This window comes from Stenotrophomonas tumulicola, assembly GCF_014117215.1.
Taxonomy (GTDB): Bacteria; Pseudomonadota; Gammaproteobacteria; order Xanthomonadales; family Xanthomonadaceae; genus Stenotrophomonas; species Stenotrophomonas tumulicola.
Genome location: NZ_JACGXS010000002.1, coordinates 1 through 57,671 on the forward strand (window position 1 = coordinate 1; position 57,671 = coordinate 57,671).

At 65.6% G+C, this 57,671-nt stretch carries 48 protein-coding genes; 28 read left to right on the forward strand and 20 right to left on the reverse strand.

Annotation, left to right across the window (positions count from 1 at the left end):
• From H4O11_RS19255 to H4O11_RS05665, 5 genes are all read right to left on the reverse strand, one after another.
• Window positions 1-228: hypothetical protein (locus H4O11_RS19255; protein ID WP_220466625.1), on the reverse strand; the 228-nt coding region annotated here is incomplete at its 3' end.
• 408 nt (window positions 229-636) lie between these two features.
• Window positions 637-2,817: a YccS family putative transporter gene (gene yccS / locus H4O11_RS05650; protein ID WP_182338434.1), complete on the reverse strand. Its 2,181-nt coding sequence runs from the start codon at window positions 2,815-2,817 to the stop codon at window positions 637-639.
• 158 nt (window positions 2,818-2,975) lie between these two features.
• Window positions 2,976-6,098 (reverse strand): efflux RND transporter permease subunit, encoded by a 3,123-nt coding sequence (locus H4O11_RS05655; RefSeq protein ID WP_182338435.1) that lies wholly within the window; start codon window positions 6,096-6,098, stop codon window positions 2,976-2,978.
• 34 nt (window positions 6,099-6,132) lie between these two features.
• Window positions 6,133-9,372, reverse strand: a complete 3,240-nt coding sequence (locus H4O11_RS05660; RefSeq protein ID WP_182338436.1) for an efflux RND transporter permease subunit — start codon at window positions 9,370-9,372, stop codon at window positions 6,133-6,135.
• Window positions 9,373-9,446: 74 nt separating this feature from the next.
• Entirely contained in the window at window positions 9,447-10,685 is a 1,239-nt protein-coding gene (locus H4O11_RS05665) for an efflux RND transporter periplasmic adaptor subunit (protein WP_182338437.1), read from the reverse strand.
• 186 nt (window positions 10,686-10,871) lie between these two features.
• Between H4O11_RS05665 and H4O11_RS05670 the strand changes: the two genes are divergently transcribed.
• From H4O11_RS05670 to H4O11_RS05725, 12 genes are all read left to right on the forward strand, one after another.
• Complete coding sequence (locus H4O11_RS05670) at window positions 10,872-12,197, forward strand: M20 family metallopeptidase (protein WP_182338438.1); 1,326 nt, start codon at window positions 10,872-10,874, stop codon at window positions 12,195-12,197.
• Between the two features lie 251 nt (window positions 12,198-12,448).
• Window positions 12,449-13,267, forward strand: a complete 819-nt coding sequence (gene queF / locus H4O11_RS05675; protein WP_182338439.1) for an NADPH-dependent 7-cyano-7-deazaguanine reductase QueF — start codon at window positions 12,449-12,451, stop codon at window positions 13,265-13,267.
• A gap of 91 nt (window positions 13,268-13,358) precedes the next feature.
• Complete coding sequence (locus tag H4O11_RS05680) at window positions 13,359-13,649, forward strand: LysM peptidoglycan-binding domain-containing protein (protein WP_182338440.1); 291 nt, start codon at window positions 13,359-13,361, stop codon at window positions 13,647-13,649.
• A 67-nt stretch (window positions 13,650-13,716) separates the two neighbouring features.
• Entirely contained in the window at window positions 13,717-14,214 is a 498-nt protein-coding gene (locus H4O11_RS05685) for a hypothetical protein (RefSeq protein ID WP_182338441.1), read from the forward strand.
• A gap of 357 nt (window positions 14,215-14,571) precedes the next feature.
• Window positions 14,572-16,803 carry an NADP-dependent isocitrate dehydrogenase gene (locus H4O11_RS05690; protein WP_182338442.1) on the forward strand — a complete coding sequence of 744 codons (2,232 nt, stop codon included), beginning with the start codon at window positions 14,572-14,574 and terminating at the stop codon, window positions 16,801-16,803.
• A 251-nt stretch (window positions 16,804-17,054) separates the two neighbouring features.
• A complete protein-coding gene (locus tag H4O11_RS05695) occupies window positions 17,055-18,005 on the forward strand; it encodes a hypothetical protein (RefSeq protein WP_182338443.1) in 951 nt (316 codons plus the stop codon).
• 2 nt (window positions 18,006-18,007) lie between these two features.
• Complete coding sequence (locus tag H4O11_RS05700) at window positions 18,008-18,556, forward strand: GTP-binding protein (RefSeq protein ID WP_182338444.1); 549 nt, start codon at window positions 18,008-18,010, stop codon at window positions 18,554-18,556.
• Window positions 18,549-18,962 carry a roadblock/LC7 domain-containing protein gene (locus H4O11_RS05705; RefSeq protein ID WP_182338445.1) on the forward strand — a complete coding sequence of 138 codons (414 nt, stop codon included), beginning with the start codon at window positions 18,549-18,551 and terminating at the stop codon, window positions 18,960-18,962. Before H4O11_RS05700 ends, H4O11_RS05705 begins: the two co-directional genes overlap by 8 nt.
• A gap of 52 nt (window positions 18,963-19,014) precedes the next feature.
• The gene (locus H4O11_RS05710; protein WP_182338446.1) at window positions 19,015-19,374 is read left to right on the forward strand and encodes a hypothetical protein; all 360 of its coding nucleotides are present in this window, start codon (window positions 19,015-19,017) and stop codon (window positions 19,372-19,374) included.
• 124 nt (window positions 19,375-19,498) lie between these two features.
• The gene (gene aceK / locus H4O11_RS05715; protein WP_182338447.1) at window positions 19,499-21,229 is read left to right on the forward strand and encodes a bifunctional isocitrate dehydrogenase kinase/phosphatase; all 1,731 of its coding nucleotides are present in this window, start codon (window positions 19,499-19,501) and stop codon (window positions 21,227-21,229) included.
• Window positions 21,230-21,415: 186 nt separating this feature from the next.
• A complete protein-coding gene (locus H4O11_RS05720; RefSeq protein ID WP_246333311.1) occupies window positions 21,416-22,180 on the forward strand; it encodes an energy transducer TonB in 765 nt (254 codons plus the stop codon).
• A gap of 40 nt (window positions 22,181-22,220) precedes the next feature.
• Window positions 22,221-23,111 (forward strand): protein tonB, encoded by an 891-nt coding sequence (locus H4O11_RS05725; RefSeq protein WP_246333313.1) that lies wholly within the window; start codon window positions 22,221-22,223, stop codon window positions 23,109-23,111.
• An 84-nt stretch (window positions 23,112-23,195) separates the two neighbouring features.
• Here the strand turns inward: H4O11_RS05725 and H4O11_RS05730 are convergent, their stop codons facing one another.
• The 5 genes from H4O11_RS05730 to trxA all read right to left on the reverse strand — a co-directional run bounded on the left by H4O11_RS05730 (window position 23,196) and on the right by trxA (window position 31,269).
• The gene (locus H4O11_RS05730) at window positions 23,196-24,209 is read right to left on the reverse strand and encodes a cupin-like domain-containing protein (RefSeq protein ID WP_182338448.1); all 1,014 of its coding nucleotides are present in this window, start codon (window positions 24,207-24,209) and stop codon (window positions 23,196-23,198) included.
• 20 nt (window positions 24,210-24,229) lie between these two features.
• Window positions 24,230-27,241, reverse strand: coding sequence for a TonB-dependent receptor (locus tag H4O11_RS05735; RefSeq protein ID WP_182338449.1), 3,012 nt, complete (start codon window positions 27,239-27,241; stop codon window positions 24,230-24,232).
• Window positions 27,242-27,605: 364 nt separating this feature from the next.
• Complete coding sequence (locus H4O11_RS05740) at window positions 27,606-28,619, reverse strand: LacI family DNA-binding transcriptional regulator (protein ID WP_182338450.1); 1,014 nt, start codon at window positions 28,617-28,619, stop codon at window positions 27,606-27,608.
• 299 nt (window positions 28,620-28,918) lie between these two features.
• On the reverse strand, window positions 28,919-30,715 hold the full coding sequence (gene rho / locus H4O11_RS05745) for a transcription termination factor Rho (protein ID WP_182338451.1): 1,797 nt from the start codon (window positions 30,713-30,715) through the stop codon (window positions 28,919-28,921).
• Between the two features lie 224 nt (window positions 30,716-30,939).
• On the reverse strand, window positions 30,940-31,269 hold the full coding sequence (gene trxA, locus H4O11_RS05750) for a thioredoxin (RefSeq protein ID WP_182338452.1): 330 nt from the start codon (window positions 31,267-31,269) through the stop codon (window positions 30,940-30,942).
• Between the two features lie 524 nt (window positions 31,270-31,793).
• On the opposite strand from trxA, the gene rhlB reads away from it, so the two are divergent.
• From rhlB to rpoH, 6 genes are all read left to right on the forward strand, one after another.
• Window positions 31,794-33,515 (forward strand): ATP-dependent RNA helicase RhlB, encoded by a 1,722-nt coding sequence (gene rhlB / locus H4O11_RS05755; protein WP_182338453.1) that lies wholly within the window; start codon window positions 31,794-31,796, stop codon window positions 33,513-33,515.
• Between the two features lie 311 nt (window positions 33,516-33,826).
• Window positions 33,827-34,513 carry a cell division ATP-binding protein FtsE gene (gene ftsE, locus H4O11_RS05760; protein ID WP_182338454.1) on the forward strand — a complete coding sequence of 229 codons (687 nt, stop codon included), beginning with the start codon at window positions 33,827-33,829 and terminating at the stop codon, window positions 34,511-34,513.
• The gene (gene ftsX, locus H4O11_RS05765) at window positions 34,510-35,490 is read left to right on the forward strand and encodes a permease-like cell division protein FtsX (RefSeq protein WP_182338455.1); all 981 of its coding nucleotides are present in this window, start codon (window positions 34,510-34,512) and stop codon (window positions 35,488-35,490) included. Before ftsE ends, ftsX begins: the two co-directional genes overlap by 4 nt.
• 6 nt (window positions 35,491-35,496) lie before the next feature.
• A complete protein-coding gene (locus H4O11_RS05770) occupies window positions 35,497-36,336 on the forward strand; it encodes a response regulator (RefSeq protein WP_182338456.1) in 840 nt (279 codons plus the stop codon).
• A complete protein-coding gene (gene ung / locus H4O11_RS05775; protein WP_182338457.1) occupies window positions 36,333-37,046 on the forward strand; it encodes a uracil-DNA glycosylase in 714 nt (237 codons plus the stop codon). Before H4O11_RS05770 ends, ung begins: the two co-directional genes overlap by 4 nt.
• Window positions 37,047-37,298: 252 nt before the next feature.
• Window positions 37,299-38,174 carry an RNA polymerase sigma factor RpoH gene (gene rpoH / locus H4O11_RS05780; RefSeq protein ID WP_182338458.1) on the forward strand — a complete coding sequence of 292 codons (876 nt, stop codon included), beginning with the start codon at window positions 37,299-37,301 and terminating at the stop codon, window positions 38,172-38,174.
• Between the two features lie 140 nt (window positions 38,175-38,314).
• Here the strand turns inward: rpoH and purD are convergent, their stop codons facing one another.
• From purD to prmA, 5 genes are all read right to left on the reverse strand, one after another.
• Window positions 38,315-39,598: a phosphoribosylamine--glycine ligase gene (gene purD / locus H4O11_RS05785; protein ID WP_182338459.1), complete on the reverse strand. Its 1,284-nt coding sequence runs from the start codon at window positions 39,596-39,598 to the stop codon at window positions 38,315-38,317.
• A 97-nt stretch (window positions 39,599-39,695) separates the two neighbouring features.
• Window positions 39,696-41,279: a bifunctional phosphoribosylaminoimidazolecarboxamide formyltransferase/IMP cyclohydrolase gene (purH, locus tag H4O11_RS05790; RefSeq protein ID WP_182338460.1), complete on the reverse strand. Its 1,584-nt coding sequence runs from the start codon at window positions 41,277-41,279 to the stop codon at window positions 39,696-39,698.
• A gap of 76 nt (window positions 41,280-41,355) precedes the next feature.
• Window positions 41,356-41,631, reverse strand: a complete 276-nt coding sequence (gene fis / locus H4O11_RS05795) for a DNA-binding transcriptional regulator Fis (protein ID WP_182338461.1) — start codon at window positions 41,629-41,631, stop codon at window positions 41,356-41,358.
• Between the two features lie 110 nt (window positions 41,632-41,741).
• Window positions 41,742-42,479, reverse strand: a complete 738-nt coding sequence (locus H4O11_RS05800; protein ID WP_182338462.1) for a DUF3426 domain-containing protein — start codon at window positions 42,477-42,479, stop codon at window positions 41,742-41,744.
• Window positions 42,480-42,509: 30 nt separating this feature from the next.
• Window positions 42,510-43,430: a 50S ribosomal protein L11 methyltransferase gene (gene prmA, locus H4O11_RS05805; protein ID WP_182338463.1), complete on the reverse strand. Its 921-nt coding sequence runs from the start codon at window positions 43,428-43,430 to the stop codon at window positions 42,510-42,512.
• A gap of 155 nt (window positions 43,431-43,585) precedes the next feature.
• Here prmA and H4O11_RS05810 point away from each other — a divergent pair, with 155 nt between their 5' ends.
• Together H4O11_RS05810 and H4O11_RS05815 are read left to right on the forward strand one after the other, a co-directional pair.
• A complete protein-coding gene (locus tag H4O11_RS05810; protein WP_182338464.1) occupies window positions 43,586-44,557 on the forward strand; it encodes a hypothetical protein in 972 nt (323 codons plus the stop codon).
• Window positions 44,554-44,928 (forward strand): hypothetical protein, encoded by a 375-nt coding sequence (locus H4O11_RS05815; RefSeq protein ID WP_182338465.1) that lies wholly within the window; start codon window positions 44,554-44,556, stop codon window positions 44,926-44,928. The genes H4O11_RS05810 and H4O11_RS05815 overlap by 4 nt, the downstream gene beginning before the upstream one ends.
• An 86-nt stretch (window positions 44,929-45,014) precedes the next feature.
• Here H4O11_RS05815 and accC read toward each other — a convergent pair whose 3' ends face one another.
• From accC to aroQ, 3 genes are all read right to left on the reverse strand, one after another.
• A complete protein-coding gene (gene accC, locus H4O11_RS05820; RefSeq protein ID WP_182338466.1) occupies window positions 45,015-46,382 on the reverse strand; it encodes an acetyl-CoA carboxylase biotin carboxylase subunit in 1,368 nt (455 codons plus the stop codon).
• Window positions 46,383-46,392: 10 nt separating this feature from the next.
• Window positions 46,393-46,875, reverse strand: a complete 483-nt coding sequence (accB, locus tag H4O11_RS05825) for an acetyl-CoA carboxylase biotin carboxyl carrier protein (protein ID WP_182338467.1) — start codon at window positions 46,873-46,875, stop codon at window positions 46,393-46,395.
• Between the two features lie 61 nt (window positions 46,876-46,936).
• Window positions 46,937-47,380 (reverse strand): type II 3-dehydroquinate dehydratase, encoded by a 444-nt coding sequence (aroQ, locus tag H4O11_RS05830; RefSeq protein ID WP_182338468.1) that lies wholly within the window; start codon window positions 47,378-47,380, stop codon window positions 46,937-46,939.
• 304 nt (window positions 47,381-47,684) lie between these two features.
• On the opposite strand from aroQ, the gene H4O11_RS05835 reads away from it, so the two are divergent.
• Entirely contained in the window at window positions 47,685-48,578 is an 894-nt protein-coding gene (locus tag H4O11_RS05835; protein ID WP_246333315.1) for a DUF2268 domain-containing putative Zn-dependent protease, read from the forward strand.
• Window positions 48,579-48,587: 9 nt separating this feature from the next.
• Here H4O11_RS05835 and H4O11_RS05840 read toward each other — a convergent pair whose 3' ends face one another.
• Window positions 48,588-49,403: an SDR family NAD(P)-dependent oxidoreductase gene (locus tag H4O11_RS05840; protein ID WP_182338469.1), complete on the reverse strand. Its 816-nt coding sequence runs from the start codon at window positions 49,401-49,403 to the stop codon at window positions 48,588-48,590.
• A 73-nt stretch (window positions 49,404-49,476) separates the two neighbouring features.
• Between H4O11_RS05840 and H4O11_RS05845 the strand changes: the two genes are divergently transcribed.
• From H4O11_RS05845 to H4O11_RS05860, 4 genes are all read left to right on the forward strand, one after another.
• A complete protein-coding gene (locus tag H4O11_RS05845; RefSeq protein ID WP_220466627.1) occupies window positions 49,477-49,836 on the forward strand; it encodes a winged helix-turn-helix transcriptional regulator in 360 nt (119 codons plus the stop codon).
• Window positions 49,837-49,958: 122 nt separating this feature from the next.
• The gene (locus H4O11_RS05850) at window positions 49,959-51,089 is read left to right on the forward strand and encodes an FG-GAP repeat domain-containing protein (protein ID WP_220466628.1); all 1,131 of its coding nucleotides are present in this window, start codon (window positions 49,959-49,961) and stop codon (window positions 51,087-51,089) included.
• Window positions 51,086-51,922, forward strand: a complete 837-nt coding sequence (locus H4O11_RS05855) for an isocitrate lyase/PEP mutase family protein (RefSeq protein WP_182338472.1) — start codon at window positions 51,086-51,088, stop codon at window positions 51,920-51,922. The genes H4O11_RS05850 and H4O11_RS05855 overlap by 4 nt, the downstream gene beginning before the upstream one ends.
• Window positions 51,923-52,011: 89 nt before the next feature.
• Window positions 52,012-54,327 (forward strand): CocE/NonD family hydrolase, encoded by a 2,316-nt coding sequence (locus H4O11_RS05860; RefSeq protein WP_182338473.1) that lies wholly within the window; start codon window positions 52,012-52,014, stop codon window positions 54,325-54,327.
• 39 nt (window positions 54,328-54,366) lie between these two features.
• On the opposite strand, the gene H4O11_RS05865 is transcribed toward H4O11_RS05860, so the two are convergent.
• Complete coding sequence (locus tag H4O11_RS05865; RefSeq protein ID WP_182338474.1) at window positions 54,367-55,284, reverse strand: AraC family transcriptional regulator N-terminal domain-containing protein; 918 nt, start codon at window positions 55,282-55,284, stop codon at window positions 54,367-54,369.
• Window positions 55,285-55,422: 138 nt separating this feature from the next.
• Here H4O11_RS05865 and H4O11_RS05870 point away from each other — a divergent pair, with 138 nt between their 5' ends.
• From H4O11_RS05870 to H4O11_RS05880, 3 genes are read left to right on the forward strand one after another with little or no spacing between them, the layout of a single operon-like run.
• Window positions 55,423-56,166, forward strand: a complete 744-nt coding sequence (locus tag H4O11_RS05870; RefSeq protein WP_182338475.1) for an SDR family NAD(P)-dependent oxidoreductase — start codon at window positions 55,423-55,425, stop codon at window positions 56,164-56,166.
• A gap of 25 nt (window positions 56,167-56,191) precedes the next feature.
• On the forward strand, window positions 56,192-56,596 hold the full coding sequence (locus H4O11_RS05875) for a VOC family protein (RefSeq protein WP_182338476.1): 405 nt from the start codon (window positions 56,192-56,194) through the stop codon (window positions 56,594-56,596).
• Entirely contained in the window at window positions 56,593-57,579 is a 987-nt protein-coding gene (locus H4O11_RS05880) for a saccharopine dehydrogenase NADP-binding domain-containing protein (protein WP_182338477.1), read from the forward strand. The genes H4O11_RS05875 and H4O11_RS05880 overlap by 4 nt, the downstream gene beginning before the upstream one ends.
• Window positions 57,580-57,671: the final 92 nt, after the last annotated feature.

The following is a 57,671-nucleotide window of genomic DNA, read 5'->3' on the forward strand; positions in this document are numbered from 1 at the left end:
GTGCTCGAGATGATGCGCGATACGCTTGCCGGTTTCCGCTGAGCCATGGATCACAGTGCCTGCAGCGCCGTGCCCTCCGCAGAGGCGCGCAGCACCGAGGGCCATGCCCGGCGGGGAAAGGGGTGATGGAGATGGGTAGAGCGGGGCCATGCCCCGCTGCTCTTGTTTCCGGCATTGCGCGAACGGCAGCGGGGCATGGCCCCGCTCTACCAGTTCGTTCTTGCGCATACCCCATCCGCCCCACCTTCGACAGGTCCATGCGGCATCGGGTAGCGCCGGGCCATGCCCGGCGGAATGGGGTGATGGGGATGGGTAGAGCGGGTCCATGCCCCGCTGCTCTTGTTTCCGGCGTCGCGCGAACGGCAGCGGGGCAGGGCCCCGCTCTACCAGTTCGTTCTTGCGCCAAGCCATCCGCCTCACCTTCGACAGGTCCATGCAGCGTCAGGTAGCGCCGGGCCATGCCCGGCGGTAGGTAATGGGGTGATGGGTAGAGCGGGGCCATGACCCGCTGCTCTTGTTTCCGGCATCGCGCCAACGGCAGCGGGGCATGGCCCCGCTCTACCAGGTCACCCGCCCGTCGCCAACCCGATGCCATCGAAACGCCACCGGCCGCGAGGGGCCGGCCGTTCGCCGCCCCTACCGCAATGGCACCTGCACTGCATCATTGGCTGCGGTGCGCAGCTTGGGCAGCAGGCGCAGCGCCAGTGCAACCTGGGTGCGGATCAACTGCAGCTTCGGCGGCATGGCATCGTCGAACTGCTCCAGCTGTTCGGCGATGGCACGGTCACCGTCGTTGTCGCCATCGGTGATCGGCTGTCGCTGCGCCAGTGCCGTGGCCAGTTGCTGCAACGACTGCTGCACGCGTTCGCCTGCCGACAGTGCCAGCGGATCCTGGGCGAAGCTGTCCACCTGGTCGCGATGTGCGCCTAGCGCTGAAAGATGCCCGAGCAGTGTGTTGGACAGTGCCAGGAAGCGGAAGCCGGCATCCAGGTTGCGCCGTACGCGTCCGGGCTCGCGCAGCATGTTCGACAGTGCGGTGGACAGCGCCGCATCGGCATTGTGCATGTCGCGTCGTGCGACCCGGTAGGCCAGGTCGTCGCGCATGCCGCTGCGGTACTGGCCGAGTACCGCTTCCAGGTAACGTGCAGCGCTGTCCAGCACGCGGGCCAGCACCTTGTTGAGCTGCCGTCCCTGCCAGTCGGGCAGGATCAGGAACGAGGCGGCAGCCGCGATGGCGCAGCCCAGCACGGTGTCGACCATGCGCGGCACGATCAGCAGGAAGCCATCACCGATCAGGTTGAAGCAGGTCAGCGCCATCACCGTGATCGCGCCGGAGGCCATCAGGTAGCGGTCGGTGCGGGTGAAGAAGAACAGCAGCGCCGACAGCAGGGCGATCAGCAGCTGTGCATGCAGCTGTTGGAACAGCTGCAACAACGCCCAGGTCAGTACCAGGCCGACCAGCGTACCGGCGATGCGCTGTGCAAGCCGTTGCCGGGTAGCACCGAAATTCGGCCGGCAGACGAACACGATGGTCAGCAGTACCCACGAGCCGTTCTGGAAGTCGAACAACGAGATCGCCGTGAAACCGACAATCAGCGCCAGCGCCATGCGCAGGCCATGGCGGAACAGGACCGACCCCGGCGTGAGCTGCTGGCGCAGGCGTACGCCCATCTCGCGCAGCGTGTGCGGATTGTTGTCGCGCAGGCGTGTATCGACGTTGTCCAGCGTGGTGTCCGAGTGTTCGGCATCCAGCAGGCGGCGCTCGATGCTCTGCAGGTTGTGCACCAGCAGGTCCAGCGAGGCCAGCAGGCGCTGCCATCCGGGGTGTTGCTGCCCGCGCAGGAAGGTCAGTGAATCGACCAGGTCGCGCCCGGCCTGTTGATTGCCGTCACCGTAGACGAACGGACGGCGCAGGCGGATGGCGTCACCCAGCCGCGCGCAGGCCTGGCCTTGCAGGTCCAGCAGGCGCTGGCAGCGGTACAGCACATCGCTATGGAAAAAGGCATCGACCAGCGCGCCGTACGGGTAATGCGAGGAGCTGGCACGTTCGTGGAAATCCTGCGCGGTGTAATACAGGCGCAGGTACAAGCCGGAGTTCACGCCGGGGCGGCCGGAACGACCGAAACGGGCGAGGATGGCCGCCTTGGCGATGTTCAGCGCCTCGACCACCCGGCGATTCTGTTCGGCCAGGGCCAGCTGGCGCCGCTGCAGGTCAGCTTCGCGCACCGGCTCGAACAAGGCGGCTTTCAACTGCAGGTATCGGCCCAGTTCGACGTACAGGCGCGCCACCCGCTCGCGTACCGGGCGGTTGGCGAACAGGGTGGTCCACAGGATCGACAGCAGGCCATACCAGGTAGCGCCGGCCAGCAGGTGGCCGACCGCATCCAGCGACGAGCGCCAGTCATCGGCGCCATGCTGCTCGAGCCCGATCATGGTGTAGATGGCCAGCGTCACCGTGGCCTGGGCGATGGAGGCGTAACGCTCGCCAAGTCCGCCCAGCAGGGTCAGCCCGAACGTGGACAATGCCAGCGCGGTGATGAACAGCCACGGCAGCGGGAACAGCCAGACCACGGCGGCAGCGGCGACGCAGAAGCACAGAAGCGACAACACCACGGCCTTGGTGCGTCCCCAGGCATTGTCGTCGGTCTCGGCAATCGCGCTGGCGATGATGCCCAGGAACACGCCAGGCAGCGCAGGCAGCGCATCCTGGTGCCAGCACAGCGCCATCGCCGCGGTCAGGGCGATGAACACCCGCAGGCCATAACTGGCCTTTTCATGCGCCCACAGGCGGCTAAGACGGGATTCTCGGGCGGGCATGCGGGCTCGGCAGCGACATCAGCCCTCATTATTGCGGCACCGACGTGAAAAAGGGGGCGGGATCGCGCGCTGTAGCGCCGAGCCATGCTCGGCGGACGTTCCGCAGTGCGGGAATGGGAGCCGCCGAGCATGGCTCGGCGCTACCCATGCATGGGTTGTCAGGCGCGGGCGGCGCGTTTGAGGAGTTTCTTTTCGCGGCGACGGGCCCGCCAGCTGCGCCAGTGCTGCGCCAGGCAGGAGAAGATGACGTACAGCGCCGGGGTGCTGAGCAGGGTCAGGCTCTGGGAGAACAGCAGGCCACCGATCATCGCGATGCCCAGCGGGCGACGCAGCTCGGAGCCTTCGCCGATGCCGATCGCCAGTGGTACCGCCGCCAGGATCGCCACCATGCTGGTCATCATGATCGGGCGGAAGCGCACGATGCTGGCTTCCCGCGCGGCCTCCAGCGCGCTCTTGCCGTGCTCGCGCTGCGCCACCACGGCGAAGTCGATCATCATGATCGCGTTCTTCTTGACGATGCCGATCAGCAGCACCAGCGCGATCATCGAGATCACCGACAGTTCGGTGTTGGTGCCATACAGCGCCAACAACGCGCCGACGCCTGCCGCCGGCAGCGTGGACAGGATCGTCACCGGATGGATCAGGCTTTCGTACAGCATGCCCAGTACCAGGTACACGGTCATGATCGCGGCGATGACCAGGATCAGCATCTCCATCGGGTCCGAATCGAAGCCGAAACCGCCGCTTTCGGCCAAACGGATATCGCCCGGCATGCGCATGCCGTCCACCGTGCTTTTGATGATGGCCTGTGCCTCGCCCATGCTGGTACCCGGCGCCAGGTTGTAGCTCAGCTCCATCGTGGTGTATTGGTTTTCATGGGTGATCTGCGAAGGCGCCAGGCCGGGAACCTGCTCGGCCACCGCGGTGATCGGCACCATGTCGCCGTTGCTTGCCCGCACGTACACCTGGTCGAGCGCTCCGGGCGTGGCGGTCTGTTCGGGCAGTGCGTTGACGACCACGCTGTACTGGTTGATGTCCGAATAGATGGTGGAGATCTGGCGCTGGCCGAAGGCGCCGTACAGCGCCCCGTCGATGTCGCCGACCGAGACGCCCAGGCGTGCGGCCTTGGCCCGGTCGATCACGATGTTCTGGCGCAGGCCGGCGTCATCCACGTCGGTGCCGACATCTGCCAGCTTCGGGTTCTGCTTCAGCACCGCCTGCAGCTTCGGCAACCATTCCTGCAACTGTGCCAGGTCGTTGCCCTGCAGCGATACACGGTACTGCGCGCCCTGGCTGGCGCCGCCACCATCGTTGCTGGGCAGGTCCTGGATGGCACGCAGGCGCAACTGCAGGTCAGGAAAGCGGTCGGCCTTCGCGCTCAGGCGTGACAGCGCCTGCGCGGTGGTCTCGCGGCGGCCGTCGCTGCGCGATTTCAACTCGACGTTGAACTGCGCGCTGGAGCCCTGGCGGCCGCTGCCCAGGCGCACGCCAACGGTCTTTACCGCCGGGTCGGCCATCAGCATGTCGGTGATGCGGCGCTGGCGGTTGACCATGTCTTCGAAGGACACGGTAGCGCTGGAGTTGGCACGGCCCCAGATCAGCCCGGTGTCCTGCGGAGGGAACGCCCCTTTCTTCACCGCGCCGAACAGGAACACCGTGGCACCGATCAGCAGCAGTGGCGTCAGCGACAGCAACAGGGCGTGGCGCAGCGAGAAATCCAGCAGCCTGGTGTAGATGCGCAGCATGCGGTCGTGGCCGGCGTCCAGCCAGCGGCCGAAGCGGGTCGGCTTGCCGGCATCGGCATGCGCGCTCAGGAAGCGGCTGCACAGTGCCGGGGTGAGCGTCAGCGAGATCACCATCGACACCACGATGGCGGCCACCAGGGTGACGGTGAACTCGCGGAAGAACGCACCCATCATGCCTTTGGCGAACAGCAGCGGAATGAACACCGCCACCAGCGAGGCAGTGATCGACACGATGGTGAAGCCGATTTCGCGCGCACCGGTCAACGCGGCCTGCATGCGCGGCATGCCTTCATCCAGGTGGCGCATGATGTTCTCGATCACCACGATCGCATCGTCGACCACGAAGCCGATCGCGATCACCAGCGCCAGCAGGCTCAGGTTGTTCAGGGTGAAGCCCAGTGCGTACATCACCAGTGCCGCACCGGCCAGCGACAGCGGTACGGTAATCGCGGCGATCAGGGTGGGGGCCAGCCGGCGCAGGAACAGCGCCATGGTCAGCACCACCATCGCCAGCGCGATGAGCAGGGTGATCTGCACTTCATGCAGCGAACCGCGGATGGTCGGCGTGCGGTCGAAGTAAGGCGTAAGCGTGGTGCCGGGCTGCAGGTAATCGCGCAGGGTGGGGATCTGTTCCTTTACCCGGTCGACGGTTTCGACGATGTTGGCACCAGCGCGGGTGAACACGTACATCACCACCGCCGGCTTGTGGTTGAACCACGCTGCCTGGTACGCATCCTGCTGGCCATCGTAGACGTTGGCGATGTCCTGCAGCCGGATCACGCGCCCGTCCGAACCGGTCTTGATGATGAGGTTGGCGAAGTCGGACGCATGCGCCACCGCATCGTTGGCGATGATCGCCGTAGTGGTGTTGCCGTCGCTCAGGAAACCGGTGGGCGAGGTGACATTGGCCGCGCGCACCGCGTTGCGCAGGTCGTCGGCGGTCAGCCCCAGCGAGTTCATCAGGCGCAGGTTGACGTCCACCCGCACCGCCGGCGTCGAGGCACCGGCGATGTCGACCGAGGACACCCCGGTGATCTGGCGGATGCGTTGGGCCAGCAGTGAATCGGCGACGTTGTACAGGTCGTCGGCCGATTGCGTTTCCGATGTCAACGCGATCGCGATGACCGGGTCGTCGTTCGGATTGGCCTTGGAATACATCGGCGAGCCGAGCCCGGCCGGCAGGTCGGCCTGTGCCGAATTGATCGCCGTCTGCACGTCCAGGGCCGCCGAATCGATGTCGACGTCGCTCTGGAAGATCATGAACACCAGCGAGCTGCCTTCCGAGCTCGACGAACGCATGCGATCGATGCCCGGCAACTGGCCGAGGTGGCGCTCCAGCGGCGCGGTGACGGTGGACGCCATCGTCGTTGCATCTGCGCCGGCCTGGTTGGCATGCACGAAGATCACCGGGATCTGGATGTTCGGCAACGCCGAAACGCCCAGCTTCAGGTAGCAGATCAGGCCGATGATGAACAAGCCGATCGCCAGCAGGGTGGTGCCGATCGGCCGTTTGATGAAGGGACCGGAGATGTTCATCGATGCCCTCCTGTGCGGCCTGCCATCGCCATGCTCACGCCCGTGGCTCCTGCACCTGACCATCGGCATGGCGCATGGCGCGCTGCTCGCGGCGCTGCGCCAGCCACTCTGAGAAGCGTTCCATGTACAGATAGATCACCGGCGTGGTGTACAGCGTCACCAGCTGCGACAGCAGCAGGCCGCCGACGATCGCGATGCCCAGCGGCCGGCGCAGCTCCGAACCGATCCCGGTGCCCAGTGCCAGCGGTAGCGCGCCGAGCATGGCGGCGGCAGTGGTCATCATGATCGGGCGGAAGCGCAGCAGGCAGGCGCGACGGATCGCCTCGTGGGCATTGGCACCGGTGCGACGCGCTTCGATGGCGAAGTCCACCATCATGATGCCGTTCTTCTTGACGATGCCGATCAGCAGCACGATGCCGACGATGCCGTCCACCGACAGGCTGAGTCCGCTCAGCATCAGTGCCAGCAATGCGCCGACACCGGCCGGCGGCAGGGTGGAGATGATCGTGATCGGGTGGATGTAGCTCTCATACAACACGCCCAGCACGATGTAGATCACCACCAGCGATGCCAGCAGCAACCACACCACGTCGGTCTGGCTGCCGGTGAATTCAGCGGCCTTGCCGATGAACTGCGCGTGCACCTGCGTGGGAAGCTGCAGGGTTTGCTGGGTTTCTTCGATGGCACGTACCGCATCGCCCAGCGAATAGCCCGGCGCGACATTGAACGAGATGGTGATCGCCGGCAGCTGCTGCTGGTGGCTGACCACCAGCGGGGCGTTGGTCACCTTGCTGTCGGCCAAGGCAGACAAGGGGATGATGCCGCCAGCGCCCACGGTGATGCCGGTGTTCTGGTTGCCGATGCCGGTCGCGGTGGACGAATTGGACGAGGTGACCTGGCCGAAGCTGGTGGCGTTGGTGCCGGTCAGCGCGCCGGTGCCGTTGGAGGCTACGGCCAGCTGCTCCATCAGCGCGGTGCTGGTACGGAACTCCGGTGCTACCTCCAGCACCACGCGGTACTGGTTGAGTTCGGTGAAGATGGTGGAGATCTGGCGCTGCCCGAAGGCATCGTAGAGCGTGTCGTCGATGGTCTGCATCGGTACGCCCAGCACGCTGGCCTTGTCGCGGTCGATGGTCAGTTCCAGCGCACGGCCCTGGTTGGACAGGTTGTTGTCCACGTCTGCCAGCTCCGGACGCTGGCGCAGGGCCTCGGTCATGCGCGTGGCCTGGCTGGCGACCTCCTCGGCATCCACGTCGGACAGCACGAACTGGTACTCGGTGGCGGCCACCCGCGTATCCAGCGTAACGTCCTGCACCGGCTTGAGGTACAGCGCGATGCCGGGAATGCCGGCGACCGCGTCCTGCAGGCGGGGCAGGATCACGTCCAGGCCATCGCGCTCGCCGCGCTCTTTCAGCACGATCGACAGCTGCCCCTGGTTGAGCGTGGGGTTCATGCTGCCGGCGCCGATGAACGCCGACACGCCGGTCACCGCAGGATCGTTGCGCAGGGCCTCGGCAACGGCCTGGGTACGCTGCTGCATCTGCGGGAAGGCGATGTTCTGGTCCGCCTGCACCACGGCGGTGATCTGCCCGGTATCCTGGTCGGGCAGCAGGCCCTTGGGGATCAGCACGTACAGCAGCACGGTCAGCACCAGCGCAGCACCGGCCACGGCCAGCGTTGCACGCTGGTGGGCCAGCACCCGGTCCAGGCTGCGCTCGTACAGGCCGACGATGCGCGACCACAGGTTTTCCTTGCCGGCTGCCGCCGCGCGCTCGTGCGCGTCCTCGCCTTCCGGCAGTTCGTCCGGCTTGAGCAGGTAGGCGCACATCATCGGTGTCAGCGTCAGCGAGATCAGCATCGACAACGTGACCGCGATGCTCAGCACCCAGGCAAACTCATGGAACAGGCGGCCGGTGACGCCGGGCATCAGCAGCAGCGGCAGGAACACCGCCACCAGCGATACGGTCAGCGACAGCACGGTGAAGCCGATCTGGCGCGCACCGATCTCCGCCGCTTCCTTGCCGCTCTTGCCCTGCTCGATGTAACGGACGATGTTCTCGATCATCACGATCGCATCGTCGACCACGAAGCCGGTGGCCACTACCAGCGCCATCAGCGAAAGGTTGTCCAGCGACATGCCGGCGAAGGCCATCACTGCGAAGGTGCCGGCCAGCGAAAGCGGCACGGCCACCGACGGGATGATCGTCGCCCACAGGCGGCGCAGGAACAGGAAGATCACCGCCACCACCAGGCCGATGGTGAGGATCAGCGTGAACTGCACCTCATGTACCGAGGCGCGGATGGTTTCGGTGCGGTCGGAGAACACGTCCAGGTGCACGTCGGCAGGCAGCACGCCCTGCAACTGCGGCAACAGCGCACGCACGCGCTCCACCGTCTGCACGATGTTGGCACCAGGCTGGCGACGTACCTCCAGCAGGACGGCGGGCTTGCCATCGGCCCACGCGGCCAACTGGTCGTTTTCCACGCCATCGACGACGCTGGCGACGTCGGACAGGCGCACTGGCGCACCGTTCTTGTAGCTGATGATGGTGTCGCGGTATTCGGCAGCACTGGTCAACTGGTCGTTGGTGCCGATGCTGTAGGACTGGGTCTTGCCGTTCAGCGAGCCCTTCGGTGCACTGACGTTGGCCTGGGTCAGTGCGCTGCGCAGGTCTTCCAGGGTCAGGCCCATGTTCGACAGCTGCGCCGGATTGACCTGGATGCGCACGGCCGGACGCACGTTGCCGGCGATGGAGACCAGGCCCACGCCCTGGACCTGCGACAGGCGCTGGGCGATGATCGAGTCGGCGTAGTTGTTGACGTCGCGCAGCGGGCGCGTGTCGGAGGTCAGCTTCAGGGTGACGATGGCCGCGTCGGCGGGATTCACCCGGTTGTAGACCGGCTGGTAGGGGAGCGATGACGGCAGCGTGGCCTGGCGGATCGCCGCCTGTACGTCCTGCGCGGCCACGTCGATGTCCCGTTCCATCGAGAACTGCAGGATGATGGTCGACAGGCCGGCCGACGAATCGGACGTCATCAGTTCCAGTCCGGAAATCTGCCCGAACTGGCGCTCCAGCGGGGTGGTTACCAGCGCGGCCATGGTGGTGGCGTTGGCACCGGGATACTGGGTGGTCACCACCAGGCTGGGGGCATCGATCTCCGGCAACGCCGAAACCGGCAGCGCCCGGTAGCCGAGGATGCCGAGCAGCAGCAACCCTGCCATCAGCAGCGAAGTGGCGATCGGGCGGCGGATGAAGATCGTCGAAAAGCCCACGGGCGGATCCTTGCTGGAACGTCATGGCGACGCCGGCGAAGGCGCCGGCGTCGATAAGTCAGGGGTGGCCGCGGTCAGCGCGGGCCACCGCCGGCACGGCGACCGCCGCTCTGTTGCTGGGCGGCCTTGAGTTCGGCTTCGGTCGGTGCAGCCGGTGTTTCTCCAGGCTTCAGTGCAGTGACCCTGGCACCCGGTTTGAGCCGGAACTGGCCTTCGCTGACCACCCGCTCGCCGCCCTTGAGGCCCTCGGTTACCTGCACCTGGCTGTCACCGACCTCCACGCCGCTGCGCACGGTCTGCATCTTCACCGTGTTGTCGGGCTGCACTACATACACGTACTCGCCATCCGGGCCACGCATGACGGCCTGGGTCGGGATGACTATGCCGCCGTCGATGGTGCGCAGCTGCAGGCGGACGTTGACGAACTGGCCCGGCCACAGGAGGTTGTCGTTGTTGTCGAACAGGGCGCGCGCGCGGAAGGTGCCGCTGTCGCTGCTGATCAGGTTGTCCACCACGTCCAGCCGGCCATCACCGCTGACCACGTGCGCATCGGTGCGGTCCAGCGCGGCCACCTGCACCGGGCCGGCCTGCTGCGCGGTGCGGACGTCGCCCAGCTGGCGCTCGGGCAGGTTGAACACTACGTGGATCGGATGTATCTGGGTCAGCGTCACCAGCGCGGTACCGGCGCTGACCACGTTGCCGGCGTCCACGGCACGGATGCCGGCAACGCCGGTGATCGGTGCGGTGACCCTGGTGTACTGCAACTGCACCTGCGCGGCACGCATGCTGGCCTCGTTGGCCGCTACCGCGCTTTCATACTGCGCTACCTGGTTGCGCTGCGTGTCCAGGTCGGTCCTGGACACGTACTGCTGGTATTCCGGTGCGCTGGAACGCTGGAAATTGGACCGGGCCGTGGCCAGCAGGGCCTGGTTCTGGCGCTTTGCCGCCGCTGCTTCGTCATAGCTGGCCTGTGCGCTGCGCGGATCGATGACTGCCAGCACGTCGCCCTTCTTCACTTCCTGGCCTTCGCGGAAGTCGAGGCTCATCAGCTGGCCACCGATCTGCGGGCTGACCGTTACCGTGTTCATTGCGCTGACCGTACCGAGCGCGCTGGCATAGACCGGCACGTCCTGGCGGACGGCGTCGACCACGGTCACCGGTACCGGCGCATTGTCGGCCTGGCCGCCGCGGTCACCTGCCGCCGCGGTATCTCCGACAGCCTTGTCCTTGTCGCCGCCAGCCATGCGCAGGCCGACGAATACGACCACCAGCACTGCCACCACCAGCAGCACGATCTTCCACAAACGCGACATTCCGTTCACTCCTGGGGGCTGGGCCGGGCGCAGGGCCCGGCTGGCAAGGTGCCAAGCATACCTGCGGTCCGTGCCACTGCCTGCATGCCAAATGGGACGGGTGCTCGGACCGGCCGTGGCGCCGAAGGTTCCCGACGGCACCGGCATGCCCTACATTCGGTACAAATCCTTCTCGTGGAGATCCCCATGCCCCGTCGCGCGCTGCTGTCATCCGCCCTGCTGCTGGCCCTGCCCGTGCTTGCCCATGCCCAGGCCGCCGAGCGCCCCGAGGTGGCTGCCGCCGCCGAGCGCCTGCAGGCCAAGGTGGTGGAATGGCGCCGGGATTTCCATCAACACCCGGAACTGTCCAACCGCGAGGAACGGACCTCCGCCGAGGTCGCCAAGCGCCTGCGTGCGATGGGACTGAAGCCCCGGACCGGGATCGCCCATCATGGCGTGGTGGCGATCATCGAAGGTGGCAGGCCGGGCCCGAAGATCGCCCTGCGTGCGGACATGGATGCCCTTCCGGTGACCGAACAGACCGGCTTGCCGTTCGCTTCCAAGGCCACCAGCACCTATCGCGGGCAGTCGGTCGGGGTGATGCATGCCTGCGGCCACGATGCGCATACCGCCACCCTGCTGGGGGTGGCCGAGGCCTTGGTGGCCATGCGCAAAGACCTGCCGGGACAGGTGATGCTGATCTTCCAGCCCTCTGAAGAAGGCGCTCCGCCGCCGGAGGAGGGTGGTGCGGCGCTGATGCTGAAGGAAGGCCTGTTCGCCGATTTCAAGCCGGAGGCGGTGTTCGGGCTGCACGTGTTCTCCAGCGTACAGGCCGGACAGATCGCAGTGCGCGGTGGTCCATTGATGGCGGCCTCGGACCGCTTCGGCATCAAGGTGGTCGGCAGGCAGACGCACGGCTCGGCACCGTGGAACGGGGTGGACCCGATCGTGGCGACGGCCGACCTGGTGGGCACGGCGCAGACCATCGTCAGCCGCCGCGCCAATCTGTCCAAGCAGCCGGCCGTGCTGACCTTCGGGGCCATCAACGGGGGCATCCGCTACAACATCATCCCGGACGAGGTGGAGATGGTGGGTACGATCCGTACTTTCGACGAGGGCATGCGCCAGCAGATCTTCGCCGACCTGCGCAACGTGGCCGAGCATACCGCTGCCGCACACGGTGCCAAGGCGGTGACCGAGATCTACGAGGAAGAGGGCAACCCGGCCACGGTGAACGATCCGGCGCTGACCGCCAGGATGCTGCCCAGCCTGCAGGCCGTGGTGGGAAAGGACAATGTCTACGAGCCGCCGCTGCAGATGGGCGCGGAGGACTTTTCGCTGTACGCCAAAGAAGTACCGGCGATGTTCTTCTTCGTCGGTTCCACCAGCGAAGGCATCGACCCGGCGACAGCGCCGGCCAACCATTCGCCGAAGTTCCTGCTGGACGAGAAGGCGCTGGACGTGGGCCTGCGCGCCTTGCTGCAGGTAAGCCTGGATTACCTCAATGGAGCGCCCGCGCCTGCGGCGAGCTGAAGCAACGGCAACAGCAACGCCCACGTCCATGCGGCGTCGGGTAGCGCCGGGCCATGCCCGGCGGGGAAAGGGGTGATGGAGATGGGTAGAGCGGGGCCATGCCCCGCTGCTCTTGTTTCCGGCATCGCGCGAATGGCAGCGGGTCATGGACCCGCTCTGCCGGCCAACCCCCAGATGCAGCGTGAAATGCCACCCGCCGCGTGGGGTTCCACCCGTTCGACCCCCCCTGATGGGGTCATTACAATAGGCAGATGAACACCCCACAGAATTCCAGCCTCGGCCGCGAGGTCAGCTATCCGTCGCAGTACGACCCCGGCCTGCTGTTCCCCATCCCCCGCGCGGCGGCTCGCGCGGAGATCGATATCGACGAGGCCGCGCTGCCCTTCGTCGGGCACGATCGCTGGCATGCCTTCGAACTGGGCTGGCTTGACCTGCGTGGCAAGCCGCAGGTGGCAGTGGCCACCGTGCAGGTCCCGTGCACGTCACCGAGGTTGATTGAATCGAAGTCGTTCAAGCTGTACCTCAACTCGCTCAACAGTGCGCGTTTCGACGGCGCCGAGTCGCTGCGGCTTTGCATCGCGAAGGACCTGTCGGCATGCGCCGGTGCCCCGGTACAGGTGGCGTTTGGTTTGCCGCCGCTGCGTGAAAGCCCGCTCGGCGAGAGCATCGATGGACTCGACGTCGATATCGATTGCTATGGACCGCCGCACGCGGAGTACCTGTCTGCGGACGCCACCGACCTGGTCGAGGAAACCTTGGTCTCGGCCTTGATGAAGTCCAATTGTCCGGTGACCGGCCAGCCGGACTGGGCCACCGTCAGCGTGCGTTACCACGGCCCGCGTATCGACCGGGCTGGCCTGCTGCGCTACGTGGTCAGTTACCGCGAGCATGCCGAGTTCCATGAGCAGTGCGTGGAGCGCATCTTCAACGAGGTCAGCCAGCGTTGCATGCCGCAGTGGCTTGAGGTGGAAGCCCGCTACACGCGACGGGGTGGCCTGGACATCAATCCATGGCGGGCCAGCCCGGGTGTTGCCTCACCTGCTGCGATCTACCGCGAACAACGCCAGTAGGGCCTGGTTGGCTTCACATTAAAACCATCCCTATTTAACAACCTGTGTGAGAACGTGCCAGCCACGAAGTCCTGCAGATGGGAGTGGGTGGATGAGTACCGAGAAGAAGGCCGATTTTTCTGGCGTCAGCTCCAATGTCGACAGCACCGCGCAGCAGGTTCCCAAAGCCGATTTTTCCGGTGTCAGCGGATCCGTGGACAGCACGGCCGACGTGGTGGGCGGCACGTACACCGTAGAAAAGGGCGACTCGCTGTCCAGGATCGCCAAGCAGCACTATGGCGATGCCAACGCGTGGCAGAAGATATTCGATGCCAACAAGGACGTGCTGAAGGACCCGGACAAGATCCAGCCCGGGCAGGTCCTGAAGCTGCCACCGAAATAAGCGAAATAAGCCGGCCGAAGCAAGCCGGCACCTGCTGCTGTTCCGCTGAACCCTTGGAGGAAACCCGATGACCCGTACCAACACCCTTCGCAATGGCCTGCTGGTCGCGCTGCTTGGCAGCGTCGCGCTGGTGGGTTGCAAGAAGAACGAACCGGCGACCGACGTCAACGCACCGCCGGCCACCGATACCGCTCCGGCCCCCATGACCGGTGCCCCGCCACCGATGGCTGAAGCCGCATCGGTAAATGTTTCTTCGGTAACTGTCGGCAAAACGGCTGCTGCGGATAAATCCGTGGCTACTTCAGCGCTGTTCGCACCTCAGGACGAGATCATCGTCTCGGTTCGTACCGACGGAACAGCGAACAATGCAAACGTGGGCGCGAAGCTGACGTTCCAGGATGGCCAGGTGGCGGGTGAGCAGAGCGCAGCGCTCAACACCACCGGTGCCGAGACCACCAACATCAGTTTCAAGAACGCCAATGGCTGGCCGGCGGGCAAATACCGTGCGGAAGTCATGGTAGATGGCAAGGCGGCCGGAACGCCGCAGGAGTTCGAGGTCAAGTAAGTCCACTGCATTACCGACTCTCTCCCGGTAGTGGGCTCACGATGGACGCAGCCGCAAGGCTGCGTCTTTTTTTGTTGCAGCCGTGCCCGCGCCCCGGCGCGTCGGGATCATTGCACCATCTGCCAGCAATCGCGGCGGCTGCGTCTCTCCTTCCAATACCTGCGCGTATGGCGCAGCTTTGCCGTGTGGCCTGGAAATGGCGACAATGCAGGAGTTTCCCCGTCGCATGCCTGTTGCTGGAATGCGGCCCGGAAGAGGTGGCCGGCACCCCTGCGTCTTGGCCGCCAGATATGCCAGTACGTGGCCGGTGCTTGCGCCTGCCTTCCCCTGAGATCCGCCATAGAGTCCACGTTCCCCATGTCGAATACGCCCAAGATCCTCTACACGCTGACCGATGAAGCGCCGTTCCTGGCCACCCAGTCGCTGCTGCCGGTCGTCAGTGCGTTCACCGCAACTGCCGGTATCGCCGTGGAAACCCGCGACATTTCGCTGTCCGGCCGCATCCTCTCGCTGTTTCCGGAGCGGCTGAAGGATGAGCAGAAGGTAAACGATGACCTGGCCGAGCTGGGCCAGCTGGCGACCACCCCGGAAGCCAACATCATCAAACTGCCGAATATCTCCGCATCGGTGCCGCAGTTGAAGGCGGCCATCAAGGAGCTGCAGGGCCTCGGTTATGCGTTGCCGGATTACCCGGAAAACCCGGCCGATGACGAGCAGCGCGATGTCAAGGCGCGCTACGACAAGGTCAAGGGCAGCGCGGTGAACCCGGTGCTGCGCGAAGGCAATTCCGATCGTCGCGCGCCGCTGTCGGTCAAGAATTACGCCCGCAAGCATCCACATCGCATGGGCGCGTGGGCGTCGGATTCGAAGTCGCATGTCGCCCACATGGCGTCGGGCGATTTCTACGGCAGCGAGAAGTCGGCCACGCTGGCCGGTGCCGGCAGCCTGAAGATCACCCTGCATGGCACCGACGGCAGCGCAGTGGTGCTGAAGGAAAAGACCGCCGTCAAGGCCGGTGAGATCGTCGATGCCGCGGTGATGAGCCGCAGTGCACTGGCCGCTTTCATCGCTGATCAGATCGCCGATGCCAAGGCGCAGGGCGTGCTGTTTTCGCTGCACCTGAAAGCCACCATGATGAAGGTCTCCGACCCGATCATGTTCGGCGTGGCCGTCAATGAGTTTTACAAGGACGTGCTGGCCAAGCATGCCGACGTGCTCAAGCAGGCCGGATTCGATGCCAACAATGGCATTGGCGACCTGGCCGCGCGCCTTCCGTCGCTGCCGGATGCCACCCGTTCGGCCATCGAAGCCGACCTGCAGGCCGAGTACGCACTGCGCCCGGGCGTGGCGATGGTCAACTCGGACAAGGGCATCACCAACCTGCACGTACCCAGCGACGTGATCGTCGATGCGTCGATGCCGGCGATGATCCGCGACTCCGGCAAGATGTGGAACGCCGAAGGCAAGCTGCAGGACACCAAGGCGGTGATCCCGGATCGTTGCTATGCCGGTGTGTACCAGGCGGTCATCGACGATTGCCGCAGCAACGGTGCGTTCGACCCGGCCACCATGGGCTCGGTACCGAACGTTGGCCTGATGGCGCAGAAGGCCGAGGAGTACGGTTCGCATGACAAGACCTTCCAGGTCGCGGTCGATGGCGTGGTCAAGGTCACCGATGAGGCCGGCAACGTGGTGTTCGAGCACCCGGTGCAGGCGGGTGACATCTGGCGCATGTGCCAGACCAAGGACGCGCCGATCCAGGATTGGGTCCGGCTGGCCGTTGAACGTGCGCGCCTGAGCAGCACCCCGGCGGTGTTCTGGCTGGATGCCGCGCGTGCGCATGATGCGCAGGTCATCGCCAAGGTGGAGGCCTACCTCAAGGACCATGACACCTCGGGCCTGGATATCCGCATCCTGCCGCCAGTGGAAGCCACCGCGTTCTCGCTGGCACGCATCCGCAAGGGCGAGGACACCATTTCGGTGACCGGCAACGTGCTGCGTGACTACCTCACCGACCTGTTCCCGATCATGGAGCTGGGCACCAGCGCGAAGATGCTCTCCGTCGTGCCGCTGATGGCCGGTGGTGGTCTTTTCGAGACCGGTGCCGGTGGCTCTGCGCCCAAGCACGTGCAGCAGTTCGTCGAAGAGGACTACCTGCGCTGGGATTCGCTGGGTGAGTTCCTGGCGCTGGCCGCGTCGCTGGAGCACCTGGGCAACCGTTATGACAACGCCGCCGCCCGCGTGCTGGCCAAGGCGCTGGACCAGGCCAACGGTGAGTTCCTGGACAACGACAAGTCGCCGTCGCGCAAGCTGGGTGGCATCGACAACCGTGGCAGCCATTTCTACCTGACCCTGTACTGGGCGCAGGCGCTGGCTGCACAGGATGACGATGCGGCGCTGAAGGCACGTTTCGCACCATTGGCCAAGGCGCTCACCGACAACGAGAAGAAGATCGTCGAGGAACTGGTCGCGGTGCAGGGCAAGGCCGTGGACATCGGCGCGTATTACCGCCCGGACCTGGCCAAGGTGGCCGCCGCGATGCGCCCGAGCGCTACCTTCAACAAGGCGCTGGAGCAGTTGCAGGGCTGATCGGACGCAGCATCTGGTTACCCGGAAGGCCCGCGCATTGCGCGGGCCTTCTGCGTTGTGGCCGGTTGGCAGTGTGCATGGAGCAACAGGCGCCCTGCCATCGCGGCACGGAAATTGCCTCCTGTCTGCATGTCTCAGTTCTTCGGTTTGGCCTGGGCTCTGCCGGTCATTCTGAGCAGCCGATCACGTCAGTCGGGTGCGGCTCCCCCGTACGCTGCGAAAGTCGCGGGGATGCGGCTGAGGGGACGTTCATGGCAAGGATCCTGGTGGTAGGTGCCGACATCGAACGCGAACAGGCACTGCTGCGTCGGTTGCGGCGGGTTGCCGCGCTGCCGGAAGGGCGGGTACGCGGCTGTCGCGACCTGGACGATTGTGACCTGTTGGTGATCCGGGACACGCCTGCGTTGCGCAACGCGGCGGCCAACCTGCTGCGCGGGCGCCCGCGCCTGCACTGCTGGGTGGAAGACCAGCACGGCCGCCTGCTGGGCGGGGAGTCCGGCGAAGAGCTGGACGACCATGCCATCGCCAGTGCGCTGCACGGCATGCAGCTGCCTGTTGCCGCCGCCGCCCACGCGGCAACGATGCTGCCGGAGCTGGCGCGTGGCAGCCATGCGATCACCCAGGTGCTGCGGCAACGCCTGCCACTACGGAACTGCCAGTTGATGCTGAAGCGGCAGGCGCAGCCGCTGTTGCTGCTGGATCTCGCGCAGGACCAGGCACAGGCACAGAACGCCGATGGCGAGCTGCTGATGGATACGATCGTTGAGGAATTCGATGCGTTGAGCCTGCATGAGGTGGCCGGCACGCCGCTGCAGATGGTGCAGGAACGTCCACGCCTGCCCTTGCGGCCATTGCTGTGGCAGTGGGGACTGCGCAGCAACCAGTGGCATGCACTGGATCATCGGCTGCGGCAGGGCGCGGCGGTGCGGATGTCGCGCTGGCCGGACTTCCGCGTGCTCGGCCGCGACCATGATGGCTTCCGCCTGTGCTCGCTGCTGCTCAAGCGCGCGCACACAGTACAACAGTGCGCAGGCCTGCTGGACCTGCCTGACGTGGTGGTGTCTTCGTTCGTGCACGCCGCTTACCTGAGCGGCCATGCGCAGCTGGAGGAGGTGCCGGCCGCGATCGCGTACGGCGGGAGCACCTCGCCACCGGGCAGCCTGCTGGCACGGATGTGGCGCAGCATGCGTGGGAGGGCATGAGCATGCGGGAGTACAAGATCGTCGTGCTCGGTGGCATGGGCAGCGGCAAGTCGACCCTGGTCCGCAGCATCGCTGCAGGCAGCGTTGTGGATACCGACGTCGCCAACAGCGACCGGCTGGGCGCCGACAAGGCCACCACCACGGTGGCGATGGACTACGCCGACATCGACCTGCCCAATGGCGACCGCCTGCGCCTCTATGGCACGCCAGGACAACAACGGTTCGATTTCCTGTGGCCTGTGCTGCTGCGAGGTGCCAGTGGAGTGCTGTTGCTGGTCGATGGCAGCCGCCAGCGGTGCGCGGACGAGCTTTCTTCCAGCCTGCAGGTACTTGCCTTGCATGGCAGTGGCACGCCGGTGGTGGTCGGTGTCACCCGCCTTGACCTCGCGCTCGAAGATCCGATGGAGCAGCTGTCCACCCTCGCTGTGCTGGATGGACTGGTGGTGCCGGTGGTACCGCTGGATGCGCGTACGCGTCTACAGGGGATGCTGCTGATGGATGTGCTGATGGGCGAGATGGAAGCACATGCACTGGTGGGCAGTGATGGCTGACGGCACCCAGGCCCACATGCCCGATGCGCTGCAACGGGCGCGGCTGCTCCCGCTGTTGCAGCAGTTCGCCGACCGCGTGGAAGGGGTGCGCACCGTGGTGCTGGCCAGCGTGGATGGGTTTGCGCTGGTGCAGGCAGGTACCAGCGGCAATGGCGAGCGGCTGGCGGCGATGACCAGCGCGATGCTGGGCCTGGCCGCAGCGGTCGGACGTGAGCTGGCACTGGGCGAGCTGCAGACCCTGATGCTGGAAGCCGGCGAGGGCAAGGTGTTGATGCTGGCCCTGCCAGGCAGCAATGCGCCGTTGTTGCTGATGGCCGGTTGCGACCAGCGCACCGTCATCGGCCAGGTGCTGTGGAACGCACGCGAATGTGGCCAGGCAGTCCTGGCCGAACTCGGCGGAAGCTGAGCCGCTCCGCAGGGAAATCCAAGGCTCCAATTTCAACGTGACGGGGTGACACATGGCAGGACTCAAGGAATCACTGGATGCGCTGATGGGGATCGATGGCGCGCAGGCGGTAGCACTGGTGGATTATGAGAGCGGCATGCTGCTGGGCGAATCCGGTTCGGGAATGGACATGGAAGTGGCAGCAGCGGGCAACACCGAGGTGATCCGCGCCAAGATGAAGACTGCTGCCTCGCTGAACCTCAACGACAGCATCGAAGACATCCTGATTTCGCTCGGCAGGGCGTACCACATCATGCGTCCGGTCGCGAAACGCAAGGGATTGTTCTTCTACCTCGTGCTGGACAGGAACAAGTCCAACCTTGCGCTGGCACGGCGCAAGGTGCAGGACGTAGAGGGCGAGCTGGCGATCTGACCCGGCCTGACGGCCCGGTGCCGGCCACGGGTCGGTATCCGGGCAGGCGGGTCCGCCGGACTGGGACTGTGCAGGCCGCCTTCGGCCGTCGTAAGGTGGGCCTGGTCCCGGCGATGAGCCCTGCATGTCCTGCACCGATGTCCCAATGCCCCTGGAGGCACTGATCGCCATCGCCATACGCGATGGCTTCGAGGACTATCACGCGCGCTTCGCGGCCATTACCGCACGTGCAAAGTTGCGCTTCGAGACGCGCCAATGGGACGCATCGCCACTGGACGCGGTGGAGCGCATCGGCCTGTATGACACCTGCATCGCCTCATGCATGGATACGCTGCGCAGGCTGGCCAGGGAATCCATCGGCGACCGCGTGTTGTGGCTCCAGGTCCACGCCCATTATGCCGGGCTGCTGCAGGGGCTGATCGACGCCGAACTGTACAAGACCTTCTACAACACCCTGGCGCGGCGGTTGTTTGGAACCCGTGGTGTCGACGCCCAGGTGGAGTTCATCGCCTTTGACGTCGAGCCATCCGATGCCATCACCCATCCGGTGGCGCGGCATGCCTACGCGATGTCGGTGGCGCGACCAGCCGATGCGCTGATGCGCGTGCTGGCGGACTACCGCTTCGAGGTGCCCTATGCGCACCAACTGCGCTGCGCAGCGGCCATTGCCGTGCGCCTGCAGGACGATCTGGCGCATTGGGGGGCTGACCCGGTGCGCAGCATCGAACTGCTCGACACCGTGTTCTACCGCGAGCGTCGTGCCTACCTGGTAGGTCGGGTGTTTGGCGAGCATCGCTTCTCGCCCTGCGTGATCGCGCTGGTCAATGATGGACAGGGCCTGCGTGCCGACGCGGTGCTTACCCGGCGCCGCGACGTGGCCCACCTGTTCGGCGTCTCGCGCAGCTATTTCCAGGCCAACCTGGCTACGGTGGGGGATGCGGTGGTATTCCTGCGCAGCCTGCTGCCGGGAAAGCCGGTGGACGAGATCTATACCGTGCTGGGCCGCGCCAAGCAGGGAAAAACCGAGCGCTACCGTACCTTCTTCAGCCATTTCCGCGACCAGCCAAGCGAGCAGCTGGTGCATGCCGAAGGCACGCCGGGCATGGTCATGGCGGTGTTCACCCTGCCCAGCTATCCGCTGGTGTTCAAGCTGATACGCGACCGTTTCGCCTGGCCGAAGGCGATGTCGCGGCAGCAGGTGGAGGAGAAGTACGCCCTGGTATTCAACCTCGACCGCGCGGGACGCCTGCTGGATGCACAGCCTTACCGGCACCTCCGGTTCCCGAAGGACAGGTTCGCTCCGGCGTTGCTGCAGGAACTGTTGGATCAATGCGCGCAGAGTGTCCGCGTGGACGGGCAGGAGGTGGTGATCGCGCTGTGCTATGTACAGCGGCGCTTCCGTCCATTGAACCTGTACCTGCGCGAGCAGGGGGCATCGGCGGTACGCGCGGCCGTGCTGGACTATGCGCAGTCGATCACCGACATGGCACGCAACAACATCTTCCCCGGCGACATGCTGCCGAAGAATTTCGGCGTATCCCGGCACGGGCGTGCGGTGTTCTACGATTACGATGAACTGTGCCTGGTGACGGACTGCGTGTTCCGGGATTGGCCGACGCCGCGCAATGACGAAGAAGCCATGGCCGATGAGCCGTGGTTCCACGTGGGCCCGCATGATGTCTTTCCCCAGCGCTTCGGTCCGTTCATGGGGCTGCCGGCTGCCGAGCTGGCAGCCGTGCGGGAGCACTTCGGGCACCTGTTCGATCCGCAATGGTGGCGTGGACTACAGGCGCGGTTTGCGGCGGGGGATTACCCGGATACACCGCCCTACACCGGGGAACACCGGCTTGCGTGATACCGGGCGGAGACGATGGTAGTCTTCTCCCCTCATCCACAAGGAGCAGGTGCGATGCGTAACCCGATGATGTGGGCGCTGGCGGTGGCCATGAGTGCGTTGCTGCCCGTTGCACACGCGGACGATGCGGCCAAGCCGGAGACGCCACGCACGGCGCAGCAGATCCGTGCAACGGCAGAGGCCAGCATGGTGCTGACCGGCACCATCGACATTGCCACCGACGGCAGTGTCGAGAAGGTAGCCTTGGACCGCCGCGAAAAGATTGATCCTGGGATCGTCCGCTTTATTGAACGATCCGCGGATTCCTGGCGTTTCGAGCCGATCGTGCAGGGCGGCATCAACGTCCCGGCGCGCGCACCCATGCGCGTCCGTGTAACGGGCAGGACGACCGATGGTGGCGGCATGCAGGTCATGCTGAGTGATGCGAATTTCAGCAACTATGATCCCGACGATACCGAAAGCACCGTAGGCCTGAAGATGACGCCGCCGCGTTATCCTTCGGATGCATTTTCAATGAATGCCATGGGTACCGTGTTGTTGCAGTTGAAAATAGAGCGTGATGGCAGCGTGGGGGATGTCGTCGCCGAGCAGGTCAACCTGCGCACGGTGGGCAATGAGCGCATGATGCAGAACATGCGGCAGTCGCTGAGCAAGGCAGCCGTTGCCGCGGCACGCAGATGGACATTCCGTGTGCCCACGACCGGCGACCATGTGGATGAGCCCTTCTGGACGGTGCGGGTTCCGGTCAGTTTCGATATCAGCGACACCCTCAGGCCGAAGGACGATTACGCCGCTTGGCAGGCCTACATCCCTGGACCGCGGCAGGAAGAAGCGCCCTGGCGCACGGCAAAGCCAGAGGAGGCACGCGGGTCGGACCTGATGCCTGCGGGTGGTGTCTACATGGTCGGCCTGGACAAGGGGCCACGCCTGCTGACGCCGCTGGGCGGCTGACTTCCGTACCACCCAGGAATCTCGCAGGGAACAATCAAGCATGGACAATCAAGCAGGAAAGCGTGCTGTTGGTGCTGCACTGGCTCTGTTGCTTCTGGCTTCGCCTGCAGCCGGTGCATCCGCCAGCCCATCGGCCAGCCGCGCGGAAGTCAGCAAGCAGCTTGTCGGGACCACGCTGGTGCGCGGCCAGATCGATATCGAAGCAGACGGGTCGGTGTCGAACCTCGAGCTCGAGGCGGAGGAGAAGCTTGAGCCGGGCGTGGTGCGCTTCGTTCGCCAGACGGCGGAGAAGTGGCGTTTCGAACCGGTGAAAGTTGACGGAAAGGACGTGGCCGTACGTAGTTCCGTGAGTGTCAGGCTCATCGCCAGCCAGGGTGGGCAGGAGCAGGTCCGGATCCATGTCAGTGGCGTCGATTTCGGCAATATTGATGATGAGGGCAACGCCCGGGTGCAGAAGGTCTCGATGAAGGCGCCGGCCTATCCCAATACGGCAAGCACCATGGGCGGGGCCGGGACGGTGTATGTCGTCATCAGGATCGGCCGTGATGGCAAAGTCGAGGATGCAATGGCTGAGCAGGTCAACCTGCGTGCCGTGGGCACGGAGAAGCAGATGCAGGAAGTCCGGGATTCGCTGTCGTCCAGCGCGCTTGCCGCAGCGCGACGGTGGACGTTCCGGCCACCGACAGAGGGGCCCCATGTCGATGCGCCCTTTTGGACGGTACGTGTGCCAGTGAGCTTTTTGCTGAATCGCCAGAAAGAAGAAGACTCACCGGGCCTCTGGGTTGCTTACGTGCCAGGTCCGCGATATTCGGCGCCGTGGTTGGCGGATGACGATGCTCCCGGGTTCTCTCCCGATACGCTGGCCGAAGGTGGAATCTACATGGCTGATCGCCAAGGGCCGCGCCTGCTGACGCCGTTGGGCGGCGAGTGAGCGTTGCCGGCGGACGGTCGGCTATCGGGGCAAGGGCGTGACCACCAAGCGTCCTTGCCCACCGTCAGCCAACTGCAGCGCTGGTCAGCGCTCCAGCCGTTTGCGCAGCGTGGCGCGAAGCTGGGCCGCCATGGTCTCGTCCAGCGGTCCCAGCAGGCCATGGGCATGTTCGGGAACATGCCCGGTGGTGCGTTCGTCGGCCTCGAACACGTAGTGCCGGAACATCGCGTGCCAGGCTTCGCGCTGTGCAGCAGGCAGGTCGCGCACCGCCAGGATGGACAGCATCAGGGCATTCATGGGGGCATCCCTCCATGCCGGCACAGGCCGCCACCAGTAGTTGACCAGCACGTTGAAGGCATCCAGGCCCTCCATGTGGTGCCACCACAACGACGGGATGTACACCGCATCACCGGGTCCAAGCTCGGCTACCTGCGCGTACTGCATTGCCTCGGCGAAGCGCGGGAAGCGCACGGGATCCGGGGCGGCGAAGTCCACCAGGCTGACCGCCTGCCCGGCAGGGGTGAAGTCCAGCGGGCCGACATGCAGGTTGCCGACCTGGTCCGGCGGGAACAGGGTGACGCGCCTTCGGCCTGCCGCGACGCAGGCCAGGTTGTCCGGCACGTCCTGGTGGGCGGCGATGCGTGAGCGGTTGCCGATCCAGATGCTGGCCAGCGGATCGGCCACGCCGATGTCCAATGCGTTGTCCGCGCTGAGGCCGGGCAGGAAGCTGTCCAGGGTAGTGGACGCTACGTAGATCGACGGAGCGTCCGGATTGTCGTGGTATTTGAGCAAGGTATCCAGCACGACCTTGAGCGGCACCTGCTCGCGACGGAAATTGAAGCCGGTCATGTCCTCGTTGTAGAAGACCCGTCCCCGTGCCTGTGGCGGCGCGGTAGTGGCGGTGACCGGCATGCCACTGCGGTCGAATGGCTTCAGGTAGGCCACGCCATGCGCTGCGGATTCCCGGGCGGCCGATACCAGCGGCCATCCGGATACCAGTCCGCGGATTACCTTGGGCGTGGTCCAGCCGGGCAACCGGGCAGCAAGCTGCCCGGGCGCGATGCCATGAACCTCTTCGATGTGCCCGGTTGGTTGCATGCCATCCATCTTGCCATCGGTCAGAACTTGTAGCGTACGCCGAACATGTAGCGCGGCCCGGTCTGGGTGGCATAGCGCAGCATGTTGCTGTGGCGGGCGTAGGTACGCATGGTCTCGTCGGTGAGGTTGATGCCTTCCAGGCTGAGCGACAACTGCGGCGTCACGGCGTAGCTGATGTTGACGTCCAGCTGGCCATAGGCCTCGGTGTAATTGGGGTTCGGTCCCTGCCCACCAATGCCATTGAGGAAGCTGTCGCGCCAGTTGTACGCCGCACGCACCTGCCATGCATTCTTGTCATAGAAGGCCACCAGGTTGGCCGAATCGCTCAGGCCGATCATCGGGTACTGGTCGCCCAGGCTCAGGTTGTTGAAGGTGAGGCCCGATTTGACCTTGGTGTAGTTGGCGGCCAGGCCGAAGCCGGACTGCCCGAACAGATGCTGCACGCTGACTTCCCAGCCATCCAGGTGGTCCGAGCGCTGGTTGGCCGGCACGGTGATGTCGAAGCCAGCCACCGGATCGCCGGGCTGCCCGACGATGGTGCCGGTCAGTTGTCCGGCCGAATTGGTGCCGGTTGCAGTGACGCCGGGGTCGCCATCATGGTTGGTGAAGATGAAATCACGGATGCACGGCATGTCGGTTGCGCCGCAGCCCGACGCCAACGCTTCGTTCCAGTAGGTGCCGCCCACCGGGGTATGCAGGTTGCCCGGCTCCTCGCGCAGGATGGTGTTGCTGATGAAGTTCTTGATGTTCTTGCGGAAGTAGCCGACGGAGGCGTAGCTGGATTCGCCGTAATACCATTCCAGCGACAGGTCGAAGTTGTCCGACAGCAGCGGCTCCAGGCCGGGGTTGCCACGTGATCCGGTACCGCCCTGGGTGCGTACGATATCCGCCAGCGTCTGCCCGCTCTGGATCTGCGTCCAGCCCGGGCGACCGATGCTGCGGCTGTAGCTGCCGCGCAGTGCCAGCGCGTCGCTGATGTCCAGCTTCAAGTCCACGTTGGGCAGGAAGTAATCGTACTCGCCACGGCCGTCGATCACGCCGCTTTCCGTCGCGTAGTCGATGTTGAACTCATTGGCCGAGCTCCAGCTGATCCCGTCCGGCACGCGCACCATGGCGGAGGATTCCACCTCGGTCTTCTCGTAGCGGACGCCGACGGCAACGTTCAGCGGCATCGACCAGTCGAACGTGGTGCGGTACTGCAGGTAGGCACTCTTCGACTTCTCGGTGGTGCGGATGTCTTCGCTGTATTCGGTCGGTGCGAAGTAGCAGGTGGGACAGGCGGGATCGGAGGCGGTCCCCACTTCGCCGGCTCGCTCGCGCAGGCGGTCGAAATCGAATACCAGGAAGCGGCCGGTCATGCGTGGGTCGCCGCTGCCGGAGAAGGCCTTGAAGTACTTGGCCATGTCATCGGCGTACCAGATGCTGTCGTCGTAGTCGCCGGGCGTGCCGAGGCCGCCCCAGCTGTTGCGCTGTTCGATGGCCGAGGCCGAACGGTTCTGGACTTCCGTGGACCCGATGCCGAAGTCCAGGGCCGAGTAGTTGGCGAACTTGAAGCGGCCACGCGCCTGGAACTGTTCCACCTCGGACTTGTTGTAGCTGTTCTGGAACACCGAGCCGGTGACCAGGGCGTCGGACGCTTCGACCTGGGTCCTTCCTGGCGGCAGCGCCACGTTGATGATCGGCAGGTCACCGCTGTAGTCCACGGTGGTGGTACCGCGCACGAAGGCGGCCACGCCCAGTACGCCGGCCGAACCATAAGGGCTGTCCGGTTGTGATTCGGCGCTGGAGTTGTGGTAATCGAAGGACAGGTCCAGTGCGTCGTTGACTTCCCACTCCACGTTGAAGCCCAGCGAGTCCATGGTGTTCTTGGTGGCCAGCTTGGCGCCACCCATCGACAGGTCGGAGTACTCCATGTCTTCGGAGTAGATGATCGGCGCGGCCACCGGGCCATTGGTCCAGGTGCTGTCGCCAGGCCCGTAGTTGAACCATACCGACAGCTCGCTGCGTTGCTGCTGCACCTTGTTCTCGACGTGGGTGTAGTCCAGCGTGGTGGTTACGTTGTCGGCCGGCTTCCATTGGAACGTCGCCTGCGCGTTGGTACGCTGGCGCTGCACGCCGTTGACGTTGTAGGCGGTGTTCTGCGGGCGGCCGTAGACATCGTCCGCACCGGGACGGTTCTGGATGCGGTCTGCATAGCCCTGGCCGGGCAGGGGCAGGGCACGCCCGTCTTCGGTTTCATCGCCCTGGAAGGTGGCCCAGCCTTCGGCCACGGTGGCCTGGTTGAAGCCCGAGTCGCGCTCCTGGTGGCTGGCGCTGAGGGCAACGCCGAAGCGGCCATCGGCATAGGTGTTGCTGAAGATGCCGGACATCTCGCCGGTCAGCTCCGATCCGCGCAGCGTGCGCGGCAGGTTGCCGTTGGAGCTGTCATTGATCGCCTTCAGGCCAACGCTGATCACCGGCTCCGATTCCAGCGGGCGCAGCGTCTTGATGTTGATCGTGGCGCCGATACCGCCGGTTGGGTTGTCGGCGCGGGTGGTCTTGTAGACCTCTACCGCCGAGATCGATTCAGAGGCGATGTTGGCGAAATCAAACGAACGCGAGCCGGACAGGCCGGCGCCGCCGTCACCCAGGTTGGACGCTGGCATCTGGCGGCCGTTGAGCAGGACCAGGTTGTAGTCGGGGCCGATGCCACGCACGGTCACCTTGGAGCCCTCGCCGCTGGAGGTGCGGTCGATGGACACGCCGCTGATGCGTTGCAGCGACTCGGCCAGGTTGGTATCCGGGAACTTGCCGATGTCTTCGGCCACGATGCCGTCGACCACGCCCTGGCTGTCGCGCTTGAGATTCATCGAGGAGGTGAGACTGCCGCGGATACCGGTGACCATCACCGTGTCCAGGGTTGCAGGATCAGGATCCTGCGAGCGGGCACTCGAAGCTTCCGTGCTGTCCTGTGCCCAGGAGGGCGCGGCCACGGCAAGCAACAGGGCGGAGGCGAGCATCGTCTTGCGGGGTACGGCCTTGTACTTCCTCATTGCGTTCCCTCCCCGGGGAGTTCGAAGACAGCGGTTCTGATGCGGCTGCTACGCTTGGACGGCACGACGGGGGCGATTGGGATGCATGGGTGACAGCGTTGTCAACAAACCGACATGTGCGGCGGGATGGACTGGCGGGGAGGGGGCACTGCTGAATGCAGCCTTGACGGCTTTGCGTGGTGGGGAAATGCCTGTGATTCCAGCGGGATGCGGGAAAACAGCGGTCCACTGGAAGCAGCGCATGAAGGGCAGGTGATGTGCTGCGTTGCAGAATGGATCTGCGCAGCCGCAAATGGAGAAACCACGGTGCCGATCACACCGCACCTGACAGCGCTGGACAACCGGCACGTCGCCGGCGGCCTGCTCAGGGCTTCCGGCGGCGCGGCGGTGCGGTGGATTCGCGTACCAGGACGGCATGCTCGACCGTGACCATGCGGCCGCCGTGCGGGGTGCGGATGCGGTCGATCAACTGCAGTGTCGCCAGCTGTCCCATGTCAGCGGTCGGTTGGCGCACCGTGGTCAGGGCAGGGAATATGTGGCTGGCGATGGGGGTGTCATCGAAGCCGCACACTGAGAGGTCCCTGGGGATGCGCAGGCCGCGTTCGCCCGCTACGCGGTACACCGCAGCGGCCATGTCGTCGTTGGCGGCGAAGATCGCGGTGGGTGGATCGGCACGTTCCAGCAGCCGATGGGCGGATGCCACGCCGGATTCGAACGAGAACTGTCCGCTGACCACCAGCGTCGGGTCGTAGGCAATGCCTGCCTCACGCAGGGCGCGCCTGTAGCCGACGTGGCGCCATTGGCAGGCACCGTGCGTGCGCGGTCCTTTGATGTGGCCGATACGGCGGTGACCCAACGCGAGCAGGTGCCGCATCAGTTCCAGGGCCGCGGTGGTCTCATCCATCCGCACGCCGATGCAGCCATCGGGATCACGCGGGGCGATGCATGCATAGGGCACGCCCAGGTCTTCCAGGCTGGAGCGCACCACCGGATCATCGGTCAGCGGGGGAACCAGTACCATGCCATCGGGACGCGAATTCTCGAACATCGCGGTCAGGTCAGGCAACGCATGCCGGCCCACGCCCACCGGACCCAGCAGCAGGTTGTAATGGTTGGCCTGGCAGGCCTCCAGCATCCCGTTCTGGATCTCCATCAGGTAGTTGCGCGACGGGTTGTTGTACGCCAGTGCCAGCGTGTACGAACGTTGGCCGGCGAGGCTGCGCGCGGAGGGGTTGGGTTTGTATCCCAGCCGTGCCACGGCGTTGCGCACCCGTGCCTGGGTTTCCTCGCGCACATTGGGCTCGTTGTTCAGCACACGCGAGACGGTCTTGATGGAAACCCCTGCTGCTGCGGCGACATCCTCGATTCGACTGCGCATGGTGCGGATGATCCTATGGGAGCCTGGTGACGGTGCCGGAGGCTGTGCGGCGGCAAGCGATGGTGCTACGAAGCGGCGATGTTGCCATGGCGCGGCGCAACACGGACAGATCCGGGGGCATCGGGACAACGGGGGATCCGTAGAGCGGGCCCATGGCCCGCTGCCCTTGTTTCCGGCATCGCGCCAACGGCAGCGGGGCATGGCCCCGCTCTACCATTTGTTTCTGCGCGCCAATCCCCGCAAACGACAAAGGCCCCGCAATGCGGGGCCTTTGTCGAAGAACGATCGGCGCCGGTAACTCAGCGCTTCATCGAACCGAAGAACTCGTCGTTGGACTTGGTGTTCTTCATCTTGTCCAGCAGGAATTCCATCGCGGCCATTTCATCCATCGGATGCAGCAGCTTGCGCAGGATCCAGATCTTCTGCAGCAGCTCCGGCTCGATCAGCAGGTCTTCGCGGCGGGTGCCTGAACGGTTGATGTCGATGGCCGGGAACACGCGCTTCTCGGAGATACGGCGGCTCAGGTGCACTTCGCTGTTGCCGGTGCCCTTGAACTCTTCGTAGATCACCTCGTCCATCTTGCTGCCGGTGTCGACCAGCGCGGTGGCGATGATGGTCAGGCTGCCGCCTTCTTCCACGTTGCGTGCGGCGCCGAAGAAGCGCTTCGGACGGTGCAGCGCGTTGGCGTCGACGCCGCCGGTCAGCACCTTGCCCGAGCTCGGCACCACGTTGTTGTAGGCGCGTGCCAGGCGGGTGATCGAATCCAGCAGGATCACCACGTCTTTCTTGTGCTCGACCAGGCGCTTGGCGCGCTCGATCACCATTTCGGCGACCTGCACGTGGCGCGCGGCCGGCTCATCGAACGTCGAGCTGATGACCTCGCCACGCACGGTGCGCTGCATTTCGGTCACTTCTTCCGGGCGCTCGTCGATCAGCAGTACGATCAGGTGGACGTCCGGATGGTTGGTGGTGATGGCCGTTGCCACCTGCTGCATCATCATCGTCTTGCCCGCCTTCGGCTGGGAGACGATGAGCGAGCGCTGGCCCTTGCCCTGCGGTGCCATCAGGTCGAGGATGCGGCCGGTGATGTCTTCGGATGAACCGTTGCCGCGCTCCAGGGTGAAGCGACGGCGCGGGAACAACGCGGTCAGGTTCTCGAACAGCACCTTGTTCTTCGACGCTTCCAGCGGCTCGCCGTTGATGGTGTCCACGATGGACAGTGCGAAGTAACGCTCGCCATCCTTCGGGAAGCGGATGCGGCCGGAGAGGTGGTCGCCGGTGCGCAGGTTGAAGCGACGGATCTGGCTGGGCGAGATGTAGGTATCGTCCGGGCCGGCCAGGTAGCTGGCCTCGGCCGCGCGCAGGAAACCGAAGCCGTCAGGCAGGATTTCCAGCACGCCGTCGGCAGCGACGCCGTCGCCATGGCGGGTCAGCACCTTCAGCAGGGCGAAGATGACGTCCTGCTTGCGTGCACGTGCGACACCTTCGGAGATCTGCAGCTGCTCGGCGATCTCCAGCAGCTTCTGCGCCGGCATGCGCTTGAGGTCGCTCAGCGAGTAGACCGGGAAGCCTTCCGGCACGTTGGCATGCGGCCGCGGCACGAAGGGTTGCTGGTCGTTGCTGTCCTGCGGCAGGCCGTCATCGCGGCCACGGCCACCACGGTCGCGGTCGCGACGATTGCGGAAGCGGTCGCGGCGGTTGCCCTGGCCCTGCTGGTTGCCCTGCTGGTTGCCTTGGTAGGGACCCTGGTTCGAGCCGGCGGCGGTATTCTGCTGGCCTCCCCCCTGGTTGTTGTGCTGTGGATTCTGCTGCTGGCGGCCCTGGCCGGATTCGCGGCCTTCGCTGTCGCCACCGCCATGGGAGGCGGGGGCGTCGGCAGCGGGCGCGCTCGGCGCTGCGGAGGCGGGTGCAGCAGGCGCAGGTGCGGGTGCCGCAGGCGCTGGCGCTTGGGGCGCTGCAGCCAACGGCAGTGCGGGCTGCGCCGGGGCACTGGTTTCTGTGGCGGCCGCAGCGGCAGCCTTGGTCACGCGGGGCTTGCGCACGCGCTTTTCGGCGGGCGCATCAGCGCTACCGGTTTCGGAAGTGTTATCGGACAAGAGCGTTATTCCTCGCTTGAAGGTGCGAGCGCCCGGCTGGGGCGGCGAACGAAGGGAAAAGGGTCTGGAGTGAACTGCATCCAGAGGGCGCGGCACGCGAACGCGGCCGGATGTGCCGACACTACCATCGGCGCGCGGCGCCTTGCAAGGGCTGCCGGGATCATACGTTCATGCAGTGCAAGGGCTACAGGCAGCCGGCGTCACCGGCTGCCGGGTACTGCAGCTCAGGCCAGGGCCTTGTCGAGCATGCCGGCCAGCTGGGCCTTGCCGACCGCGCCGATCTGCTCGCCAACCTTCTCGCCGTCCTTGAAGACCAGCAGGTAAGGGATCGAACGCACGTGGTACTTCACTGCCAGCTCGCGTTGCTCATCGACGTTGATCTTGGCGATCTTGGCGCGGCCTTCATAGGCATCGGCAAGCTCATCCAGGGCCGGGGCGATCATCTTGCACGGGCCACACCATTCGGCCCAGAAGTCGACCAGTACCGGTTCCTTGGAGTCCAGCACGGTGCTTTGGAAGTCAGCGGTGCTGACATGTACAACCTTGTCGCTCATCTTGGTCTCTCGTCTTGTGTTGCACCCGGCAGTACGCCGGAGGTGGGTGAACTGGGCCATGCCGGTACGGCGGGGCCCTCGTCGTTGCCTCGCGGAGGAGTCCACGGTGCGCTCGGCGGGATGCCTGGACGCTCACGGCCGGCAGTTTACGCCTATCCGCGGGACAGGACAGGGGCCGGTTGGAACCCAGCGTATCGTGATCGGCACCACCAACGATACGTGCCGGATTTCACTGTTACAGCCTATGAAATAAGTCCCTGCCGAGTGTGTCGCAAGCGATGTCGACGGCCGGATTCAGCCGGCAGGGCCATAGGTGAAGGCAATGATCAGGGGCGTCTCTGACCTCGATGAGACAGCGGAACCCGGTTTGGAGCGCCGAGTGCGCTAAACTGCTCAATTGAGCGGCGCGTGAACCCACCGGTTCCAGGCCCGCCGACCCGCCGCAGGGGCCGCAGTTTGCGACGGAGCCCCTAGATGACGCCGAGCCGCCCGTTTGCAGGTGGCGGCCAGACCAAGACGGACACATGAGCGACAAACCGCTGACCGATTTGACCTTTTCCTCCTTCGATCTGCATCCGGCCCTGCACGCCGGTCTTGAAGGAGCCGGATTCACCCGTTGCACCCCGATCCAGGCGCTGACACTGCCGGTCGCACTCGCCGGTGGCGATGTCGCCGGCCAGGCGCAGACCGGCACCGGCAAGACGCTGGCCTTCCTGGTCGCGGTGGTCAACCGCCTGCTGAGCCGCCCGGCGCTGGCCGACCGCAAGCCGGAAGATCCGCGCGCGCTGATCCTGGCGCCGACCCGCGAGCTGGCCATCCAGATCCACAAGGATGCGGTCAAGCTTGGCTCCGACCTGGGCCTGCGCTTCGCGCTGGTGTACGGCGGCGTGGACTACGACAAGCAGCGCGAGCTGCTGCAGCAGGGCGTGGACGTGATCATCGCCACCCCGGGCCGCCTGATCGATTACGTCAAGCAGCACAAGGTGGTCTCGCTGCATGCCTGCGAGATCTGCGTGCTGGACGAAGCCGACCGCATGTTCGACCTGGGCTTCATCAAGGACATCCGCTTCCTGCTGCGCCGCATGCCCGAGCGCACCACGCGCCAGACGTTGCTGTTCAGCGCCACGCTCAGCCATCGCGTGCTGGAACTGGCGTATGACCATATGAACGAGCCGCAGAAGATGGTGGTGGAAAGCGAGTCCATCACTGCCGCCCGCGTGCGCCAGCGCATGTACTTCCCGGCCGACGAAGAAAAGATCCCGCTGCTGCTGGGCCTGCTTTCGCGCAGCGAAGGCGCGCGGACCATGGTGTTCGTCAACACCAAGGTGTTCGTCGAACGCGTCGCGCGTTCGCTGGAAAAGGCCGGCTACCGTGTCGGCGTGCTGTCCGGCGACGTGCCGCAGAAGAAGCGCGAGAGCCTGCTCAACCGCTTCCAGAAGGGCCAGCTGGAGATCCTGGTGGCAACCGACGTGGCCGCGCGCGGCCTGCACATCGATGGCATCAAGTACGTCTACAACTACGACCTGCCGTTCGATGCGGAAGATTACGTGCACCGCATCGGCCGTACCGCGCGCCTGGGCGAGGAAGGCGATGCGATCAGCTTCGCCTGCGAACGCTATGCGATGGGCCTGCCGGACATCGAGGCCTACATCGAGCAGAAGATCCCGGTCGAGGCGGTCACCAGCGAAATCCTGACCCCACTGCCGCGCCCGGAGCGCGCACCGCCCGCAGCGGGCGAGGAAGCCGACGAGAACGAGAGCGTCGGCCAGATCTTCCGTGAGGCGCGCGAAGCGCGTGCGGCGGAGGAAGAGCGTCGTGGCGGTGGCCGCAGCGGCAAGCCTTCCGGCGGTCGTGGTGAACGCCGCGACGGCGAGCGCAGTGGCGAACGCCGTCCGCGTGGCCCGCGTAAACCGCGTGTCGAAGGCGGGCAGGTTGCAGCCAATGGCGAGGGCGTCGCCGCTGTCGTCGCAGAGGCCGCCGTGCAGGCACCGAGCGCACCGCGTGCCGATGCTGCAGCGCAGGACCCGGCACTGCAGGACGGCGAGCGCAAGCCGCGCAAGCGCCGTCGTCGTCGCAACGGGCGCCCGGTCGAGGGTGCCGAGGGTGCGGGCAACGGCAGCGGCGCAGCGCATGCAACGGTCGGGCCGGTGCAGGTCGTGGCCAAGCCGGTACGCGGCGTGGATCCGTCCGATTCGTTCCTGACCCGCATCGGCCGCAAGATCCGGCGCATGCTGGCCGGCAGTTAAGCGGTAGCGCCGGGCCATGCCCGGCGAGCGAAGCGGCCTCCATCCGGGGCCGTGATGCGGGACGGTTTTCGCCGGGCCATGCCCGGCGAGCGAAGCGGCTTCCATCCGGGGCCGCGATGCGGGATGGTTTTCGCCGGGCTTGGCCCGGCGAGCGAAGCGGCCTCCATCCGGGGTCGTGATGCGGGACGGTTTTCGCCGGGCCATGCCCGGCGAGCGAAGCGGCCTCCATCCGGGGCCGCGATGCGGGATGGTTTTCGCCGGGCTTGGCCCGGCGCTACCGATCCGTCGCGCCGCTCCTGCATAATCAGGGCATGAGTGTCCTGCGTTTCGACAATGTCAGTAAACAGTACGCTGGTGGCCACGAGGCGCTGACCGATGTCAGCTTCGACGTGGCACCGGGCGAGATGCTGTTCGTCACCGGCCATTCCGGCGCCGGCAAAAGCACCCTGCTGAAGTTGATCCACCTCGACGAACGGCCGAGCCGTGGCGCGGTGGTATTCAACGAGCGCAACCTGTTGAAGGTGCGCGGCGGCGATGTGCCACGGCACCGGCGCGAGGTCGGCGCGGTCTACCAGGATCATCGCCTGCTGATGGATCGCACCATTTCCGAGAACGTGGCCCTTCCGTTGATCCTGCGTGGAACACGGCGCATCGACATCGGCAAGCGCGTGCGCTCGGTGCTGGAGCGGATGGGCCTGGGCCACCGCGAGAAGGCGCTGCCCTCGCAGCTGTCGGCCGGTGAGCAGCAGCGCGTCGGCATCGCCCGGGCGATCGTCGGCGAGCCCAGGCTGCTGGTGGCCGATGAGCCGACCGGCAACCTCGATCCGACCCTGGCAGCGGAAATCATGGCGCTGTTCGCCGAACTGCCGTCGCGCGGCACCAGCGTGCTGGTGGTCAGCCATGACCTGGCCCTGCTGCGCCGCATGCGCAAGCGCGTGCTGATCCTGGACCATGGCCGGCTGGTCGATGACATCTCGCCACAGGACCTGGCCGAATGAGTACCGAAACCTCCACGCCCGCAGAGCGCGGCAGCGGCGCCAGTCCGGTGGCCGCGGCACCGTCACGGCTGGGCATCTGGTGGCACCACCACCTGCACAGCGTGGTGTTCAGCCTGGGCCGCGCTTGCCGCAAGCCCTGGGCCACGCTGCTGACCGTGATGGTCATGGCGCTGGCGCTGGCATTGCCGCTGGGGCTGTCCATCGCCTTGGACAACCTGAAGCATTTCACCGGCAGCGTGCAGCAGTCGCGCGACATCAACCTGTTCCTCAAGACCGATATCGCCGGTTCCGCTGCCAACGCGCTGGCCCGCGAACTGCGGGGGCGCGATGACGTGGCGGCGGTGCAGTTGCGCACGCCTGAAGAAGGGCTGGAAGAACTGCGTGCCCACGCAGGGCTGGGCGAAGCCATCGATGCGCTGCAGGACAATCCGTTGCCCAGCCTGCTGGTGGTCACGCCGGCGACCGAGGCCGACGATGCGCGGCTGGCACGCGCGCTTGGCACGCTGCCGCAGGCTGACCTGGTACAGCATGATGCGTTATGGCGCACCCGATTGGACGGCTGGCTGGGCTTCGGCTCGCGGCTGGTACAGGTGCTGTCGGTGCTGCTGGGGCTGGCAGCGGTGCTGGTAGTCGGCAACACGGTGCGGCTGGATATCCAGGCGCGGCGGGAAGAAATCGGCGTGCTGCAGCTGCTGGGTGCCAGCGATGGCTTCATCCGTCGGCCGTTCCTGTACCTGGGTGCCTGGTATGGATTGGGTGCCGGACTGGTCGCGCTGGGCCTGATCGCCGCCGCCGGGGCTGCCCTTGCTGGCCCACTGGCCGACCTGTCGCAGAGCTATGCCAGCCCGTTTGCGCTGAAGGGGCTGGACCTGCTGCATTCCTCGGTGGTGCTGGTGGCCATCGTGCTGGTCGGTTGGTTGGGAGCCTGGCTGGTCACGGGCCACTTCCTGCGCCAGACGCGCCCCACCGAGACCTGATTTCCCATGCAGCGTCAAGCGCTCAAGCATCTGCACGTTGATGCCCCCCGGGTGATGGTCGTCGATGGTTCACGCTTGGTGCGCAGGCTGATCGCAGGTGTGCTGCAGCGCGACCTGCCCGGCGTGGAGGTGGTGGGCTGCGCCAGCATCGCAGAAGCGCAGCAGGCCCTGCTCGAAGGCCCGGTCAACCTGGTCACCACGTCGTTGTCGCTGCCGGATGGCGACGGCCTGGCGCTGGCGCGGTGGGTGCGTGAAGCCGCCGGCCAGGCGTATGTGCCGGTGATCGTGGTATCGGGTGACGCCCAGGCGCACCTGGAGCAGCGGCGGTTCACCGAATACGTGACCGACCACTTCGACAAAGCGCTCGGCCATGAGGCGCTGGCCGCTTTCATTCGTGGTTACGTGCAACCTACCACCATTCCCGGTGCCACGCTGCTCTACGTGGAAGACAGCCGCGTCGTCGCCGAGGCGACCAAGCGCATGCTGGAGCGCCAGCAGCTCAACGTGCTGCACGTGATGACAGCCGAAGAAGCGTTCGCCCTGCTGACGGCCGAATCGCTCGGGCGCCACCAGCATCGCATCGACCTGATACTTACCGACGTCACGCTGAAAGGCGAACTGAGTGGTCGCGACGTCGTCGAGCGGGTGCGCCTGGATTTCGGTTACGGCAAGCGCCGCCTGCCGGTGCTGGTGATGACCGGCGACGGCAATCCGCACAACCAGACCACGCTGCTGCAGGCCGGCGCCAACGACCTGGTGCTGAAGCCGATCGAAGAACGGTTGCTGGTCACCAAGGTGCTGTTCCAGTTGCGGCTGTCACGACTCAATCCAGGATCCGTAGTGTGATGAACGAAGTGGCTTCCCCTGCCATCCAGCTCGAAGACAGTTGGAAGGCGCGCGTCGGCGACTGGCTGCTGCAGCCGGAGATGCGCGATCTGTCTGCCTACCTGCGCCAGCGCAAGGCCAGTGGCGTGTCGGTGTTCCCGCCCGGGCCGCAGATTTTCGCCGCCTTCGATGCCACGCCATTTGAAAAGGTCAAGGTGGTCATCCTTGGCCAGGATCCCTACCACGGGCGTGGACAGGCGCATGGGCTGAGTTTTTCGGTTCCACCGGGCGTGCCGGTACCGCCGTCGCTGTTGAACATCTACAAGGAAATCGAGCGCGACCTGGGTATCCCGCGGCCAGACCACGGCTGCCTGCTGCCTTGGGCACAGCGCGGCGTGCTGCTGCTCAATGCAGTGCTGACGGTGGAAGAGGGCACCGCGGGTGCGCATCAGAAGCGTGGCTGGGAAGGCTTCACCGACCATGTGGTGGAGACCCTCAACCGTGAACGCGAGGGCCTGGTGTTCCTGTTGTGGGGCAGCTATGCACAACAGAAGGGGAAGGTGATAGACACCCGACGCCATCGCGTATTGAAGGCGCCGCATCCTTCGCCGCTGTCGGCACATCGCGGATTCCTCGGCTGCGGGCATTTTTCCGCCACCAACGAGTACCTGCAGCGACGTGGCCAGGCACCCATCGACTGGTCGCTACCGCCGCGCGCCCAACTGGGCTGAATGCCGGGCAACATCGGCAAGATGAATGCGTGCGAGACGCGCTCCGTTCAGCCTGTGCTGGCCTCGGGACGCGTCAATTCATCATGTAAATTACTGATTTAATGTGACTTATGGGTGCCGGCGCATGCGCTCGCCACTGTCACCAAATCAAGGTAGGGTAAGCAGGTACTCGGCGCCATTGTTCTGTCACCGGAACACTGGAACTTTTCTGACCTTTAGCAGTCGAAGTATCGGACTGCTAAGATGAGACCCATGAGCCAGAACACCTCTACTGCCCTTGTGGCAAACAATCTCCCGATCCCCAGTGCGCTCGGTTCGCTGGACGCCTACATCGGTGCCGTGCACCAGATTCCGGTGCTGTCGGTCGATGATGAGCAGGACCTGGCGCGTCGATTCCGCGATGAAAGCGATCTGGACGCGGCCCGCGAGCTGGTGCATTCGCACCTGCGCTTCGTGGTGCACGTGGCCCGCGGTTACAACGGCTATGGCCTTGCGCTGGGCGACCTGATCCAGGAAGGCAACATCGGCCTGATGAAGGCGGTGAAGCGCTTCGACCCGGACATGGGCGTACGCCTGGTGTCATTCGCGGTGCACTGGATCCGTGCCGAGATGCATGAGTTCATCCTGAAGAACTGGCGCATCGTCAAGGTCGCCACGACCAAGGCGCAGCGCAAGCTGTTCTTCAACCTGCGCAAGTCGAAGAAGCGCCTGGGCTGGATGAACGCGGCCGAGGTCACTGCGGTGGCCAAGGACCTCAACGTGTCCGAGCGCGAAGTGCTGGAAATGGAGTCGCGCCTGTCGGGCCGTGATATCGGTTTCGATGCCTCCAGCGACGACGATGACGATCATGCACCGCCTTCGCCGGCTGCCTACCTGGTGGCCAACGATGAAGATCCGTCGATGGCGTACGAGCGTGCGGACAGCGAGGACAACCAGTTGCAGCTGCTGCGCGAAGGCATGGCGGAGCTGGATGCGCGTTCTCGCGACATCATCGCCCGCCGTTGGCTGGATGCGGACAGCAAGGTGACGCTGCAGGAGCTGGCCGACGAGTACGGCGTGTCGGCCGAGCGCATCCGCCAGGTCGAAGCCAACGCGCTGAAGAAGATGAAGGCGCTGTTTACCGCGTAGTAGTAGTAGCGCCGAGCCATGCTCGGCGCCATCTCCTCCATCCGGCGGCGCGGCCATGGAGATGATCCGCGCATTGCGCACGCCGAGCATGGCTCGGCGCTGCGGTTTCCAGGCAGCGGGTCATGGACCCGCTCTACCTCTCAGGCCTCGCGCGCGATCGCGCGCCAGCCGATATCGCTGCGATGGAACTCATTTGCCCAAGTGACCTGTGCCACGCCGGCATATGCGTTGGCCTGTGCGTCGCGCACGCTGTCGCCCAACGCGGCCACGCACAGCACGCGACCGCCCGCGCTGAGCACCTGGCCCCGTGCATCCAGTGCCGTACCCGCATGGAATACCTTCGCCGACGAAGGCACCGCATCCAGGCCCGAGATCACATCACCGGTGATCGGCGTTTCCGGATAGGGCTTTGCCGCCAGCACCACGCCCAGTGATGGACGCGGATCCCACTGCGCCTGCACCTGGTCCAGCTTGCCGTCGATGGCGGCCTGCAGCAGGTCCACCAGGTCCGATTGCAGGCGCAGCATCACCGGCTGGGTTTCCGGGTCGCCGAAGCGCACGTTGAACTCGATCACCTTCGGCGCACCGCTGGCATCGATCATCAGGCCGGCGTAGAGGAAGCCGGTGAACGGAATGCCGTCGGCAATCATGCCCTGAACGGTCGGTTCGACCACCTCGCGCATCACCCGCGCGTGTACTTCTGGTGTCACCACCGGGGCGGGCGAATAGGCGCCCATGCCGCCGGTGTTCGGACCGGTATCGCCATCGCCCACGCGCTTGTGGTCCTGCGAGGTGGCCATCGGCAGCGCGTGCACACCGTCCACCATCGAAATGAAGCTGGCCTCCTCGCCATCGAGGAATTCCTCGATCACCACGCGTGCGCCGGCATCGCCGAAGGCATTGCCCGAGAGCATGTCGCGCACCGCGGCTTCCGCCTCGTCCTGCGTCATCGCCACGATCACGCCCTTGCCGGCGGCCAGACCGTCGGCCTTGACCACGATCGGCGCGCCCTTCTCGCGCACATAGGCCAGTGCGGCGTCCACCTCGGTGTGCACGGCGTAGAACGCGGTGGGGATGTTGTGGCGGGCAAGGAAGTCCTTGGCGTAGGCCTTGCTGCCTTCCAATTGTGCCGCAGCGGCAGTCGGGCCGAAGATGCGCAGGCCCGCTTCGCCGAAGCGATCCACCACGCCGGCCACCAGCGGGACCTCGGGACCCACGACGGTCAGCGCGATGCCTTCGGCCTGGGCCAGTGCCAGCAGCCCGTCGATATCGGTGACCTTCACCGCCACGTTGCGGCACTTTGGCTCGGTGGCGGTGCCGGCATTGCCCGGCGCGACCAGTATGTCGGTGACCTGCGGGGACTGGGCCAGCTTCCAGGCCAGGGCATGTTCGCGGCCGCCGGAGCCGATGACGAGGATCTTCATGCTGTGGGGTTTCCGATGCGGTTGGGTAAGCAGCCGGGCATGGCCCGGCGCTACGGGAAGAGCGTGGCGACCCATGGTCGCCACCCATCAGGAGCCATCAGTGGCGGAAGTGGCGCACGCCGGTGAACACCATCGCCAGGCCGTGTTCGTCGGCGGCGGCGATCACTTCGTTGTCGCGCATCGAACCGCCCGGCTGGATCACCGCCTTGATGCCTGCCGCGGCGGCGGCATCGATGCCGTCGCGGAACGGGAAGAACGCGTCGGAGGCCATCACCGAGCCTTCCACCACCAGGTTTGCGTCGGCGGCCTTGATGCCGGCGATGCGCGCCGAGTACACGCGGCTCATCTGCCCGGCGCCGACCCCGATGGTGCGGTTGTCCTTGGCGTAGATGATGGCGTTGGACTTCACGAACTTGGCGACCTTCCAGGCGAACAGGAGGTCGGTGAACTGCTTGTCGGTCGGCGCCAGCTTGCTGACCACCGTCAGCTCGTCGCGCGTCATGCCGCGGTTGTCCGAGGACTGCAGCAGCAGGCCCGAGCCCACGCGCTTGCTGTCGTAGTTGTTCATGCCCGCGCCATGCGGGATGCGCAGCACGCGCACGTTGGCCTTCTTCGTGGCATATTCCAGCGCGGCTGGTTCGTAGTCCGGGGCGATCAGTACTTCGACGAACTGGCGGTCCAGGATCACCTTGGCGGTGGCTGCATCCAGTGGCTTGTTGAAGGCGATGATGCCGCCGAACGCGCTGGTCGGGTCGGTGGCATAGGCGAGCTCATACGCGTCGCCATTCCCGGCGCCCACGGCCACGCCACAGGGGTTGGCATGCTTGACGATCACGCAGGCCGGGGCGTCGAACTGGCGCACGCATTCCCATGCCGCATCGGCGTCGGCCAGGTTGTTGAAGCTAAGTTCCTTGCCCTGCAGCTGCTGGAAGGTCGCCAGCGTGCCCGGCACCGGGTACAGGTCACGGTAGAACGCGCCGCTCTGGTGCGGGTTCTCGCCGTAGCGCAGGTCCATCATCTTGACGAAGGTGGAGTTCATCTGTGCCGGGTATTCGGTACGCACCGGCACGGCCGCTTCGGTCGAGGCCACTGCGGAAAGATAGTTGCTGATTGCTGCGTCGTACTGGGCGACGCGGTTGAACGCAGCCACCGAGAAGGCGAAGCGCTTGGCGGCCGACAACCGGCCATCGTGGGCATCCAGTTCCGCCAGCAGCTCGGCATACTGCGCCGGGTCGGTGGCTACGGCCACGCGGGCGAAGTTCTTGGCTGCAGAACGCAGCATCGCCGGGCCACCGATATCGATGTTCTCCACCGCATCTTCCAGCGTGCAGCCTGCCTTGGCGGTGGTCGATTCGAACGGATACAGGTTCAGGACCAGCAGGTCGATCGCCGCAATGCCATGTTCATCCATCACCGCGTCATCGGTACCGGCGCGGCCAAGCAGGCCGCCATGGACCTTCGGGTGCAGGGTCTTGACCCGGCCGTCCATCATTTCCGGGAAGCCGGTGACATCGGCCACGTCCTTCACGGCCAGGCCTGCGTCGCGGATCGCTTTGGCGGTACCGCCGGTGGACAGCAGTTCCACGCCACGGGCGGCCAGCGCAGTGGCCAGGTCGATCAGGCCGGTCTTGTCCGAAACAGAAAGCAGGGCCCGACGGACGGGCAGCAGGTCAGCACTCATGGGAACAGGGCAACGGGCAGCAGCGGGGCCGATATTGTAGGCCCTGAGCACCGTTGATGGGGTCCGACCCCGTGCTTCAGGCGGTGATGCCGTATTCCTTCAGCTTCTTGCGCAGGGTCGCGCGGTGGATCCCCAGCATCGCCGCCGCGCGGCTCTGGTTGCCTTCGCAGTGGTTCAGCACTTCCACGAACAGCGGGATCTCCATTTCACGCAGCACGATCTCGTACACATCGTCGGCATCGCAGCCATCCAGGTCGCGCAGGTAGCGGCGGACGGACTGGGCAACATGTTCGCGCAGCGGCGGCCGCGTAGCGCCACGACTGGTGTCAGGACGAGAGAGCACAGCGTTCAATGGAAATCCCGATCTGGTGGCCGCGCCGAACGGCGCAGGCGAAGAAGGTGGTGGCGGCCAGTCTAGCGCGAGCAGCGCGAGGCTGCACGGTCGTCCGGCACACGTTTGCTTTACAGGAACTCGAAGCTGAAGGCGACCGTGGATGCCGCTGGTTCACGCACGTGGAAGGCGACCTGGGCACTTTGCCCGGGCTCGATGCTGCCGGTGGCCACCGTGCTGTTGCCCATATAGTCAGCCGGCGCGAACACGCCGGTGCCGATCACCCGGCCGTCCGCATCGGACAGCGACAGGCGCAGTGACGGCCACGCCTGTGCCCAGCGCGCATCATTGCGGATGCTGGCCTGCACCTGCAGCGCACCGGCCTGCCCGGGGACGGGGCGAACATCGCGGCTGGTCATGGTGAAGGCGCTTGGCTCGTGCCAGGCCGGCAGCGTGCAGCGCAGCACGCCGCACAGCGCGGCGATCCAGGGCCGGCTGGTCGCCTGGGCAGCCAGCTTCGCGCGGTCGGCCAGCGCAACCTGCAACAGCAACAACAGGCCCAGCATCAGGACAAGCGGCCACTGCCAACGCGGAGCCGGCTGCGATTGCGTGCCGTGCCTGCGCAGGAACACCGGTTCCTGTGCCGTGCCTGCCGCCGCCGGGCTGTCCGGTGGGCTGGCCACTTCGGCAACCATCGCTATCGGGGCGGCGGATGCACCTTCATCCACCGCGACCACGGCATCCACTGCGGGCGGCTGGACGGACGGGGGCGACGCTTCTTCGCCCTGCGGCACCGATGGGGCGTCGGCCTCAACGGCGGGGCGGAGAAAGGTTGCCAGTGGGCGGCGCGGTGGGTTTGGTTCGGACATGCTCGTGATCGGCTTGGGTCCAGCGGCTATTCAAGCACGCCGCACGCCGGTGATGCGCATCCAGTCGCCATCCTGCGTGGCCTGCAGATCATCGAACCATGCGGCATAGCGCTGCAGCAGTTCGCCTTCCTGCCCATGCAGGATGCCCGACAACGCGATGCGACCAGCCGGCGCCACGCGGGTGGCCAGCAGTTCGGCCAAGGCGTCCAGCGCCGATGCGAGGATGTTGGCGACGACGATGGGATAGGTGGCCACCGGCTCGTCCTGCGGCAGGTACACCTGCATGCGCGGTTGTTCGCCGTTGCGCTCGGCGTTGTCGGCGGTGGCGATCAGCGCCTGCGGGTCGTTGTCCACGCCGATCGCCTCGGCCGCACCCAGCTTCAATGCCGCCAGTGCCAGGATGCCCGAACCGCAGCCGAAATCGAGCACGCGTTGCCCCTGCAGCAGCCCTTCGGCGGCCAGTCCGTCCAGCCAGCGCAGGCACAGGGCGGTGGTCGGGTGCGTGCCCGAACCGAACGCCAGGCCGGGATCCAGCCGGACCACGGCAGCGTCGGCGGCCTGTGCGGCGTCGGGAAGTTCATGGTTCCACGGCACGATCCAGGTGCGCTCGCCAAACGCCAGCGGGTGGAACTGATCCAGCCAGGCACGTTCCCAGTCTTCGTCGGCCACCGCGCGGAAGCTGATCGTGGACCAGTCCAGGCCGGCATCGAAGGATTCAAGCGCGGCCAGCAGCGCCAGGCCGTTCGCATCGGCCGGGAACAGGGCACTCAGTACCAGCGTGTCCCACATCGGCGTTTCGCCCACGCCCGGTTCCAGGATGGCCTGCTCGTTGCTGGTGTCCGCCTCGGCATCAAGCAAGGTAACCGCCAGCGCACCGACGTCCTCCAGCGCATTTTCATAACGGGGCTGGGTGGCTTCGGTGCAGCGCAGGGTGAGTTCCAGGAACGGCATGGGGGCAAGTGTTCGTGTGGCAAGGAACGGGAATGCTAGACCATCCATCCCCATGACGGCCATCTCTCGACCCGATGAGACTGTCGAGATCAGATTCATGCAGCCGATCAAGGACTTGTTAGAATCGCGAACTTGCCTTGTGTGTCGATGACCCGATGGCGCTCGCCCCTGCATTGAAAACCTGGCTGCTCGTCGTGCCTGCCGTGGCATTGCTCGGCATGGCGGGCGTGCGCGTGGGCGATCACCTGCGGCATGCGAGCGGCACCGGTGATGTATCGGCGGACATGGGGCCTGCCAATGGCACGGATGCGTCGTCCACGGCGGCGGGCCTGCCTGCTGCACTGGCGCGACGGCTGGCCGCCGAATCGCCGCTCGACAGGGTGCCGTCCGGCCTGCCACTGGACATCCGTGCCGATATCGAGGGCGATACCGACCTGTTCGCCTATGCGCAGCGCCTGCGCTGGCAGGCCGATGCAGGCAACGTGGAAGCGCGCTGGATGCTGAGCCGTGTCTACGATTATTGCAGCCCGTACGCGAACGATCCGGGTGGTTACCAGTTGGACAACAACGTGCTGGCCGGGATGGGGCAGGGAGCATCGACGGCGATGGCATCCGCGCGGGAACGCGTGGCCACGCGCTGCGGTGGATTCGTGGCCAGCGATGGGCTTGGCTATCCGCTGGTTTTCCAGCAGCGCCTGCAGGCGGCGCAGGGCGGCAACCTGGCAGCGGAAGCATCGATGCTGGCCGATGGGCAGCCACTGCAGAGCGACGAAGACTACCGCCGCGGACTGGTACAGCGCGTGCGTGATTCACACGATCCCGAAGCCTACATGGCGCTGGCGCCGGCGATGGGGATACGTGCGTCGGGCGACCGCGCGATGGCCGACATGGTCGCCGGCGAAGCGCTGAGCGAACTGGCCTGGCGTGTGGCGGCGTGCGAGCTGGGCATGCCGTGCGGCGCCGACAGCGTGTTGATGAACAGCTTCTGCGCCAACGGCGGCATCTGCAGCGAGGATGCCGGCCAGGACTTCACCGATTTCGTATACGACGCTGCGGTATCGCGGCAGGGTGCTGAGAAAATGACCGAATGGGTCGAACGACTGATAGGAAAGAGGGAAGGACGATGAAGTACCGTCGAATCCTGCATGGGGCGAAATTCTGGTTCTGGGTCGCGCTGTTCGTCGCTTACTCGGCGGGAGCAGTCGGGCTGTTGATGATCGATACCCAGGAAGACCGTTACCGGCGCCTGTCCACGGTGGAACTGACCAAGGTGCAGTCCACGCCGGAGGTGCGTCGTGCCGGTGCCAGCCAGGTTGCGGCTGTGTATCGTGCGCAGAGCGGCATGCCGTTTGCTTCGTTGCCGGCTGGCAGCACGTTCCAGGTGGTATGGCCCGATGGCTCCACCGAAACCATGATGATCGTGGACCCGGCTTCGCCCAATGGCGTGCGCCCGGTACCCGGAAGCCAGATCCCGGCGCAAGGGGCCGACCGGCGCTGAGGCGTAGCGCGTAGCGCCGAGCCATGCTCGGCGGTTGCAAGGTCCAGACGCAGCAACGCCGAGCATGGCTCGGCGCTGCCCCCGGCTCAGGTCAGCGCGATCGACTTCGTCTTGCGCTCGTTCAGGCGTTTTTCCAGGTAGTGGATGTTCTGCCCGCCGGCCTGGAAGCCCTTGTCGCGCATGATGCGCTGCTGCAGGGCCACGTTGGTCTTGATGCCATCGACCACCATCTCGCTCAGTGCCACCCGCATGCGGGCGATGGCGGTCTCGCGGTCCGGGCCGTGCACGATCAGCTTGCCGATCATCGAATCGTAGTTCGACGGCACGCGGTAGCCGGCGTAGATATGCGTGTCCACGCGCACGCCGGGACCGCCGGGTGCATGGAACGCGGTGATCTGGCCCGGGCTCGGCACGAAGGTCTCCGAATCTTCCGCATTGATGCGGCACTCGATGGCGTGGCCGTTGAGCACGATGTCGCTCTGCTTGATCGACAGCTTCTGGCCAGCAGCGATCTTCAGCTGCTCCACCACCAGGTCGATGCCGGTGACCATCTCGGTGACCGGGTGCTCCACCTGGATGCGGGTGTTCATTTCGATGAAGTAGAAGCGGCCGTCCTCGTACAGGAACTCGAAGGTGCCAGCGCCGCGGTAGCCGATGCGGATGCAGGCTTCCACGCAGACCTTGCCGATCTTTTCGCGGTCTTCGGTGCTGATGCCCGGTGCGGGCGCCTCTTCCACCACTTTCTGGTGGCGGCGCTGCATGGAGCAGTCGCGCTCGCCGAGGTGGATGGCGTTGCCCTGGCCGTCGGCCAGTACCTGGATTTCCACGTGACGCGGATTCTCCAGGAACTTCTCCATGTAGACCTCGCCATTGCCGAACGCGGCCTTGGCCTCGCTCTTGGTGGTCTCGATGGAGGTTTTCAGCGACGCTTCGGCGTGGACCACGCGCATGCCGCGGCCACCGCCGCCGCCTGCCGCCTTGATGATGACCGGGTAGCCGATCTCACGCGCGATCTTGGTGTTGGCGACGATGTCATCGCCCAGCGGACCGCCCGAGCCCGGCACGCACGGCACGCCAGCGGCCTTCATCGCGCGGATCGCTTCCACCTTGTCGCCCATCAGGCGGATGGTGTCGGCTTTCGGGCCGATGAAGATGAAGCCGGATTCTTCGACGCGTTCGGCGAAGTTGGCGTTCTCGGACAGGAAGCCGTAGCCGGGATGGATGGCCTGCGCATCGGTGACCTCGGCCGCGGCGATCAGCGCGGGGATGTTGAGGTAGCTGTCCGACGAAGCGGCCGGGCCGATGCAGACCGACTCATCGGCCATGGCCACGTGCTTCAGGTTGCGGTCGACGGTGGAATGCACGGCCACCGTGCGGATGCCCAGGGTATGGCACGCGCGCAGGATGCGCAGCGCGATCTCCCCTCGGTTGGCGATGACGACTTTATCGAGCATGGTGTGCCCCTCAGCCGATCACGAACAGCGGCTGGTCGAACTCCACCGGCTGGCCGTTTTCGCCGAGGATGGCGACGATGGTGCCCGATGCATCGGCTTCGATCGGGTTGAACATCTTCATGGCCTCGATGATGGCCAGGGTCTCGCCTTCCTTGACCTGCTGGCCAATGCTGACGAAAGCCGGCTTGTCCGGGGACGAAGAGGCATAGAAGGTGCCGACCATCGGCGAGCGCAGCACGTGGCCTTCCGGCAGTGCGTTGCCCGGCTTGGCGGTGCCGCCGGTGGAGGCTTCGGTGGGCGACTGCATCGGCATCGCCGGGGCAGCGGCAGCGGCTGGCGCGGCGATCAGCTGCGGCGGCGCGACCATCTGCGCGAAGGTGCCGACCGGTGCGCGCGACAGGCGCACGGACTCTTCGCCTTCCTTGATCTCGATCTCGGCGAGGTTCGACTCTTCCAGCAGGTCGATCAGTTTCTTGATTTTGCGCAGATCCATGTGGGCCTCTTTGTTTTGATTATCTGGGTGAGGAAGGGCGCAGGCGCCCGTTCGAGAAGAATCAGGAAGCGGACAGGCGCTGCAGGGCAGCGTCCATCGCATAACGGTAGCTGTCGGCACCGAAGCCGCAGATGACGCCGACCGCCTTGTCGCTGAAATAGCTGTGCTGGCGGAACGGTTCGCGGGCGTGCGGGTTGGACAGGTGGATTTCGATGAATGGCACGTCCACGGCAGCCAGCGCATCGCGCAGGGCTACGGAGGTGTGCGTGAACGCCGCCGGGTTGATCAGGATGAATGCGGTGCCATCGGTGCGCGCGGCCTGCACGCGGTCCACCAGGGTGTGTTCGGCATTGGATTGCAGGCTCTCCGCGCTGTGCCCGGCCGCAGCGGCCTGCGCCTGCAGCGCCTGCTCGATCTGTGGCAGGGTGGTGTGCCCATAGACCCCCGGCTCGCGCGTGCCGAGCAGGTTGAGGTTGGGGCCATGCAGGACCAGCAGTTTCGCCATGGGGACCGAACGACAGGAAAGGGCGGCAGTCTGGCGGAAGCCGCAGTTGATGTCCAGTTCGGCGAAGTTAGTCGCGTTTCAAGCGATCGTTTGAAATGTGGGTGTGAGTCGTATCAGTCGCTTGCCGCATGCTTTCAATCCGCTTGCGCTGAATGAACATGCCTGTTTCTCCGTTACTTCAAAAAGGATTCCGTGCATGACATCTGCATCTCGTACCCGGCAGGCTGCCTGGCCGCCCGCAGCTCGCCATCATGGGAGGACGAGGGCGTGGGTAGGGGTGGCGCTGCTCGCTGCGATGTTGCCGATGACCAGCCATGCAGGCGCGCAATCCACGCCGCGGGCGGAGGTGGATTTCGATGACGCCACGCGCTTTTTCCAGGTGCTGGACGCCGCCGGGGGAAGGCCCGGCGCAGACGCATTGCAACGTGGCTATCTGGATCCCGGCAGCAGGGCGCTGGGTGACTTCACCGGGATGCGCATCGGGTCGATGGAACGGCTGGCCCAGGCCGTCGCCGGCAAGCCTGCCCTGTTCGACCGGGCGCGTGCCTGCGCCGCAGCCCTGCCGGAGATCCGCCACCGGGTAGTCGACGCACTGGGCAAGCTTGACGTCGTGCTGCCGACGGCACGCCATGCGCCGGTCACCGTGCTGGTTGGTCGCGGCAACACCGGTGGCGTCACCACCCCGGCAGGCGTGGTGATAGGGCTGGAAACACTGTGCAGCGCCGATTGGATGCAGCCCGACGTGACCGATCGGTTCGTGCACCTGATCGCGCACGAGTTCGTGCACGTGCAGCAACAGGGTGCGGCGGTGGAGGTGCCGGAGCCCACGCTGCTGTACCAGACGTTGCTGGAGGGTGGTGCCGAGTATGTGGGTGAGTTGATTTCCGGCCAGGTGGCCAACGCCCATCTGCAGGCATGGGCAGTGGGACGTGAGTGCACGCTGGAGAAGGAGTTTCTCGCCGACAGCGAGGGCACCGATCTTTCGCGCTGGCTCTACAACGGTCCCGGGGACGATGTGCGCCGGGGTGATCTTGGTTACTGGGTGGGCTATCGGATTGCCCGTGCCTACGTCCTCCGCGCCCCGGACAGGAACAGGGCGATTGCCGAACTGCTCGACGTGCGTCCGGAAACGGCCATGAAACTGTTCGATGCCAGCGGATGGACGCCAGCCTGCAGCCAGGCACCGGGGATGGGCTGAACAGCATCATCAGATGCCTGCAAACAGCCCACCGTCGACACGCAGGTTCACCCCGTTGACGTAGGCTGCCAGCGGACTGCAGAGGAAGGCCACGACGTTGGCAATCTCGGCGAGCGTGCCGACCCGGCCCACGGGGATGCTTCCAACCAGGGGAATGACGCGTTTCTCGATTTCCTGCCACGCAGCATCCCGCTCGATGTCGCCGCCTTGCGCGGCGATGTCGCGAAAACGGGCATCCAGCTTCTGGCTGTGGATCGTTCCCGGGGAAATGGCGTTCACCGTGACCCCCTCGGCGGCAACCGCCTTCGACATCGACGAGGTCATGGCGATCATCGCCGCCTTGCTGGCGGAATAGTCCGGATTGGTCGGCGGCGGCATGATGGCCGCAGCGCTGGCAATGTTCACGATCCTGCCCCAGCCGGCCTTGCGCATGTCCGGCAGGAGCAGCGTGCTGAAGCCCACGGCGGCCAGCAGATTCCGGTTCAGCGTGGACTCCCAGGTGTCGCGTCGGGTGTCGGCCCACTTCTCGGTATGCGGACTGGAACCTCCCGCATTGTTGACCAGGATATCGATCCTTCCGGCCTGCTGCCGGGCCGAAGCGACGATCCGCTCGACGTCGCTTTCGCGCGCGATGTCACCGGTAGCGACATGGGCACGCCCGCCTGCCTGCACAACCCGTTGCGCTGCTTCGTGCGCATCCTGCTGGCCACGGCCATGGATGACCACGGTCGCGCCCTCGCCGGCCAGCGACAGCGCGATGGCCTCGCCGATGCCCTTGCTGCTGCCTGTCACCAGGGCCACCTTTCCTGCAAGCTGGAGATCCATGGATTTTGTCCCGATAATTCACTGAAGGTCACTTTGGAGGTGGGCGATGGCGGCTACAAGTACGCACCTGGAGGTGCCCACCGATGGCCTCGACCGCAGTGCATGCCTTGGCCCGGACGGATCGTCCGAACTGGTCAGCGGGGTGATCGGCATGATCGACGGTCGCTGGAAGCTGGCCATTCTTTTCCGGCTGTTCGAGCGTCCCTCATGGCGGACCCTTGAGCTGAAGCGCGACCTGGCGGGGATATCCCAGAAGGTGCTGACGCAGCAACTGCGTGAACTTGAAGCGGACCGGCTCATTGACCGGTTCGACCTGGGCGACAAGCTGCCGCATGTTGAATACCGCCTTTCCCGCGCCGGCGCGGAGCTGCTCCCCGTGCTGCGATCGATGCGGATTTTTGCCGCCCTCCATCAAGGGAACTCCATCGCATGACCAGAATGAAACCTGCATGTTCCCTGCTGCTTGCACTGTCTGCGACGTCACTGGCCGCATGCGCCGCTGATCCCCGGCCCATCGCTGCCGACACCACATATCGGGATGTCACGGCAACCCACGTGCCCAAGGATCCGGACCTGCATGCACTCGATGCGGTCATGATCGACGCCGATGGCGACGGTGACCTCGATGTGGTGGTGGCCATCGAGAACGGACCCAACCGGCTGTACGTGAACGATGGCACAGGACGACTGACCTACCACCAGGGTGCCTTCGGAACCCGACCAGGTGACAACGAACATGTCCGCGCTGCGGACTTCGATGGCGACGGCAACATGGATGTGGTCTTCGTTGCCGAAGACGACGAACAGCACAACCTGTTCCTGGGGGATGGCAAGGGGGGCTTCGTGCGTGCCAGCGATCGCCTGCCGGCCACCAGCCAGGGCAATGCCGTGGCGGTCGGCGACATCAACGGAGATGGCCTGCCCGACATCGTCGTGGGCAACACCACCGAGGGAAGCGACCAGCCGGCACAGACCTTCCTGTGGCTCAACGACAGCCAGCGGCCGGGGCATTTCATCGATGCTACCGCCACCCACCTGCCCAAGGTGGACATACAGGGGCAGGGCCTTGTGCTGGCCGACCTGGACAGCGATGGCGACCTCGATATCGTGGTCGCCAGCCAGCAGCCGCCCAACCGGATGTTCCTCAACAATGGCGACGGCCGTTTCGTCGATGCCACCGGACGCCTGGGCCCGCAGGTGCCGATGGAGACCCGTGAGGTGCACGCGGTCGATGCCAACGGCGATGGCCACCTGGACCTGGTGTTCTTCAACCTCACCAGCAACAACGGTGCGTGGGACAAGGACCCGCAGACCCGTCTTTTCATCAACGATGGGAATGCGCGCTTCACCGACGAAACCGGCAGCCGGCTGCCGCCCCACCGCTTTTCCAGCTGGGGTGGAACGGTGGTCGACTTCAACCTGGATGGACATCCGGACCTGGTCGTCAGTGCCATAGAGGTACCCGGCTTCGTTCCCCAGCAACTGCGCGCCTGGCAGAACGATGGCAAGGGCATCTTCAGCGACGTGACCTCCACGGTTGTTCCGTCAACCACGGTTGGGCGCAGCTGGAGCATCGCCCAGGGCGATCTGGACGGCGACGGCAGGCCGGATCTGTTCATTGGCGGATGGCAGTCACAGGCCCGCCTGTTGCTGACCGGAAGCGAAGGCCACGGGACTGGACGATGAATCGGCTGTCCATCCAGGCGCGCCGCGTGGCCTTCAGGGCACTGCATGGAAGCGGCTGCTTCGTGCTGCCCAACCCCTGGGATGCCGGTGGTGCGAAGCTGCTGGCGAGACTTGGATTCAAGGCATTGGCAAGCACCAGTTCGGGGTATGCATGGTCGTGCGGCAGGCCCGACGGAGCGATGAGCCGGGAGCAGGTGCTCGCCCACATCCGCATGCTGGTGGAAGCCACTGATTTACCGGTCAATGCTGATTTCGAAAGCGGCTTTGGCGATGATGTCGCCGAGGTGCACGAAAGCGTGCTGATGGCCGTCGATACCGGCGCGGCAGGTATCTCGATCGAGGACGCGACAGGCGACCCGTCGCAGCCCCTGCGCAGCATGGAGGACAGCGTGGCCCGGCTGCAGGCCGCACGCGCGGCCATCGATGCCAGTGGCACCGGGACGCTGTTGATCGGTCGTGCAGAGAACTTCTTTGCCGGCCGTCCGGACCTGGACGATACGGTGATGCGGATACGGGCCTATGCGCAGGCCGGCGCGGACTGCCTGTACGCACCGGGCATCAGGACCGAGGCGCAGGTCAGGGCGGTGGTGGAGGCGGCGGCGGGCAAGCCGGTCAACCTGCTGATCGGAGCAGCCACCGACATGACCGTCGAAGACGCCGCTCGCCTGGGCGTGCGCCGCATCAGTGTCGGTGGCGCGCTTGCACGGTCGGCGTGGTCGGGTTTCATGGAGGCCTCGAAGGCCATCATCGAGCACGGGAGCTTCGCTGCGTTGGCAGCGTCGCCTACGGGAGCGGAGTTGAACGGGTTGTTCGGCGACCCGCCATTGGGCTGACCAGGTCCGGAATCGAGCCGGCGTCCGTCAATGTCCCGGAATGGGCCACAGGCCGTATGCTCGGTGCCATCATGCCCACGGACGACACGATGGCCAGGATCTCCCTTCATGCCCGCTTCGAGCGTATCTGGTGGCCCTTGGCACGACTGTGTGCCTGCCTGGGCCTGGTGGTGGCGCTGTCACCCATCGGGTGGGCCGCACCGGCTGCCGTGCCGGCAACGTTCGTGCCGCCGCCTGCCGATCCCGCGCGGCTGGATGCATCGCTGGCAAAGCTGGCCCAGGCGGTGCTTGCCGACGCTTCGCCCGGCGCTGCAGCGCTGACCCAGGCACAGCGCAGCCAGGCGCTGATCGTGGCCGGGCAGCATGCGGACGCGGCCGTGGCGGTGGAAGCGCTGATGGCTTCGTTTGTCGCGCAGGACGATCCGGGCCGCGCGCAGCGCTGGGTTCCTTACCTGCTGCTGGCCCAGGCGCAGGCATCTGCACGCGGCGATGTCGGTTCCGCATACGCCGCCGCGTTCCGCAGGCGCTTCGCATTGCTGGACGACCTTGCCGCGTTGCAGACCCACTACTGGTTCGTCGCCAACGTGGACGCCGCGACGCAGCAGCTTGCGCAGGCTGTTGCGCAGCACGCGCCGGACAAGGTGCTCCCGCGTGAGGTCGCGCTCGACCTGCTGCGGCAGGCGGCGTTCGTGCAAACCTTCCGCGTGGCGGTGGCGCTGGCGCCGTCCTTGATCAGCGAAGACCAGGACCGACGCTTCACCGTGGATGACCAGGTCATGATCCCTGGCGCGGACGGGGTGATGCTGTCAGCGCATCTGGCGCGGCGCCGGGGCGTGGATGCTCCACTGCCTGCGGCAATGCAGCTCACCATCTACACGGACCCGGCGCGGAACCGCAGCGACGCCTTGCTGGCAGCGGCGCACGGTTATGCCGGCGTGGTGGTGGATGCGCGTGGCAAACGCCTGGGTACCGGCGAGGCGGCACCGTATGAAACGGAAGGCAGGGATGCCCATGCCGCCATTGACTGGATCAGCCGGCAGCCATGGAACGATGGAAGGGTGGTGATGTACGGCGGCAGCTACCTGGGTTTTGCAGCATGGGCCGCAGCGAAGTATCGCCATCCCGCCCTGAAGGCCATCGCCGCGTATGTGGCGGCGATTCCAGGCCTGGGCCTGCCGATGGAGAACAACGTCTTCCTGACCGCCAACTACGCCTGGCCGTTCTACGTGGCCAACAACAGGCTGCTGGACGACGACACGTACAACCAGCGCGGGCGGTGGTCTGCGCTGGCGGAGAAGTGGTATGCATCTGGCCAGCCCTACCGCCAGATCGACCAGGTCGATGGCACGCCGAACCCGTGGTTGCAGCGCTGGCTTTCGCACCCCGCGTATGACGCGTACTGGCAGGCGATGGTGCCGTATGGCGATGACTTCGCTGGCATCGACATCCCGGTGCTGTCCGTGACCGGCTACTACGATGACGGACAGATTTCTGCCCTGCAGTACTTCAAGGAGCACTACCGGCATCGGCCGGATGCCGACCACACGTTGTTGATCGGACCATACGACCATTTCGGCGCGCAGTCCCCGGTCAAGGCCATGCAGTTGCGTGGCTATGACGTGGACAAGGCGGCGCAGTTCGATACCCAGGCGCTGACGTTCGAATGGTTCGACCACGTGTTGAAGGGGGCACCGCGACCGGCGCTGCTGGCCGGCAGGGTCAACTACCAGCTGATGGGGGCTGATCGCTGGGGACATGAGGAATCGCTCGCCGCCGCTGCCGGGGCCTACCCGTCCTTCCATCTTTCAACCGGTTCCGAAGGCCCGTACCACCGCTTGAGCCGCACCGCGCCTGCGCAGGGTGGATTCCTCAGCCAGGTGGTGGATTTTTCGGACCGCGGCACCGAGCGGCACGGCTACTACCCCGACCCGATCCTCCGCGACACATTGGAAACCGGCGACGCCCTGGCTTTCGCCAGCGAGGTATTCGAGCAGCCGGTCGATGTGGTGGGCACGTTCTCCGGCGAACTGAAAGTGCGCATCAACAAGCGCGACGTGGACCTCACCGTAACCCTGTATGAGCAGATGCAGGATGGAAGGGTGATGCAGCTGTCATATTTCATGGGGCGTGCCAGCCATGCGCGCGACATGACCACGCGTGCGCTGCTGCAGCCTGGCCGCTGGACCGTGCTGCCTTTCGAGCGCACGCGGATGACCGCCCGCCGGCTGAGCGCGGGCAGCCGCCTGTTGCTGGTGGTGGACGTGCTCAAGGATGCCAACCACCAGGTCAACCATGGTACCGGCCGGGATGTCAGCGACGAGTCCGTGGCCGATGCCGGAACGCCGTTGCGGATCGACTGGCACACCGACAGCGTGGTGCGCATTCCGCTGCAGGCCGCGCGGTAGGGACCACGCCCCCGTCCGGGGGAGCGCGGTCAACGATCATCAGCCAGGCACAGCCGGAATCCGGCGTGACGCCGCCATGATCCGCGCGGCATCCTGCGCCGGTGGCAGCCCGAATGCCCGCGAATACTCGCGGCTGAACTGGGTAGGACTTTCATAGCCCACGTCGAGCGCCGTCGCCGTCACCGATTTTCCGGATGCTGTCAGCAGCTGCCGTGCCTGCAACAGCCGCAGCTGCTTCTGGAACTGCAGCGGGCTGAGCGCAGTGGCGGACTTGAAGTGGCGATGGAACGCGGATTCGCTCATCGCGGCATGCTCTGCCAGCACCGCCACGCGCAACGGCCGTGCGTAGTCGCGGCGGATGCGCAGGATGGCGTTGTTGATGCGCGCCAGCATCGAATCCGGCAGGGCGATCTGCCGCAGCAGGTGGCCCTGCGGACCCTGCAGTACCCGGTACAGGATCTCGCGCTCATAGGCGCCTGCCAGTGCAGGAATGTCGGCCGGCTGCTGCATCAGCCGCAACATGCGCACCCAGGCATCCAGCAGCTCCGGGGTCACCGCCGCCACGTCGAAGGCACGCGCGGAAGGCTGGGGTTGCGCCGTGGCGGGGGCCTGGTATTCGGCAAGGTCACCGAGCAGGCCGCCGATGATCACCGGGTCCAAGGTGAGGCTCACGGCAAGATACGGCTCACCGGTGCTGGCCGGGTACACCGCACCCACGGCAGGCAGGTCCACGGACATCACGAAGTAGGTGGCGGGGTCGTACCGCAGCGTCTGCGAACCTACGGTCATCGTTTTCCCGCCCTGCAGGATCAGGTTGACCATCGGCTCGTAGACGGCGGCCAGCGCATGCTCGGGAATCTCGCCCTGGACCATGGCCACGCGTGGGATGCCGGTATCGGTGCGGCGGTTCTGGGCACCTGCCGCCAAGCGGCGCAGTTCGTCCAATGCAGTGTTCATGGGCCCCATGGAACACCGTGCAGCCGGCGCTGGCAATGGCTGGAGCAGGAACAGGCAGGAATCCGGGAGGATCCGGAAGGTGCAGGTGGACATGCCTGCGTAGCCTTGGCTCACCCCATCACGCAAAGGAAAACGCCCATGAAGTCCGTCCTCATCACCGGCGGCAGCCGCGGTATCGGCGCCAGCGCCGCGCTGCAATGTGCACGGCGCGGCATGGCCGTGGTACTGACCTACAACGAACGCGCCGACGCAGCGCAGGCCGTGATGCAGCGCATCGAGGCCGAGGGCGGGCATGCGGCAGTGTTGAAGCTGGATGTCGCCGACAGCAATGGCTTCATCCCCTTCGTCGGGAAGCTGCGCGAGATCCTGCAGGAGCGCTGGCAACACGGCACGCTGGATGGCCTGGTCAACAACGCAGGCTTCGGTCTGTTCAACCCGATCGAAACCGTTACCGAAGAACAGTTCGATGGCTTGTTCAACGTGCACCTGAAAGGACCGTTCTTCCTGACCCAGGCCCTGCTGCCGCTACTCGCCGATGGTGCATCGATAGTCAACCTGACCAGCGCCACCACCCGCGTCGCCACCGCTGGCGTGGCTCCCTATGCGGCTTTCAAAGGCGGGCTGGAGGTGCTGACGCGTTACATGGCGAAGGAGTTCGGTCCACGCCGCATCCGTGTCAACGCGGTCTCGCCGGGTGCCATCCGCACCGGACTGGGCGGCGGGCTGGACGAGGAGTTCGAGGCGCTGCTTGCCGCGCAGACGGCACTGGGACGCATCGGCGAAGCGGATGATGTCGGCCAGGTGATTGCGGGATTGCTGTCCGCGGACCAAGGTTGGGTCAACGCGCAGTCCATCGAAGTATCCGGCGGCTACCAGGTCTGATCCCAGGCTTCACAAGGAGATTCCCATGCTCGACCACGTTTTCCTGTCCGTCACCGATACCGCGCGCTCGGTCGCGTTCTACACCGCCGCGCTGGCACCGCTGGGCATCACTGATCGCCTGGACTATCACGGTCGTCAAGGGCCGCCCGGCCACCCGGACCTGAAGGGCTTCGGCTGCAAGGGGCGGGTGTTCTTCTGGTTGCGTCCTGGCGTAGTGGAAGGCGCCGCCGCGCACGTGGGCTTCATGGCTTCCAGCCATGCTGAAGTGGATGCAGCCTATGCCGCGGCGATGGGTGCAGGCGCCACCGACAATGGCGCCCCCGGCGCACGCCTGCATTACGATCCGCGTTATTACGCCGCCAACGTACTCGACCCGGATGGCTACAGCCTGGAGTTCGTGCACAAGCCGTGGCAGCACCCGCAGCCATGAAGACACTGCTCATCTACGGCGCTGTCGGCTATACCGGGCGGATGGCCGCGGCGCGCGCGAAGCAGGTTGGCCTGGAGGCCGTGCTCGCTGGCCGCGAAGCGGGGCCCCTGGTCGCGCTGGCGCGGGACCTGCAGCTTGAGTATCGCGTATTCGCGCTGGATGAGGCGGATGTCGTGGAGCGTGGGTTGGCGGATATCGACGTGCTGCTCAACTGTGCCGGTCCCTTTGTCCACAGTGCCGCCGCGCTGATGTCGGCCTGCCTGCGCACCGGCACGCACTATCTGGACATCGCCGCGGAGCTGGACAGTTATCAGCTCGCAGGGAAATGGCATCGGCAGGCACTTGATGCAGGTGTGATGCTGTTGCCGGGCAGCGGTGGCAGCGTGGCGATGCTGGGCAGCCTGGCGGCGCACGCGATCGCGCGGGCTCCCATGGCCGCGTCACTGCGGATCGCCCTGCACGTTTCCGGCGGCATGTCGCGCGGTTCGGCGGTGAGTGCCAGCCAGAACCTGGTCGCCGAATGCCTCATGCTGCACCACGGCGTGCTGACCCCGCGCGATCCGTCGCAGTTGCGGGACTTTGATTTTGGCGGTTACCGGGCGAGCTGCTTCCCGATAACCCTGCCAGACCTGCTCACCATCGCGCAGCAGAGCGGGTTGGCCGATATCGAGACCTACGTGCATGTTTCAGGATCGGCCTTCCCGGAGGGTGACCTTGCCGCGTTGCCTGATGGGCCTACGGTCGCCGAACGCGGGGCCAACCGTTACCAGGCATCGGTGGAAGTCATCGACACCGAGGGAGTGGTAACCCGAGCGGTGCTGGATACGGTCAATGGCTATTCCTTCACCCCGCTGGCCGCCGTGGAAGCAGCGCGCAGGGTGCTCGCCGGTGAGTATCAAGCGGGGTTCCAGACACCGGTTGGCCTGTTCGGCAGCGGCTTTGCGGAAACCATTGCCGATACGCGGATCAGTGACCTGGCTTGAGCGGGGATTCGGCCTGCACCGGCTCGCCGTGGAAAGACGTGCGGCCGAACCAAAGCGATACGTGGACCAGCACGGTGAGGACGGGTACGCCG

What these genes read in the sequence shown, in the direction of transcription:
- yccS (WP_182338434.1), bottom strand. Translation starts at nt 2,817, where the DNA reads ATGCCCGCCCGAGAATCCCGTCTTAGCCGCCTGTGGGCGCATGAAAAG.
- H4O11_RS05655 (WP_182338435.1), bottom strand. Translation starts at nt 6,098, where the DNA reads ATGAACATCTCCGGTCCCTTCATCAAACGGCCGATCGGCACCACCCTG.
- H4O11_RS05665 (WP_182338437.1), bottom strand. Translation starts at nt 10,685, where the DNA reads ATGTCGCGTTTGTGGAAGATCGTGCTGCTGGTGGTGGCAGTGCTGGTG.
- H4O11_RS05670 (WP_182338438.1), top strand. Translation starts at nt 10,872, where the DNA reads ATGCCCCGTCGCGCGCTGCTGTCATCCGCCCTGCTGCTGGCCCTGCCC.
- queF (WP_182338439.1), top strand. Translation starts at nt 12,449, where the DNA reads ATGAACACCCCACAGAATTCCAGCCTCGGCCGCGAGGTCAGCTATCCG.
- H4O11_RS05680 (WP_182338440.1), top strand. Translation starts at nt 13,359, where the DNA reads ATGAGTACCGAGAAGAAGGCCGATTTTTCTGGCGTCAGCTCCAATGTC.
- H4O11_RS05685 (WP_182338441.1), top strand. Translation starts at nt 13,717, where the DNA reads ATGACCCGTACCAACACCCTTCGCAATGGCCTGCTGGTCGCGCTGCTT.
- H4O11_RS05690 (WP_182338442.1), top strand. Translation starts at nt 14,572, where the DNA reads ATGTCGAATACGCCCAAGATCCTCTACACGCTGACCGATGAAGCGCCG.
- H4O11_RS05695 (WP_182338443.1), top strand. Translation starts at nt 17,055, where the DNA reads ATGGCAAGGATCCTGGTGGTAGGTGCCGACATCGAACGCGAACAGGCA.
- H4O11_RS05700 (WP_182338444.1), top strand. Translation starts at nt 18,008, where the DNA reads ATGCGGGAGTACAAGATCGTCGTGCTCGGTGGCATGGGCAGCGGCAAG.
- H4O11_RS05705 (WP_182338445.1), top strand. Translation starts at nt 18,549, where the DNA reads ATGGCTGACGGCACCCAGGCCCACATGCCCGATGCGCTGCAACGGGCG.
- H4O11_RS05710 (WP_182338446.1), top strand. Translation starts at nt 19,015, where the DNA reads ATGGCAGGACTCAAGGAATCACTGGATGCGCTGATGGGGATCGATGGC.
- aceK (WP_182338447.1), top strand. Translation starts at nt 19,499, where the DNA reads ATGTCCTGCACCGATGTCCCAATGCCCCTGGAGGCACTGATCGCCATC.
- H4O11_RS05720 (WP_246333311.1), top strand. Translation starts at nt 21,416, where the DNA reads ATGGTGCTGACCGGCACCATCGACATTGCCACCGACGGCAGTGTCGAG.
- H4O11_RS05725 (WP_246333313.1), top strand. Translation starts at nt 22,221, where the DNA reads ATGGACAATCAAGCAGGAAAGCGTGCTGTTGGTGCTGCACTGGCTCTG.
- H4O11_RS05730 (WP_182338448.1), bottom strand. Translation starts at nt 24,209, where the DNA reads ATGCAACCAACCGGGCACATCGAAGAGGTTCATGGCATCGCGCCCGGG.
- H4O11_RS05735 (WP_182338449.1), bottom strand. Translation starts at nt 27,241, where the DNA reads ATGAGGAAGTACAAGGCCGTACCCCGCAAGACGATGCTCGCCTCCGCC.
- H4O11_RS05740 (WP_182338450.1), bottom strand. Translation starts at nt 28,619, where the DNA reads ATGCGCAGTCGAATCGAGGATGTCGCCGCAGCAGCAGGGGTTTCCATC.
- trxA (WP_182338452.1), bottom strand. Translation starts at nt 31,269, where the DNA reads ATGAGCGACAAGGTTGTACATGTCAGCACCGCTGACTTCCAAAGCACC.
- rhlB (WP_182338453.1), top strand. Translation starts at nt 31,794, where the DNA reads ATGAGCGACAAACCGCTGACCGATTTGACCTTTTCCTCCTTCGATCTG.
- ftsE (WP_182338454.1), top strand. Translation starts at nt 33,827, where the DNA reads ATGAGTGTCCTGCGTTTCGACAATGTCAGTAAACAGTACGCTGGTGGC.
- ftsX (WP_182338455.1), top strand. Translation starts at nt 34,510, where the DNA reads ATGAGTACCGAAACCTCCACGCCCGCAGAGCGCGGCAGCGGCGCCAGT.
- H4O11_RS05770 (WP_182338456.1), top strand. Translation starts at nt 35,497, where the DNA reads ATGCAGCGTCAAGCGCTCAAGCATCTGCACGTTGATGCCCCCCGGGTG.
- rpoH (WP_182338458.1), top strand. Translation starts at nt 37,299, where the DNA reads ATGAGCCAGAACACCTCTACTGCCCTTGTGGCAAACAATCTCCCGATC.
- purD (WP_182338459.1), bottom strand. Translation starts at nt 39,598, where the DNA reads ATGAAGATCCTCGTCATCGGCTCCGGCGGCCGCGAACATGCCCTGGCC.
- purH (WP_182338460.1), bottom strand. Translation starts at nt 41,279, where the DNA reads ATGAGTGCTGACCTGCTGCCCGTCCGTCGGGCCCTGCTTTCTGTTTCG.
- H4O11_RS05800 (WP_182338462.1), bottom strand. Translation starts at nt 42,479, where the DNA reads ATGTCCGAACCAAACCCACCGCGCCGCCCACTGGCAACCTTTCTCCGC.
- prmA (WP_182338463.1), bottom strand. Translation starts at nt 43,430, where the DNA reads ATGCCGTTCCTGGAACTCACCCTGCGCTGCACCGAAGCCACCCAGCCC.
- H4O11_RS05810 (WP_182338464.1), top strand. Translation starts at nt 43,586, where the DNA reads ATGGCGCTCGCCCCTGCATTGAAAACCTGGCTGCTCGTCGTGCCTGCC.
- H4O11_RS05815 (WP_182338465.1), top strand. Translation starts at nt 44,554, where the DNA reads ATGAAGTACCGTCGAATCCTGCATGGGGCGAAATTCTGGTTCTGGGTC.
- accC (WP_182338466.1), bottom strand. Translation starts at nt 46,382, where the DNA reads ATGCTCGATAAAGTCGTCATCGCCAACCGAGGGGAGATCGCGCTGCGC.
- accB (WP_182338467.1), bottom strand. Translation starts at nt 46,875, where the DNA reads ATGGATCTGCGCAAAATCAAGAAACTGATCGACCTGCTGGAAGAGTCG.
- aroQ (WP_182338468.1), bottom strand. Translation starts at nt 47,380, where the DNA reads ATGGCGAAACTGCTGGTCCTGCATGGCCCCAACCTCAACCTGCTCGGC.
- H4O11_RS05835 (WP_246333315.1), top strand. Translation starts at nt 47,685, where the DNA reads ATGACCAGCCATGCAGGCGCGCAATCCACGCCGCGGGCGGAGGTGGAT.
- H4O11_RS05840 (WP_182338469.1), bottom strand. Translation starts at nt 49,403, where the DNA reads ATGGATCTCCAGCTTGCAGGAAAGGTGGCCCTGGTGACAGGCAGCAGC.
- H4O11_RS05855 (WP_182338472.1), top strand. Translation starts at nt 51,086, where the DNA reads ATGAATCGGCTGTCCATCCAGGCGCGCCGCGTGGCCTTCAGGGCACTG.
- H4O11_RS05860 (WP_182338473.1), top strand. Translation starts at nt 52,012, where the DNA reads ATGGCCAGGATCTCCCTTCATGCCCGCTTCGAGCGTATCTGGTGGCCC.
- H4O11_RS05865 (WP_182338474.1), bottom strand. Translation starts at nt 55,284, where the DNA reads ATGAACACTGCATTGGACGAACTGCGCCGCTTGGCGGCAGGTGCCCAG.
- H4O11_RS05870 (WP_182338475.1), top strand. Translation starts at nt 55,423, where the DNA reads ATGAAGTCCGTCCTCATCACCGGCGGCAGCCGCGGTATCGGCGCCAGC.
- H4O11_RS05875 (WP_182338476.1), top strand. Translation starts at nt 56,192, where the DNA reads ATGCTCGACCACGTTTTCCTGTCCGTCACCGATACCGCGCGCTCGGTC.
- H4O11_RS05880 (WP_182338477.1), top strand. Translation starts at nt 56,593, where the DNA reads ATGAAGACACTGCTCATCTACGGCGCTGTCGGCTATACCGGGCGGATG.